Origin of the sequence: Akkermansia sp. BCRC 18949, assembly GCF_045011645.1 — a bacterium.
Taxonomy (GTDB): Bacteria; Verrucomicrobiota; Verrucomicrobiia; order Verrucomicrobiales; family Akkermansiaceae; genus Akkermansia; species Akkermansia massiliensis.
Genome location: NZ_CP123619.1, coordinates 2,931,152 through 2,988,822 on the forward strand (window position 1 = coordinate 2,931,152; position 57,671 = coordinate 2,988,822).

General features: G+C 57.1%; 39 protein-coding genes and 1 other RNA gene (2 of these 40 running past the window's edge). 26 read left to right on the plus strand and 14 right to left on the minus strand.

Annotated features, from left to right (window positions below):
* The 5 genes from P8A25_RS12355 to P8A25_RS12375 all read left to right on the plus strand — a co-directional run.
* Positions 1–922: the 3' portion of a bifunctional metallophosphatase/5'-nucleotidase gene (locus P8A25_RS12355; RefSeq protein WP_404838714.1), read on the plus strand. 536 nt of this gene lie to the left of the window's left edge; 922 of the gene's 1,458 nt are visible here — the last part of the coding sequence; its start codon lies off the left edge, out of view; its stop codon occupies positions 920–922.
* 78 nt (positions 923–1,000) lie between these two features.
* Positions 1,001–3,682, plus strand: coding sequence for a DEAD/DEAH box helicase (locus P8A25_RS12360; protein WP_215442410.1), 2,682 nt, complete (start codon positions 1,001–1,003; stop codon positions 3,680–3,682).
* 52 nt (positions 3,683–3,734) lie between these two features.
* Positions 3,735–4,079 carry a hypothetical protein gene (locus P8A25_RS12365; protein ID WP_404838715.1) on the plus strand — a complete coding sequence of 115 codons (345 nt, stop codon included), beginning with the start codon at positions 3,735–3,737 and terminating at the stop codon, positions 4,077–4,079.
* A 109-nt stretch (positions 4,080–4,188) separates the two neighbouring features.
* A complete protein-coding gene (locus P8A25_RS12370; RefSeq protein WP_102733225.1) occupies positions 4,189–4,566 on the plus strand; it encodes a hypothetical protein in 378 nt (125 codons plus the stop codon).
* A 45-nt stretch (positions 4,567–4,611) separates the two neighbouring features.
* Positions 4,612–5,109, plus strand: a complete 498-nt coding sequence (locus P8A25_RS12375) for a hypothetical protein (RefSeq protein ID WP_404838716.1) — start codon at positions 4,612–4,614, stop codon at positions 5,107–5,109.
* Between the two features lie 231 nt (positions 5,110–5,340).
* Here the strand turns inward: P8A25_RS12375 and P8A25_RS12380 are convergent, their stop codons facing one another.
* On the minus strand, positions 5,341–6,762 hold the full coding sequence (locus P8A25_RS12380) for a Gfo/Idh/MocA family protein (RefSeq protein WP_022396864.1): 1,422 nt from the start codon (positions 6,760–6,762) through the stop codon (positions 5,341–5,343).
* Between the two features lie 165 nt (positions 6,763–6,927).
* Here P8A25_RS12380 and P8A25_RS12385 point away from each other — a divergent pair, with 165 nt between their 5' ends.
* From P8A25_RS12385 to P8A25_RS12410, 6 genes are all read left to right on the plus strand, one after another.
* Entirely contained in the window at positions 6,928–7,944 is a 1,017-nt protein-coding gene (locus P8A25_RS12385; RefSeq protein ID WP_102736482.1) for a hypothetical protein, read from the plus strand.
* A 51-nt stretch (positions 7,945–7,995) separates the two neighbouring features.
* Positions 7,996–8,090, plus strand: an RNA gene (gene ffs, locus P8A25_RS12390) — signal recognition particle sRNA small type.
* A gap of 66 nt (positions 8,091–8,156) precedes the next feature.
* Positions 8,157–9,371 carry a folylpolyglutamate synthase/dihydrofolate synthase family protein gene (locus P8A25_RS12395; RefSeq protein ID WP_215442412.1) on the plus strand — a complete coding sequence of 405 codons (1,215 nt, stop codon included), beginning with the start codon at positions 8,157–8,159 and terminating at the stop codon, positions 9,369–9,371.
* Between the two features lie 26 nt (positions 9,372–9,397).
* Positions 9,398–11,905, plus strand: coding sequence for a U32 family peptidase (locus P8A25_RS12400; RefSeq protein WP_215442417.1), 2,508 nt, complete (start codon positions 9,398–9,400; stop codon positions 11,903–11,905).
* 129 nt (positions 11,906–12,034) lie between these two features.
* Complete coding sequence (locus P8A25_RS12405; RefSeq protein WP_215442413.1) at positions 12,035–14,305, plus strand: VacB/RNase II family 3'-5' exoribonuclease; 2,271 nt, start codon at positions 12,035–12,037, stop codon at positions 14,303–14,305.
* A 305-nt stretch (positions 14,306–14,610) separates the two neighbouring features.
* Positions 14,611–14,949 carry a cupin domain-containing protein gene (locus P8A25_RS12410; RefSeq protein ID WP_022396859.1) on the plus strand — a complete coding sequence of 113 codons (339 nt, stop codon included), beginning with the start codon at positions 14,611–14,613 and terminating at the stop codon, positions 14,947–14,949.
* Positions 14,950–14,999: 50 nt separating this feature from the next.
* Here the strand turns inward: P8A25_RS12410 and pbpC are convergent, their stop codons facing one another.
* Positions 15,000–17,285: a penicillin-binding protein 1C gene (gene pbpC / locus P8A25_RS12415; protein WP_215442414.1), complete on the minus strand. Its 2,286-nt coding sequence runs from the start codon at positions 17,283–17,285 to the stop codon at positions 15,000–15,002.
* 31 nt (positions 17,286–17,316) lie between these two features.
* Positions 17,317–23,508 carry an MG2 domain-containing protein gene (locus P8A25_RS12420; protein ID WP_215442415.1) on the minus strand — a complete coding sequence of 2,064 codons (6,192 nt, stop codon included), beginning with the start codon at positions 23,506–23,508 and terminating at the stop codon, positions 17,317–17,319.
* A gap of 493 nt (positions 23,509–24,001) precedes the next feature.
* Between P8A25_RS12420 and P8A25_RS12425 the strand changes: the two genes are divergently transcribed.
* The 4 genes from P8A25_RS12425 (at position 24,002) to P8A25_RS12440 (ending at position 32,485) form a co-directional block, all read left to right on the plus strand.
* Positions 24,002–30,079 carry an RHS repeat domain-containing protein gene (locus P8A25_RS12425; RefSeq protein WP_404838717.1) on the plus strand — a complete coding sequence of 2,026 codons (6,078 nt, stop codon included), beginning with the start codon at positions 24,002–24,004 and terminating at the stop codon, positions 30,077–30,079.
* A 713-nt stretch (positions 30,080–30,792) separates the two neighbouring features.
* A complete protein-coding gene (locus tag P8A25_RS12430) occupies positions 30,793–31,320 on the plus strand; it encodes an ankyrin repeat domain-containing protein (RefSeq protein WP_215443410.1) in 528 nt (175 codons plus the stop codon).
* A 171-nt stretch (positions 31,321–31,491) separates the two neighbouring features.
* Positions 31,492–32,049, plus strand: coding sequence for a hypothetical protein (locus P8A25_RS12435; protein WP_215458430.1), 558 nt, complete (start codon positions 31,492–31,494; stop codon positions 32,047–32,049).
* 181 nt (positions 32,050–32,230) lie between these two features.
* Positions 32,231–32,485, plus strand: a complete 255-nt coding sequence (locus P8A25_RS12440; protein WP_180976158.1) for an RHS repeat domain-containing protein — start codon at positions 32,231–32,233, stop codon at positions 32,483–32,485.
* A 4-nt stretch (positions 32,486–32,489) separates the two neighbouring features.
* Here the strand turns inward: P8A25_RS12440 and P8A25_RS12445 are convergent, their stop codons facing one another.
* Entirely contained in the window at positions 32,490–32,900 is a 411-nt protein-coding gene (locus tag P8A25_RS12445) for a hypothetical protein (protein ID WP_404838718.1), read from the minus strand.
* Between the two features lie 139 nt (positions 32,901–33,039).
* Here P8A25_RS12445 and P8A25_RS12450 point away from each other — a divergent pair, with 139 nt between their 5' ends.
* The 3 genes from P8A25_RS12450 to P8A25_RS12460 all read left to right on the plus strand — a co-directional run bounded on the left by P8A25_RS12450 (position 33,040) and on the right by P8A25_RS12460 (position 35,379).
* Positions 33,040–33,480 (plus strand): hypothetical protein, encoded by a 441-nt coding sequence (locus tag P8A25_RS12450; RefSeq protein WP_215443416.1) that lies wholly within the window; start codon positions 33,040–33,042, stop codon positions 33,478–33,480.
* 305 nt (positions 33,481–33,785) lie between these two features.
* Complete coding sequence (locus P8A25_RS12455; protein WP_215443418.1) at positions 33,786–34,718, plus strand: hypothetical protein; 933 nt, start codon at positions 33,786–33,788, stop codon at positions 34,716–34,718.
* A 61-nt stretch (positions 34,719–34,779) separates the two neighbouring features.
* Positions 34,780–35,379 (plus strand): hypothetical protein, encoded by a 600-nt coding sequence (locus P8A25_RS12460; RefSeq protein WP_404838719.1) that lies wholly within the window; start codon positions 34,780–34,782, stop codon positions 35,377–35,379.
* A gap of 617 nt (positions 35,380–35,996) precedes the next feature.
* Here the strand turns inward: P8A25_RS12460 and P8A25_RS12465 are convergent.
* Complete coding sequence (locus tag P8A25_RS12465; protein WP_215443421.1) at positions 35,997–36,560, minus strand: cob(I)yrinic acid a,c-diamide adenosyltransferase; 564 nt, start codon at positions 36,558–36,560, stop codon at positions 35,997–35,999.
* Between the two features lie 244 nt (positions 36,561–36,804).
* Between P8A25_RS12465 and P8A25_RS12470 the strand changes: the two genes are divergently transcribed.
* Positions 36,805–38,037: an MFS transporter gene (locus P8A25_RS12470; protein WP_215443423.1), complete on the plus strand. Its 1,233-nt coding sequence runs from the start codon at positions 36,805–36,807 to the stop codon at positions 38,035–38,037.
* A gap of 11 nt (positions 38,038–38,048) precedes the next feature.
* Here P8A25_RS12470 and P8A25_RS12475 read toward each other — a convergent pair whose 3' ends face one another.
* Positions 38,049–38,966 (minus strand): LysR family transcriptional regulator, encoded by a 918-nt coding sequence (locus P8A25_RS12475; RefSeq protein ID WP_102722236.1) that lies wholly within the window; start codon positions 38,964–38,966, stop codon positions 38,049–38,051.
* Positions 38,967–39,095: 129 nt separating this feature from the next.
* On the opposite strand from P8A25_RS12475, the gene P8A25_RS12480 reads away from it, so the two are divergent.
* A complete protein-coding gene (locus P8A25_RS12480) occupies positions 39,096–40,211 on the plus strand; it encodes an RtcB family protein (protein ID WP_215443425.1) in 1,116 nt (371 codons plus the stop codon).
* Between the two features lie 74 nt (positions 40,212–40,285).
* Here the strand turns inward: P8A25_RS12480 and P8A25_RS12485 are convergent, their stop codons facing one another.
* Complete coding sequence (locus P8A25_RS12485) at positions 40,286–42,478, minus strand: M60 family metallopeptidase (RefSeq protein WP_404838720.1); 2,193 nt, start codon at positions 42,476–42,478, stop codon at positions 40,286–40,288.
* 218 nt (positions 42,479–42,696) lie between these two features.
* On the opposite strand from P8A25_RS12485, the gene P8A25_RS12490 reads away from it, so the two are divergent.
* Positions 42,697–43,197, plus strand: coding sequence for a hypothetical protein (locus P8A25_RS12490; RefSeq protein WP_146019992.1), 501 nt, complete (start codon positions 42,697–42,699; stop codon positions 43,195–43,197).
* 130 nt (positions 43,198–43,327) lie between these two features.
* The gene (gene msrB / locus P8A25_RS12495; RefSeq protein WP_022396797.1) at positions 43,328–44,455 is read left to right on the plus strand and encodes a peptide-methionine (R)-S-oxide reductase MsrB; all 1,128 of its coding nucleotides are present in this window, start codon (positions 43,328–43,330) and stop codon (positions 44,453–44,455) included.
* 250 nt (positions 44,456–44,705) lie between these two features.
* Here the strand turns inward: msrB and P8A25_RS12500 are convergent, their stop codons facing one another.
* From P8A25_RS12500 to P8A25_RS12515, 4 genes are all read right to left on the minus strand, one after another.
* On the minus strand, positions 44,706–44,933 hold the full coding sequence (locus tag P8A25_RS12500; protein ID WP_146017807.1) for a hypothetical protein: 228 nt from the start codon (positions 44,931–44,933) through the stop codon (positions 44,706–44,708).
* A gap of 144 nt (positions 44,934–45,077) precedes the next feature.
* The gene (locus P8A25_RS12505) at positions 45,078–45,653 is read right to left on the minus strand and encodes a L,D-transpeptidase (RefSeq protein WP_022396798.1); all 576 of its coding nucleotides are present in this window, start codon (positions 45,651–45,653) and stop codon (positions 45,078–45,080) included.
* Positions 45,654–45,769: 116 nt separating this feature from the next.
* The gene (locus P8A25_RS12510; protein WP_022396799.1) at positions 45,770–46,108 is read right to left on the minus strand and encodes a DUF2752 domain-containing protein; all 339 of its coding nucleotides are present in this window, start codon (positions 46,106–46,108) and stop codon (positions 45,770–45,772) included.
* A gap of 71 nt (positions 46,109–46,179) precedes the next feature.
* The gene (locus P8A25_RS12515) at positions 46,180–46,386 is read right to left on the minus strand and encodes a hypothetical protein (protein WP_022396800.1); all 207 of its coding nucleotides are present in this window, start codon (positions 46,384–46,386) and stop codon (positions 46,180–46,182) included.
* Between the two features lie 317 nt (positions 46,387–46,703).
* On the opposite strand from P8A25_RS12515, the gene acnA reads away from it, so the two are divergent.
* From acnA to P8A25_RS12530, 3 genes are all read left to right on the plus strand, one after another.
* Positions 46,704–49,457, plus strand: a complete 2,754-nt coding sequence (acnA, locus tag P8A25_RS12520; protein WP_215443431.1) for an aconitate hydratase AcnA — start codon at positions 46,704–46,706, stop codon at positions 49,455–49,457.
* A 189-nt stretch (positions 49,458–49,646) separates the two neighbouring features.
* Complete coding sequence (locus tag P8A25_RS12525; RefSeq protein ID WP_022396802.1) at positions 49,647–50,312, plus strand: N-acetylmuramoyl-L-alanine amidase family protein; 666 nt, start codon at positions 49,647–49,649, stop codon at positions 50,310–50,312.
* 85 nt (positions 50,313–50,397) lie between these two features.
* Positions 50,398–51,261 (plus strand): aldo/keto reductase, encoded by an 864-nt coding sequence (locus tag P8A25_RS12530; RefSeq protein WP_251841025.1) that lies wholly within the window; start codon positions 50,398–50,400, stop codon positions 51,259–51,261.
* Between the two features lie 27 nt (positions 51,262–51,288).
* Here the strand turns inward: P8A25_RS12530 and P8A25_RS12535 are convergent, their stop codons facing one another.
* Both P8A25_RS12535 and topB read right to left on the minus strand, forming a co-directional pair.
* Complete coding sequence (locus P8A25_RS12535; protein WP_215443433.1) at positions 51,289–52,461, minus strand: hypothetical protein; 1,173 nt, start codon at positions 52,459–52,461, stop codon at positions 51,289–51,291.
* Between the two features lie 332 nt (positions 52,462–52,793).
* Positions 52,794–55,427 carry a DNA topoisomerase III gene (gene topB, locus P8A25_RS12540; RefSeq protein ID WP_215443435.1) on the minus strand — a complete coding sequence of 878 codons (2,634 nt, stop codon included), beginning with the start codon at positions 55,425–55,427 and terminating at the stop codon, positions 52,794–52,796.
* A 241-nt stretch (positions 55,428–55,668) separates the two neighbouring features.
* On the opposite strand from topB, the gene P8A25_RS12545 reads away from it, so the two are divergent.
* Positions 55,669–56,103, plus strand: coding sequence for a hypothetical protein (locus P8A25_RS12545; RefSeq protein ID WP_022396806.1), 435 nt, complete (start codon positions 55,669–55,671; stop codon positions 56,101–56,103).
* A gap of 71 nt (positions 56,104–56,174) precedes the next feature.
* Here the strand turns inward: P8A25_RS12545 and cobA are convergent, their stop codons facing one another.
* Positions 56,175–57,671 carry the 3' portion of a uroporphyrinogen-III C-methyltransferase gene (gene cobA / locus P8A25_RS12550; RefSeq protein WP_251841026.1) on the minus strand. Its footprint extends 87 nt past the window's final position, so the window shows 1,497 of its 1,584 coding nt (coding positions 88–1,584); its start codon lies off the right edge, out of view — the gene reads right to left on this strand; its stop codon occupies positions 56,175–56,177.

Below are 57,671 nucleotides of genomic sequence, written 5' to 3' on the forward strand. Positions count from 1 at the left end.
GCCGGATGAAGAGGATTACAAGGGCATCACGGACAGGTTCCGCCTGCACCATAACACCATCAATGTCATCCTCAGCCACCTGGGATACGACCACGATCTGAAAATGATGAAGTATTCTCCGAATATCGACGTCATTCTGGGTGGCCATACTCATGTGATGCTTCCGCACGGCCATCTCAGAACCGGAACGCTGCTCAGCCACACGGGCCACAGACTGAGCCATGCAGGCGTTACGGAAATCCCCTTCTCCACGGAAAAACCCGCCTCCATCCTTTCCAAGTCCACGAAGGCCGTTTCCCTGGACGAAAGGATTCCCAGCGACCCGGAAGTAGAGAAGATTGTCCAGCAGTTCACCGGAAACCCGTTCTTCAACCAGCAGGTGGGCGTCGCCGGGGAGGATATCACGCACGTCACCGTAGGCACCTTTTTCTGCAAAGCCATCCAGCAGGCCTCCCATTCGGACATTGCCATTTACAACCGCGGCGGCGTACGGGCCAGAAGCCATCTCTGCAAGGGCCCCATCAAGATCAAGGATATTTATGAAATGGAGCCCTTCCGGGAAAAGGTCGTCACCTGCTCCATGAGCAAGGCGGACATTGAACAACTGATTCTGTCCAAATTCATGTCCCCGTCCGATGACGAAGGAGGCATTCTGGAAGTTTACTGCTCCGGCTTTTCCTACCAGATTATGGACGGCGTTACGCCAAGCATCACCAGCACCTTGAAAAACGGCGTCATTTACACTGTCGCGATGGGCGACTACCTGTGCAACAATTTCAAATTCCCTCAAAAGGGAAACGGCAAACCGACGGGAATAAGCGTCCGTTCAGCCCTGATCGAATATCTGAAACAAATCAAGGAGCTTTTCAATCCGCCGCCGCCCAAACTGCCCATCATCAAAGATACGACGTTCGCCCTGTAAGCGGCACGGGAACCGCATGCCGCAGGGCGGCGGGATGGATTGAACAAGCTGGGCGGCCATGCTACATTCCTTCCAGCCATGCAGCCGGAATCCCATCACGCAGCGCCGGAAGAGGAACGGAACTTCAGCGGTTTCCGCATCCTTCCATCCGGAGCGCCGGTGACGGACACGCCCCCCTTCGACCGCCTGTTTGAAGAGGGGGCCGGAAACGGATTATATGCCCTCGCGGTCTCCAACTGGGAAACCGCGCCTGACCCGGGCGCCTTTTTTATCAAGAACATGGCGCGCCAGGCGCTCACCCGCATGGCGCACGCCGCCGCGGAAAGGCCGGATGAGGTGGACACCGTCCTGGACCACCTGCTGGCCCCCACGGCGGAAAGAGCGGCCCTGGCGGAACAGTTCCCTCCCGTGCCGGGGGCGGAATACGTCACTCCGGGCGTCATCGCCGGATGGCTTGAGGATTTCCGGAGGCTGGTGAAAAAGGAAGTCGGCACCCGCGGCATCACTCCCGCCGCGTGGCTGAACGGGCTGGGCGCCCCCTGGAACCAGATTGGGAAGGTATTCTTCCACCTTGCGGAAAACCGGGATGACGCCACGGGCTCCCGGCCCTTTGCCTTCATGGCTACCTTTGCGCATCAAAGCGCGGCGGACAACCAGGTGCGCCACCTTCCCCTTTCCACCGCCCTGAAACTTCATGAAGGGAACTACACTGCCCTGCTGGCCGTGCTCCAGCCCTTGAAGGAAGCGGCACGGGAAAGCTCCCTGCTGCAGCGACTGCTGGACAATGGAAAGATTTACGCCCCGCTGGCCTGGAGCGCTGCGGAAGCCCGGGACTTTTTACAGGACACGCCGGCCTATGAACATGCAGGCATCATCGTGCGCATGGTGAACCTGTGGAGAAAATCCCCTCCCAAATTACAGGTAAAAGTCACGGCGGACGCTCCCGGCAGTGAAAAAACGGCTCATTCCTCCGGGCTTTCCGTCCACAGCCTGCTGCGGTTTTCCGTAGCCGCCACGCTGGGAGGCAGGGACCTGGCCCCGGAGGAACTGGAGGAACTGCTCAGCAATGGAGACGGCCTGATACGCTTCAAGGGGGAATGGGTGCGCGTGGACGCTCAAAAAGTCCGGGACCTGATGGACCGGTGGACCAAGGCGGCGCGCATGATGAGTTCCCTGGGCATTCCCCTGGTTCAGGGGCTGAGGCTGCTGGTCAACGGCCCTTCCGACCAGCTTGCGCAGCTCCCGGAACCGGATGAAGACTGCGTGATGGAACCGGGCCGGGATCTCCGGCAGGCCCTGGATATCCTGGCGGGGGAGGTTCCCGTCTCCGTGCCGGAGCTTGCGCCCCGGTTGAACGCACTGATGCGCCCTTACCAGAAAGAGGGCTTTTCCTTCCTGTACCGGGTTACGGAACGGGGCTTCGGCGCCTGCCTGGCGGACGACATGGGGCTGGGGAAAACCCTTCAGGCCATCGCATGGCTGGATGCGCTGCGGAGGGAAGGCCGGCTGGAAGGCCTCCCGGCCCTGATCGTGGCCCCGGCGTCCCTCCTGTCCAACTGGAAGGAGGAAGCGGAACGCTTCGCGCCGGAGCTCGCCCTGCGCATCATGCACCCCTCCGCCCCGGATTCATGGCAGCCGGAGGAAATCCCGCGCCGGGAAGGCTGCCACGCCGTCATTACTACCTACGGCATGGCCGCGCGCGCGCCTGCGCTGGCCGGGCTGCATTTCCCGGCCATCATTCTGGATGAAGCCCAGGCCATTAAAAACGCAGGTTCCGCACGTTCCCGCGCCATCCGCTCCCTGCACGGGGAGAGGCGCGCCGCCCTGTCCGGCACGCCGGTGGAAAACAACCTGAATGAATTATGGAGCCTGATGGAATTCCTGAATCCGGGCCTGCTTGGCGGCAGAAAAAGCTTTGAAGCCTTCACCCGCTCCCTGGAACGAGGCTATGCCCCGCTGCGCCGCCTGGTGCGCCCTTTCATCCTGCGCAGGATGAAGACGGATCCGGCCCTGGTCCCCGACCTGCCGGACAAGACGGAAATACCCGCCTACTGCCCCCTCACGCCGGAACAGGGCGCCCTGTACCAGACGCAGATAGATACGCTGCACGCCATGCTGGACGAACCGGACCCGGCCGCCCGCCTCATGCTGATCCTGCCCGTCCTGGCGCGCCTCAAGCAAATCTGCAACCATCCGGCGCAGTTCCAGGGCACGGACGACTACGCCCCGGAACGCTCCGGAAAGTTCCTGCGTCTTCAGGAATTGTGCGCCTCCATCGCCGCCCGGCAGGAAAAAGCCATCCTCTTCACGCAGTTCCGTTCCATCATTCCCCATCTGCACGACTTGCTTTCCGGGGTCTTCGGCCGTTCCGGGCTTACCCTGCACGGAGGCACGCCCATTCCGGAACGCCAGGGCATCGTCACCGCCTTCCAGAAGGAATCCGGGCCTCCCTTCTGCATCCTGTCCCTGAAGGCCGCCGGGACCGGACTGACTCTGACCCAGGCCTCCCACGTCATCCATGTGGACCGCTGGTGGAACCCCGCCGTGGAGAACCAGGCGACGGACCGGGCCTACCGCATCGGCCAGCACCGGAACGTGCTGGTGCACCGCCTGATCTGCCGCGGCACCATTGAGGACCGCATTGACGCCATGCTGACGGAAAAGCGCCGCATGGCGGACGACCTGTTCTCCGGCGGCCCGGAACAGTGGCTCATGAACATGAGCGCAGAAGAACTTAAGGACGTTCTTTGCAAGAGCTGAACCAATTTCATCTCCTGAAGGAACGGTTGATGAAAATCAATTCAACGGGGAGATGAGAAAGGAAACAGAAAAATGCATTAACACGCATTTTTTCCTCTCTGATGAGGGAAAGTCAGAAAATCCGGTTTTCTTGATGAGACCTGTTTTTGGCATCTGGCCGCCCATGCCGGAGAATTTGCCGGAAATCATAAAAACAGGGGCGTACACCATCACGGCATTCCACCTGTTTGCGGCAGCCTTGGAACAATCCCATGACGAAATCTTTCACCGTGCATTCCGCGTCCATTGTGTCTCACCCATATTAGCCATGCAAAGTTGCACCGGGGAAACTGATTCGCGAGCTTCCAGGAATGCCTTATCTAACAGTAAAGCTTATAATTTATTTATTATGAATTAGAAAAATATTTTTACCACCCAATTCCTTTACGATGGAATAACGGCAAAACATCTACCGGGATTATCAATTTCCATTGACAATTTATCATTTCAATTTCATAGGTGATAATATGATGATGGTTCCAAAAATATTGTGCTGTTTTTCGCTTGTTTTGGGCATCCTCGTTGGAGCGGCACATGCCAAACAAGCAAAATGCGGCTATGAGCTCATAAATATTTCAGAGCCGACAGCAGAGCTGGTTGAACCGGTTAAGGGAAAATCAATGAAATTCAAGGTTCATGCGACTGCCATGGCAACTTACACTCACAAGGACGGCTCCACTGTTTCAGAGATCGTGAATCTAGATCAGGGTGCCACTGTTGTCGTGGATGTCTCGGAAGACCTGCCCTGGAATGAGAGAGCAAAAGAAAAGGCGATTCTTCTTTTACACCAAAAAGCCCTTTCCAGAAGAATGGAATTATGCAGAGACAACGGATGCAGCAAATAATGGCGGTAACACAATAACCATACATATTAACAATAACATAGGGCAATGAAGATGAAAATATTATTAAAAATAACCATTTTGACCATAGGATGCAGCGCCATGCTGGCCATCAATCCATCATTTGGAGCGGACGAAGCACAAGAACAGGCCGCCGGGGCCGTCCAGTTTCCTGCCGGTTCCTATAAAAATCCCGCCGTGCTTGATCTTAAAGGGGTCAAGGATTACAGCATGCTGGAATCGGCGCGAGATGAATACCTCAGAAAACATTACGACGGCTACCGTGTTCTGGGTGAAGGATTCACCATGATTGGAGGCCGCTACATCCTTACCGTCAGCTTGACGAATGATGAAGACGAAAACAAGGTAAACAATCTTAAGCTGGTCTATTTCGACATGACTGATGCGTATAAGAAATTAGGCAAATCAAAAGACAGGCAGACGCGCGAGAAAATAAAGGAATTGAAGAATAATCACCAACCCATGAGTGAAAAGGAACTCATGGAAAAACTGGAACGGGGGACGACGGAAAAAACCGGAAAATAAGATAAATGCCATCTGGCCCCGGTTTTCATTTTAATCCCTTTCTATTTCCATCGTGAGGGATTTTTTACTGGAATGACTCCGCGCGCTGGCCTGTTAAATATAGAGCCTGTATTTTCTGATAAGCCGTAGTTTTGTTTTTTCAGGAATGCGACTCGCAGGCATCATTTCCATGATGCCTGCGAGTCAAACCCTGTACATCTGCTTTTCCAGCGTCTTCTGCTATTTTCCTTCTCAGGAAACCACGGCCAGCGGCGCGGTGGTTTTCCAGTCTCCGCGGGTAAAGTCCGGGAACTCCACGGGCATGCCGCCCTGCGCGATGGAATGAGCCGTCAACGGCAGCAGGGAAGACCAGGCGGCTCCTTCGTAAATATTCTGGTCCATCGGCTCTCCGTTCCGGAGGCATTCCACGATGCGGGAAAGCATCACGAAGTCCATGCCGCCGTGGCCGCCCATTTTCGTAGCCAGATTCCCGATGCGTTTCCAGAGCGGATGGTCGTATTTCTCGTAAATGGCGGCCAGCTTCTCCCGGCCTTCAATCCATTCGTGATAGTTGCCGTTGCCCAGCTTTTCACCCGCCACGCGGGTCGGGAAGCCGGCCAGGGTGCCTTCGGTTCCCTGGATCAGGTTGGCGCGGGAATAGGGCCGGGGGGACGTTTCATCCAGTTGGACGACAATAGTGCGCCCCAGTTGCGTCTTGACGATGGCCGTGTTCATGTCCCCGCAGATGAAGGGGGTATTGTTCCAGCGGTGGTCCGCGGGAAGGTGTTTTTTGGCGTAGGCATTGCGCCCGAGCGCAGGGGAGGCGAACGCAGCCACCCGGCTGAAATGGTCTTCTCCGCGCGCCAGGTTCATGTACTGCGCCACGGGCCCCAGTCCATGGGTGGGGTACAGGTTACCGTTGATCCGGGTATGGTATTCAGGCCGCCAGGCCCCTTCCCCGCGCGTGTCCCCCAACTGCGTCACCAGGCAGTGGATATATGCAGCCTCCCCGTGGAGCAGATCGCCGATGACCCCCTGCCGGACCATGTTCAGGAACATAAGCTCGTCCCGGCCGTAGTTGACGTTTTCCATCATCATGCAGTGCTTCCGGGTGGCCTCGCTGGTGTCCACCAGATTCCAGAGTTCTTCCAGGGAGACGGCCAGCGGAACTTCCACAAAGGCGTGCGCGCCGTGCTTCATGCTGTCGCAGGCGATTCCGGCATGGGTGCTCCAGTCCGTGCTGATGATGACAGCGTCCGGTTTCAGCTCCTTCAGCATGGTCAGGTATTCCGTGTCCCCGCCGGAATAACTCAGCGGGCTTTTCCCCATCTTGGAAAGCACGCGGTCCACGCCGCGCTTGGCCAGGTCTTCCTTCAAATCACATACGCCCACGATTTCCACCCCGTCCATCACGCACATTTGAGCCAGATGGGAAAAGCCGCGACCGCCCACGCCGATGAAGGCAAGCCTGATGCGGGCCAGCCCGGGGGCCTTGAAGCCCCCCATGTACATGGAGCCGGAAGGCCGCGGAGACGCCTGGGCGCCGGATTTCCAGAGGCTGTCCCCGGCAGGGATTTCCAGGGCCTGCCCGGGGAGAACGTTTCCGGCGGCAGCCGCTCCGGCCGCGAGCCCCAGGGATTTGAGAAATTGTCTGCGTGATGAAAAAATAGACATGATTTGAAAGTATGGCTTCAAGGAAGATTACGCCTCCCGTGCCGCGGATTTATCATCATTCCCGTCCCGGAGGAAAAAAGCTCCGGATGGCTGATTTTAAGGTTTGCAAAATCCGGCGGAACTTCCACTATGAGATAAACTTCTGCCTCTAACCACCTTCAATTTATGCGTTACCTTCTTCTTATCCTGTTGCTCGCCGGCGGCTATTACGGCTGGGATTATTACCAAACCGGCCTCGTGCCCAGGCATGAAGCCATCAAAGCCATGGAGCAGGAGCCTTATCCGGAGCTGGATGCGGCCCAGGCCCGTTTTGACGAGGCGGCGGAACTTCACGAACAGCAGGCGGCACGCCTCCAGGCGGCCATCCAGAGGAAGGAAGAGGCCATCCGCAAGTATTGGGATGCCCAGATGGAGAAGATCGACCAGGCAAACGCCGGGAAAAAGTCCGTGCCCGCCGTGAAGGGAAGGCCCAATGCCCGGAGCGCGGAAGCCCGGATAGCCAATCTCCTGGAACAATATGACCGCCGCGTCGCGGACGTGGAGGAGCTCAAAGGCAAGCGGGACACCACCAGGCAGCAGTTGGACAACGCCCGGAACCGGCTCCAGGAACAAATACGCCAGGTGGAAACCCGGCTGGACATCAACCGCATCCAGCGCGCGGAGGCGTCCAATACGAAGAGCAAGGATTTCAAGGTGACGGAGAGCCGGGCGGACCTGCTCAAGCTCCAGGCCAGCCTGCCGCAGGAGCTGGACCGCATCACCCGCAAGGGGGAAGCCATGCTGAGTGACCAGACGGCGGCCTACGAGAAGGCCAAAAGGGAGCTGGCCCTGTTCCAGAACAAGGTGGACAGACAGATCGCCAGTCTCCGGGATGCCATGAACTCCCCCCTGGCGGAAGAGTATGATGAGACGGAAATCCTTTCGGAAGACCCCGAGTTCCGTACCATGATCGCCCCTTACGACCAGGCCGTCAGCCATGAGGAAACGCTTGTCATGCGGACGGAGGCGGACGTGGAGGAGCAGGCCAAGGTCCTGCACGGGCTGCAGCGCATCAGGGACGGGAAAATTGAAGGGGAGCGCAGCCAGCTCAGGCAGGAGGAAGAGATTTTCTTCACGGCCGCCGCCGTCATCGGCGTGGTTCTTCTGATCTCCATTTTGCTCTCCTTTACCAAAAGGAGATGATGTCTTTGAAGGTTGACACTGCACCGCAAACCTAGTTTACTGTCTGGGCCGCCGGGAACCCCGTGGAGGCACGACTGGCAAACCCCGCCAGGACCGAGAGGTAGCAACGGTAGCTTGTTCGTGTTTGCCGCGTCCGTTCCCGGCGGTATTTTATTGACGCCCCCTCCCATACCGGGATTGAACGGGAGCCTTCCCGTGGTAGAATACCGCTCATGAACGTGTCCGCCGCCCTTGACTGGCTTTTTTCCACCCAATTCTTCGGGATCAAGCTGGGGCTTGACAATACCGGGAAGCTGCTGGCGGCAGCCGATGCGGACCGGACGGATGCCACAGTGGTCCACGTGGCTGGCACCAACGGGAAAGGCTCCACCTGCGCCATGATTGAGGCCCTGGCCAGGGCACAGGGGTATGTGACCGGCCTGTTCACCTCCCCCCATCTGGTGGAGTTTTCCGAACGCATCCGCGTGAACGGGAATATGATTCCCCCGGAGGCGCTGGCGGAAGAAATCTTCTTCCTGAAACAACTGGCGGAAGGCTGGGAACAGCCGCCCACCTTTTTTGAGCTGGCGCTTGCCGTCGCCCTGCGCCACTTCCGCAAAAGCGGCGTGAACTTCATCATTCTGGAAACGGGCCTGGGCGGCAGGCTGGACGCCACCAACGCCGTGCCCAAGGACATCGCCGTGCTGGCCCCCATCGGCCTGGACCACCAGCAGTACCTGGGAGACACCCTGGAAGAGATCGCCGCGGAAAAGGCGGCCATCATCTCCCCCGGCAAACCGGCCGTGACCGCCGTGCAGAGCCCGGAAGCCATGGCCGTCATTGAACAGACGGCACGGAACCGCCGTTCCCCCCTTACGGTCGCCCGGGCGGACGGGGAAACGCCCCGGCCATCCCTGCCCGGAGCCCATCAGCGGGAAAATGCCGCCCTGGCGCTGGAAACCATGAGGCAGCTCCACGCCCTCCCCTCCCCTTCCGCAGCCGCCGCTGCCCTGGCAAAGGTGCAGTGGCCCGGAAGGTTTGAACGCCTTGAAACGCCACCGCTGGTGCTGGACGGCGCCCATAACGAACATGCGGCGCGCGTGCTCGCGGCCACATGGAAGGAGGAATTCCCCGGGCGGAAGGCGGCTCTGGTTTTTGCCGCATCCGCAGACAAGCACATCCGGGAGATGATCCCCGTTTTGCGGGAAATCACCGGAGAATGGCACCTGGTTCCCTGCACTTCCCCCCGCATCATGCCGGCGGAAGAATTGGCCGTCCTGCTGGCCGGACTGGAAACCGGCCCCGTCTTTATCCATTCCACCCTTCCGGACGGGCTGCATGCGGCCCTGGCCTCCCCGCTTCCGGCCCTGGCGGCAGGCTCCCTGTTCCTTCTGGGGGATTTGAAAGCGCTGCTCCGCCATGCGGAAAAACGCAGCACCGCCCAGTAACCCCTCCATCCTTTTTGTTTTTCCCCGTGATTTCCGACGACATGACCCTTTCCTCCCTCCGGCCCGGAGACCTGCGCCCCGAATTGCTGGCTCCCGCCGGGGACATGGACTGCGCCCGCGCCGCCGTAGCCAATGGCGCAGACGCCATTTATTTTGGCCTGGACCGTTTCAACGCCCGCTTGCGCGCGAATAATTTTACGCTGGATTCCCTGCCGGAACTGATGCGCTTCCTCCACGCGCACGGCGTGAGGGGATACGTGACGATGAACACGCTCCTTTTCACCTCCGAGCTGGCGGACGCCCTCACCTACCTAGGCCATTTGAATGCCGCCGGCGTGGACGGCGTGATCGTGCAGGATATCGGGCTTGCCCGCTGCCTGACAGAGTGGGGAAGGCAGGATCCCGCCATGAAGTTGGAGCTGCACGCCTCCACCCAGATGACGCTTTCCTCCCCGGACGGCCTGGAATTCGCCGCCGGTTTCCTGGACTTGAAGCAGGCCGTGCTGGCGCGGGAATTGAGCCTGGAGGAAATCGGGCAATGCATACGCCATACGGATATTCCCCTGGAGGTGTTTGTGCACGGGGCGCTCTGCGTGGCTTACTCCGGCCAGTGCCTCACGTCGGAAAGCCTGGGCCAGCGCAGCGCCAACCGCGGAGAATGCGCACAGGCCTGCCGCCTGCCCTATACCCTGGTCGTGGACGGCAAGGCCGTTCCGCTGGGAGAAAGGCGCTATCTGCTCAGCCCGCAGGATCTGTGCGCCCTTGACCGCATTCCGGACCTGGTCCGCATGGGCGTGAAGAGCTACAAGATAGAGGGGCGGCTGAAAAGCCCGGAATACGTTGCGGCGGTAACGGCGGCCTACAGAAAGGCCCTGGACGCCGCCTGCGCCGGAATACCCGTGGATGAATTGGTGACCGCACGCGACCGTTATGCACTGCAAATGGTATTTTCACGCGGCTTTTCCACCGGCTGGCTGGACGGCACGGACCACCCGCGCCTGACCCACGGCCGCCACGGCAAGAAGCGCGGCGCCTATGCAGGCGCCATTGTGGACAGCGGCCAGGGCTGGCTGGACATCAGGCCGGAAGGGAACGTTCCGCTCGCTCCCGGCGACGGCTTCGTCATTGACGCCGGGGAGGACCGCAATGAAGAACAGGGCGGCCGCATCTGGAAAGTGCAGAGAAACCGCCTTTTCTTCCACGGAAAAGCCTCCGGCATTGACTGGAGCAAGGTCAGGCCGGGGCAGAAGCTCTGGAAAACGGATGATCCGGCCCTGAACGCCGAGCTGAAAAAAATGCGGGAGCACCTGCCGGAGGCCGTCCTTCCCCTCCATTTGGCATGCACCGGATCCGCCGGGGAGCCTCTGACGGTTTCCTGCCCGGAATACGGGTGTTCCGTGCAGTCCGCACAGCCCCTGCAAACGGCGGAAAAACGCCCGCTGACTCCTGAAGTTCTGGAACAGCAGCTCGGCAGGCTGGGAGGAACGGGGTTCCGCCTGGCTTCCTGCGAATGCCGCCTGCCGGAGGGCCTGATGCTCCCGCTCAGCATCCTCAACCAGACAAGGCGCGCCCTCGTGGAACAAATTCAAACGGTCCGGCAGGAGAGGGAAGCCTCCGTTCCCACCCGTCTTCCGGAACCTTTCGTCCTTCCCGCGCTTCCGGCGGGTGCGGCAACTCCGGACGCGCCGCCGCACCTGTCCGTGCTGTGCCGCAGGCCGGAACAGATACCTTCCGTTCTGGATGCCGGGGCGGACGCCGTCTATCTGGATTTTGAAGACCTCCGGGACTATGCGGCGGGAGTGGAAGCGGTCCGGCGGCACACGAAAAGCATCCCCGTCTTTCTGGCAACGCCCCGCATCCAGAAGCCGTCGGAAACCGGTTACTTCAAGCTCATGGAACGGGCGGAGCCGGACGGCGTCCTCATCCGCAACCTGGGCGCGGCGCAGTACTTCCGCCATTCCCCCCTGCACCGCATCGGGGATTTTTCCCTGAATGTCGCCAATCCGTACAGCGCGGCCATCCTGAAGGAACGGGGGAACCTGGATTATCTCACCATTTCCTATGACCTGAACGCCGGACAGGTGGAGGACCTGCTCCGCGCCGCGCCGCCGGAATGGTTTGAACTGACTCTGCACCAGCACATGCCCATGTTCCACATGGAGCACTGCGTGTTCTGCACCTTCCTGTCGGACGGCTCCAGCTATAAGAACTGCGGCCGCCCCTGTGAACGGTACCACGTGCAGCTGCGGGACCGCGTGGGGCAGCTCCATCCCCTGCTGGCGGACGCCGGGTGCCGGAACACCCTGTTCAACGGCCGCGCGCAGACGGGAGCCGGCTTTTTCCGGGGTTTCCGCCATCAGGGCCTTTCCCGCTTCCGCGTGGAACTGCTGGACGATTCTCCGGAAAAAGCACGCCTTCTGGTATCCCGCTACCGGGAATTGCTGGACGGCTCCTGCACTGCGGCCCGGCTCATCCGGGAACTGGACGTCGCGGAACAGCTCGGCACCACGGAAGGCACGCTCCGGCCCAGATAACACAAGCCCGGGCCTGGCAAGGAGAAAGGCGGACAAAGAATGCACCGCCCGCGCCTTGAAGCGGCGCAAAAACCGCCTTATGATGGCATCAATGGGAATGGAAGACTCCTTTCCCGGAACTTCCACAAGATGAATAATTCCCTTAAAGACCGCCTGGTCCGTCACATGGAAGACGGACATTACGAACCCCAGAGCAAATCAGAACTGGCCCGCGCCCTGAACGTGGATTCCCGGCAGAAGCAGGACTTCCGCGCCATTGTGGACCAGCTGGAGGAGGAAGGCAGGCTCGTGCGGCTGCAAAAGGGGAGATACGCCCTGAAACGGGAACGCCGGAACCTGGTGCACGGCATGATCCGCATCCTGCGCTCCGGCAAGATTCTTTTTCTCCCCAAAAAGGGGGATCCCGCCGCGGCGGACCTGGGGTGGGATCTGGAGGCCATTCCGGAGCTGGAGCTCAAGCCCAACCACCTGGGAACCGCCCTGGACGGGGACCGCGTGGCCGTGCGCGTGGAACGCAAGGCGGCCAAGGGCCGGAGAAACGTCCGCAGGGACCGCTTTTCTTCTCCGGATACCGGCATGAAAGCCCGCGTGGAGGAAGTGACGGAACGCGCGCGCTCCCGCTGGCTGGGCGTTTTCCGCGCCGGAAAGAACAAGCTGGGCCGCGTGCTCGGGGACGGCGTAGGCTCTCCGGAATACATTGAACTGGTGGAAAAACCCGCCATGGAGGTGCTTCCCGGCCAACTGGTTTCCGTGGAACCCGTGTCCCGCGGGGAAGAAAAGAAGGCCCCGCGCGGGAAAATCGTGGAGGTGCTCGGCTACCCGGACGATCCCCACGTGGACATGGAAGCCGTCATCAGAAAGTATGACCTGCCCGTGGAATTCCCCGCCTCCGTGCTTCAGGAGGTGGAATCTTTCCGGAAAAACCCTTCTTCCGTGGAACTGGGCCGCCGGGAGGACTGGACGGACCGCACCGTCATCACCATTGACCCGGCAAGCGCCAGGGATTTTGACGACGCCATCTCCATCACGGCCACTCCGTCCGGCTGGACGCTGGCCGTCCACATCGCGGATGTCTCCCATTTTGTGAAGCCCGGCGGCGCGCTGGATGAGGAAGCCCTGCGCCGCGGCAACTCCACCTACCTGCCGGACCGCGTCCTTCCGATGCTGCCTCCCCGCCTTTCCGATGATTTGTGCAGCCTGCGGCCGGACGTCGTGCGCCTGACGAAGGTATGCGAAATGAAGTTTGATAAAAAGGGGAAGATGCTCCACGCCCGCTTCGCGGACGCCTTCATCCGCAGCAAGGCGCGCCTGACCTACCAGGAGGCCTTCACCATGCTGAAAGGGCATGACAAGGGGGAAGTTCCCTCCATGGTCCGTGAAGCCTGGAAGCTGGCCTCCATCCTGCGCCGCAACCGCTACGCCAAGGGAGCCCTGGACCTGGACTTCCCGGAAGTGCGCGCTGTCATGGACAAGGACGGCCGCGTGACGGACATCATCACGGAAGAGTACGATGAGAGCCACCAGCTCATTGAGGAGTGCATGCTGGCCGCCAACGAGGCCGTGGCCCTGACGCTGAAAAACAGGAACCGCCCCACCATCTACCGTGTCCATGAAGAACCGGATTCCGCCAAGCTCTTTGAATTCGGCCAATTGTGCAAACTGTACGGGCACCCCGTCCACGACATCGGCCAGCGCCAGTACCTTAATGAGCTGATGAAGTCCATCAAGGGTTCCCCGGACGAGCAATTGCTCAAGCTGGCGCTCCTGAAAAGCCTGATGCGGGCCAGGTACGATACGGAGCCCCTGGGCCATTACGGCCTGGCCACCGCCAATTACTGCCACTTCACCAGCCCCATCCGCCGTTACGCGGACCTGGTGGTTCACCGCTCCCTGAATCCCCTGCTGGCCAATCCCCCCAAGGGGGCCAAAGGCGCCGGCAGCGTAGGCAGGCTGGAGGAGGACGCGGAACACATTTCAGAGACGGAGCGCACTTCCGCCAGTGCGGAAAAGGACGCCAACCGGATGAAGCTTTTCGAATGGCTGGAAGGCCAGTGCTATGCGGACCATCCGGAAGTGCACGAGGCCCTGATTACGGAAACGCGCCACTTCGGCGTGCTGCTGGAAATCCCGCGCCTCCAGATCAAGGGGCTGATCAAGCCGGACAAGCTTCCCGGCGGCCGCTGGGTGTACGAGGCATTCGCCAACCGCTGGAAGAGCGACCACGGCTCCGTGCTGTGCGCAGGGCTGCGCATTCCCGTCATTCCCGTAAAAGTGGACCGGGAACAGCAGTGGGCGGATTTTACCATCGCCTCACGGGAGGAACGGCGGCAGCCGGAAAAGACAGCCTCCCCAGGCAGAAAGGAGAAGCGCACGCCCGGCCGCAGGCGGCGGAACCGCTGACGGCACACGCCCGCAGGCGGAAACGGCCACATGCGGGCGTTAAATCCGGTTCTCCTTGCAGCAGAATCAAATCTGTATTTTTTCACCAAAATTTTCTTGAAGCAAATTGTACTTTTCATGTATAAAATGGTTGCTGTTTACTTGTGAACCCGACCCCACGCCTATGAACTCAGGACGTTGAACCCGTAAGTAAGCACCATATGAATGCTGAATGCCAAGGTCCGCTCCCGGGTCTGGAGCGGACCTTTTTCCCGGAAGCCTGTCATGGCGGAAACGAGAAGGGGAAATGAGTGTGTCCAACCTGCATGACAGCAATTCAGCATATCCCCGAACGGGCGCCTTTCAATTACGCTGACCTGATTGAATACCGCGAAGGGCAAATCACCAGCCTGGCCCTTGTGCGTTCCAAAGGCGTCAACATGACCATCCTGGCTTTTGACGACGAGCAGCTCCTCCCCACCCACCAGACGCCCGGCCCCGCCCTGGTGCAGATTCTGGACGGGACGGCGTATTTTACCGTGGGCAATGAAGAGGTCAACCTTCCGCAGGGCAAGACTCTCCTGATTCCCGCCGGAGTGCCTCATTCCGTCATTGCGCAGGAACGGTTCAAGATGCTGGTCACCTCCATCCTGCCGCTGGACTGAGCGGAACGCTTTTTCCACGTGCGCACGGGAGGAAAACTCCCGGCTTCTTGTTACAGTTCCCTGACGGTAATTGACGAACGCTGCTCCAGGTTCAGCTCCGGATGGCGCACGGTAATGACGTGCGCTCCCGGTTCCAGCAGCACGGAGGCCTCTTCTCCATACTGCACGACGGTCAGGGTGGGGGATGACCACACCGCCCCCGCCGGCAGGTTGGAGCGCAGTTTGAGCCAGCGTCCCCCGCCGGGCAGTTCCGGATCCAGCGCCAGGCGCGAGCCGTCTGCCGGAACCAGGATGCGGGGAGCCTCCCCGGACCACGCCCGCGGAAGCAGGCAGAAGGTATTCCCCACCGTGCAGGAAGGACTGGTAAACCACTCCGTATAACGGCTGTCCAGATATGCCCGTCCCACGGCATCGTAATCCGCCGGGGAGGCCGGCTGCGGCATCGTTTCCGGGGAAGCCCATTCCTCCCGGACATGGGCTTGCGGCAGATCCAGCCCCTCCGCCCTCTTTCCGGTGCGGGAATCAATGCGGATGCGCACCATGCCGGGAGGGGGACCGGGGAAGGAAGGGACAAGATTGCGGTGAGCCAGCCTCATGACCCCGGCAAAAATGGGGGCCGCTCCATCCATGCCCCCCACCTGCTTCATGGGGGAGGCGTCAAAATTGCCCACCCAGACGCCAACCGTGATTTCACGGGTGAAGCCCACGCACCAGTTGTCGCGGAAATCGGAGGAAGTGCCCGTCTTGCACGCATACCGGAAGGGAAGGTTCATCAGCTCCCGGTCATGGAACGCCGCCATCCGGGCTTCCCGGTCCGCCAGAATGTCCGCCGCCATGAAGCAGGCTTCCGCAGGCAGTACGGGCCGTTCCGGAACGGAAGCACCCTGCTCCAGCTTCAGGGGGAGGAAGGAGCCTCCGCGCGCCAGGCACGCATAAGCCCCGGTCAAATCCCGCAAGGTCACCTCCGCATTGCCGATGGCGAGGCCCAGGCCGTAATGCGCGGCGTCTCCCTGGATGCCCCGGATACCCAGGTTTTCCAGCAGTTTCAGTAGCCGTGACGGGCCGCCGAAGGTATCCAGAACCCTCATGGCCGGGATATTCTGGGAACAGGCCAGGGCCTGCCTGACGGAAACGGGACCCATGTAGGCCCTGTTGTAATTCTGCGGCGCTTCCAGCCCGTGCGCGCTCCGGTACGTGGTGGGAACGTCCGGAAGAACGGTTCCCGGATAGGCCCCCAGGACAAATGCCTGGGCGTACACGAAAGGCTTCAGGGCGGAACCAGGGGAGCGCGGCAGGGAAGTCCCGTCCATCAGCCCCCCCGCCGGATGCTTCCGGTCCGCGGAACCGACCAGGCAAAGAATGTTCCCCGTGGCGTTTTCCACCACAATTACGGCGGCCTGTGTCACATGATGGCCTTTCAAGCGTTCCAGCTCCCTCCTCACGATTTCCAGCGCGCCGCGCTGCAGGGAGGCGTCCAGCGTCGTGCGCACCTCCCCCGTCCGTCCTGCGTGCATCAGGGCGGCTGTTACATGGGGAGCCGCCGGCTGCCGCCCTTCTTCCGTTCCGGCGCTGAACAGGGGTTCCTGCAAGGCCCTGTTCACCATGTCCGCCGGGAACATGCCTTCCTCCTCCAGACGCCGCAGAACGCGGTTCCGCCGTTCCAGCGCACGTTCCGGATGCCGGAGGGGGTTCAGGAAGGACGGCCCCTGCGGCAACCCCGCCAGCAGGGCGCATTCCGCCAAGGACAGGCGGGACATCTCCCGGCCAAAGTAGAAACGCGCCGCCGCGGCGGGCCCCCGGCGCAGATTGCCGTAATCCAGGAGGTTGAAATAGGACTCCAGAATTTCCTCCTTGCTCATGCTCATCTCCATGCGCCGGGCCTGGAAAAACTCCCGGGCCTTGGTCCACAGGTTCCTGCGTGCGGGAGGATTGGCATTCTTGGCGAGCTGCTGGGTGATGGTGGACGCTCCGGACACAACCTCCCCGCCTGCGGCATTCGCCGCCGCGGCGCGGGCCAGCGCCAGGAAATCCGCCCCTCCGTGGCTGAAAAAGCGTTTGTCTTCCGCCGCCAGCGTAGCCTTAAGAAGCATGTCCGGAACCTCCCGGAGCCGGACAGGCTCCGTGTGGTAATAATCCGGTCCCGGCAATGTGGCGATTCTGCCGCCGTCCCTGTCCAGGACCACGGCGCCCCGCTCTTCCGGATGGAGCAGCCCTTCCGGCAGGGGAACCAGCCAGGGGACGGCATACCATGCAAGCAGCCACGCGGCGGCCAGTCCTCCGGCAGTCCAAAGAAGGGTTTTCCGTTGAAGGAGCTTTTTGAAAACCGCCCTGTTCATAGATCTGCGCCGCATCATGAAAACACTGCACTTACTTCCCCGCGGAGACGGTCAGTTTCTGGGGAATGCTCAATCCGTAGGTTTCCGGCTTGTACATCAGCTCCGCCTTGGCGGACGGGGCGATAACGGAGCCGGACTTGGTCACCCGCGCCAGGTAGCGCGCCGTAAAGCGGCCTCCCGACCAGGAATCGGCGAAAAAGCGCACCCGGTCCTTCAGGAATTCACGGTGGGAAACCCACCCGTTCCAGTAGAACCAGCGGTTTCCTGCGTCCGCCGTCTCGCTCTCCCGGCCTCCCGGTATCTGGGAAAGCAGCGCCGGATTGACGGCTTCAAAAGCGGAGGGCAGGTAATCCTCCATCACCACATACGTCAGCGGGTCAGCGGACTTGTCCACGTGCAGCGTAATCCTCACCAGGTCCCCCACGGCAAACTCCGCCGCAGGCGTCCAGGTTCCTTCCGGAGAAAGCCTTTCATAAACGCGGGAAACGGCAAAGCCCCTGTTGACGGCGGCTCCGTCCTGCTGCGTTTTGCTGCGTCCGCGGGCCTCCGCCATGCCGTATACCCGGGTTCCCGCTTCCGGAAGGCTGAGCACGGCCTTCTCCCCAACCGCGGTCAGGAACCGGGACGGGGAAGACACGGAGCATATCCCGTCAAACGTCCGGCCGCCGCGGTCCACGCGGAAGGCGGCGGAAAGGGGCGCCTCCTGCAATCCTTCCAGGTATTCCCCCAGCAGAATCACATCCCAGCCGGAAGTCCAGGTGGAATAGGGGGCCCTTCCTCCGAAAGAGCCGGACATCCTGTCCACGATCAGGCGTTCCAGCCTTTCCCGGACAGCCCGGTCACCGGGGGCCTGCGCCATCTCCGCCAGCGCCAGCAGAAGACGGCAGCGGGGCTGTTTCATTTCCTCCCCGGAAACATTCATCAGGCTCCGGGCCTGCTCCTTTGCCTCCGCACGGGAAGAGAGGGCCGCCGCCAGGGCCAGGTACAGGCGGTCTTCCGCCCTCAATTCAGCGGCATGGTCCAGCAGGCGGTTGAGCAGGGACGCGGGCATGAGCCCCGCTCTGGCCAGCACCCATGCCCCCAGGAGCCCCTCCCGCGGGCGGGCGGACAGGGAATGCCCCAGATAGGCGTACAGCTTGTTGAGGCCCTGTTCCGGAATGTAAACCCCCTGCTCCCGCGCCAGGGTCAGCACCAGAGCGGCATACGCGCAGTACTCGCTCACCTCCGTGCCACCCTGCCAGTAGGACAGGCCGCCGGAAGAAAGCTGGTTTTTCATGATTTTGTAAACGCCGCTCCGGAGGGCCCTGGAACGGTCCTCCGGCGATTTTCCCTTGAAACCGGGGAGATATTTGGCCAGGAGCGGTTCATAAATCCAGGGCAGCGTGGAGGAGGAAAGCTGTTCCAGGCATCCGTACGGATAACGCAGCAGGTAATTCACGCTGCCGTCCGCATACAGCAGGGGGGACGTGCCCAGCGTCACCCGGATGGGGGTGCCTTTCAGGAAGGGAGTCGCCAGCAACCCCGGCAGATCCAGCATCCGACCGGAGGAAAGCGAGAAGCAGCGCAGCTCCCTCAGCTCCGGGAAGGGAGGCACCACCTCAAACGTGTGCTCCACGGAATCCTTCAGCAAGGAATAAACGCCGGAGGAATAAGGCGTGCCGCTGCCGTCTGCGGCGCGGATTTCCCAGGTCAGCCGGGCTTCCCCCGGCTGCGTGAATTTTACGTTGAACACCAGCGTTTTCGGCTGGTTCCCGTTCAAAGTCAGCGTCTGGACGGGCTGGGGCACGGAAGCCGCAGCGGTCCCGGATTTCAGCGTGACCACCCACGGGCCCTTCCTGTCTCCCGTCTGGCTGACCGTCACCGGAATGTCCAGGGAATCACCCTCCGTTGCGGTAAAGGGGGGAGCGGGTTCCAGCATCACGGGCTTGTTTACCACATAGGCGCTTTCCCCGGTTCCGAAATCGGCAGCTCCCGCCAGGGCGACTGCCATCACCCGGTAGCGGGTCAGCGTATCCGGATTCCTGTACTCGGCCTTGAAACGGCCCTCCCCGTCCGTACGGAGGGAGGCCAGCCACACGGCGCACGGGTTGAAATTCTTCCTTAAATCCAGGTTCTCCGGCGCTTTGCGGGAGCCGTCCGAGGAATCTCCGCCGCCGATGAAAACTCCTTTGTTGTCCGTGGAGCGGCCACCCCAGTCTTCATCCAGAATTTGTTCCAGCGTCGTCCACGTGCCCACGGACAAGGGGCGGTCCGCATAGAAGTACCGGATGGGACGGGGAGTCTGGTACCCGATGACCTGTAAGGTGCCTTCATCCTCCGCAAACAGGCATACCTCCGCATTCCGAACCGGCCTGCCGGAATAATCCGTCACCACGCCGCTGACCACGGCGGGGGAACCGGGCCGGGACATCCCGGCGGGGGGAAACACCTTTACATTCAGGGTATGCTGGACAGGCTGAACCTTCAGCGCGGCATATCCCAGCTTCAACTGGGGATTGCGGACCTTGCGGCTGCTCAGGTCCGCCCCCTTCACCAGGAAAACGGAAATATAGACATTCGGCGCGTCCGCCTCTTCCAGAGGCACCTCAATCACGGGATTGTCCAGCGTCAGCTTTCTGGCAAAACTCCGGAGCACCTTTTCCCGCTCCACCGTCACCATCACCTCCCCCTCAATGGGTGTCTGGATCAAGAGACGGGCCGTCTCTCCCGGCTTGTACAACTGCTTGTCAGGGATGATCTTCACCTTCAGGCCGTCATGGTACTCCCACGGGGAAACGTCGCTGCCGTAAACCCAGTACTTTACGGCAGTGCGGAATTCCCGTCCTTCCGCGTCCCTGCCGGAAAAAGCCACCTCGTAAATACCGTCCTGCGGGGTGAGAACGGAGACGGCTTTTCCTCCCGTACGGATATCCGCGGAATCCGCCGGGGCAAGCGTCAGGGCCTTTTCCAGCACCGTGCTCCTTACCTCGTCATTGCGCACGGTGGTGGCATCTCCGCTCTCGTAGCGCGCGGGACGGAAAGCGGTGCGCGTCACGGTCATGTTGAGATCAAGGCCGCTGCCCGCATAGGGCTTGCCGTCCAGCCCCAGGGCAATCAGGCGCAAATCCAGGGGCGTTCCCTGGCGGCAGATGGAAGAACTGTTCTTCACGCCCACAAACACGGAAGCCGGATTCCAGACGGCGCCTCGGGAAACCTTGACCAACTGCTCATTCCCGTTTACCACGGAAGCCTGGAGGGACAGCCTCCTGACCCGCGGGAAGGACTGCCCGTCCAGGGAGAACTCCACGGTATTCCTGCCTTCCCCGTCCAGCACGGAGGACTGCTGCTTCATGTGGGAGGAGGAACGGCTGCTGGAATAACCGTAATAGGCCTCCCAGTAGCCCCCATCGTCATCCCGGTAATCCCCGAAACGGTAATCCTTGTATCCGGCAGGATAAAAGTTGGAGGGAGTACTGCGCAGGGACCAGTTCACCTTGCCGCCTGAAACAGGCGTGCCGGTAAAATTCGTGGCCTTCACATCCGCCTTCAGGAGATGAGCGCCGGGCTTCAATTCATGAATCTTCTCCTCCACTTCAAACTCGTTCCGCTTGAACTCGGCTACTTCCACCTCATACCGGAACTCCCGGTTATTCTTGTCAAACTCCTTCCGGTAATACTTCTTGTAATCGTATTCGTCGGAGGAATCATCCTCTGCCCCTTCTTTTTCCTCTTCCGCGGAATCCCCTTTCAGCCGCAGGCTGGCAAGGACGCTGTAAGTTCCCGTCTCTTCCCCGGGAAACGTGAAATCCAGGTCAAAGGTTCCCACATCGGACAACTTCACCTGCTTGACGGCTACTTCCCGATCCCGTCCGTCCCTGACCGTCAGCTTGACCTCCTCCACGGGAGCGAGGCCCAGCCTGTTGTCCAGCAGGGAGCGCACGATTCCCTTCAAATGCATGGTCTCCGCCGGGCGGTACAGGTTCCTGTCCGAAAACATGAACACCCTCGTTTCCGCGGTAGTGGCGGGATTCAGCCCCAGGGCTTCCCATTCGTAGGGCAGCGTCTTCACGCCAAAGGACCACATCCTCACCTGCCCCGGCCAATCCTCCAGGGGGCTCAGGTAACTGTCCACCCCGGACAGGACGCGAACATAGGCGGCCTTTCCGTTCATCCCGGCCATGGGCAAAATCACGGAACCGTGCTCCACGGGAACGGAAGCCAGAACGGAGCCGTTCGCATCCAGCAATTGGACCTGCGCTTTTTCCACCGCTTTTCCGGTGGAAAGGGAATACACGTAAGCAAACATGGTATCCGCCGTCTTTTTATGCAGAACGCCCAAATCCGTCACCTGCACGACGGCCTGCGCGGCGTAGGATGCCTCCTTTCTATCGAACTTCCTTCTGCCTCCGTTTTCCGACGGCACGCCAAACAGCCTGTACGCCTCCAGCACCGGATCACTGACACGGCCTTCCACCTCAATGAAATACATGCCTGGCTCCACGGCTCCGCCAAACAGGCCGTCCAGGCTGATGGCCGCTTCCGTTTTGCCGCGCACGTCCAGTGTCAGCGCGCCCGTCTTATCCGCCGCAAGAAGCTCCGCAGGCAGAAAATGCCTTTGGTCGCGGTCCGTCACGGTACGGGAAAGGGGCGCGGACTGGTCCCGTTCATAAATCTTCCGGTAGGTCGCCAGCGTCTGGTGCCGGTGGCCGGCCCTGATCCGGTAGCCGCGCACCGTCAAATCCTTCAAATTGCTCACGGAGGCTTTCAACTTGCGGGCTCCGGCGTACATGACGCCGTTGTTGCCCGCATCCAGATACAGGCACGGATCCTCCGGCTCCACTTCCACGGAACCTTCCGCATTCTTTCGCGCCAATTCCTGGCCATCCACGGACCGGACGCCTTTCAGCCTCCATTGCAGTTTAAAAACGGCCTCGTCTGCGCTCACCAGAAAAGGCAGGGACGTATACCACAGGGGCCGGGCATGCTTCATCTCCGCCAGCCGTTCCCTGTCCAGGCGGATTGTTATTTTCCCGGCCGTCTCCGCATCCTCTCCGTCAAGGGATGTGGTAAAGCCTCCCTCCTGATCACCGTAAGCCATCGGCTTCCCGCCGCCCTCCACGAAAAACTCCACATGGTCCCGGCAGAACCGTTCCAAATCCTCAATCAGGACAGGGAGAGTCCATTCCAGAGTAAACCGTCCTCCGCTCCCGGAAAACGCATGGTAATAACCGGAGGCGGAAAAACGGGGCACGGCCCCCAGTTTGATTTCTTCCCATCCGGTTTTCCGCTCTCCTCCCCGGGAGGACAGGAAGGAAGCGTCCAAACTGACCAGGCAATAATTCCTGCCATACCGGAACATTCCTTCCGGCTGAATGACATACACGCCGGGAACAACCATGCCGTCCGGACGGCCTCTGAACCTTCCCTCCCCTGCAATATTTCTCACACGGTAGGATTTGGCGTCTCTCACCTCCTTCAACGTCGCAGGCCTTAGCCGGAACCCCGCATCGTACCCCGCGGCTCCCGCCTTGAGCTGCTTCATAAAATCTGCGGACCTCAACTGCTCTTCATCCGAAACGCCGGCAAAACGGAGATTCTTTTCCAATGCCTCCTTCCATGAGCAATAACCGGGAAGCATCAGGAACCCCTTGCCGTCGCGATACAAGCCATTCGCAGGATTGCCCCTGTCCGGAACTGCGTCGGGAACCACCAGGAAAAAACTCTCCCACGGGTAAACTTCACTGCCCTGCCAGCCCCTGTCCATGGAAGACAGGAAGAAATTCCAGGTCATGCGTCCCGTCAGGCGCAGCGGAACGGACGGCACCGGAGAACCGTCCAGAAAACGGACATTCTCCGCCGGTTTCCATAGATAGGTGGACCGGAAGGGAACCTCCTCCAGCGGAACACACTCCAGCACGTTGGGAGTAATCCATTTGGAAGAAAACTTCAAGGAAGGGGGAACGAACATCAGCTTCGCGCCTTCCAGCATGGCCGTCCCTGCGCCGTTGCCCAGCGCCAGTTCCACCGGTTTCTCCTCCGGGGAAAAGGACATCAGTTCCGGGTCCGCCGGTTTTCCCACCTCGGAAGCGGGCACCGCGGCCTTGTCAAACACCAGTTGAAACGGCTTCCCTTTTTCCAGATGGGACGGAGAGGAAGACGGATAGCGCACCGTAGTGTCGGCAATGGATGGAAAAATACCGCAAATTCCTAAGAAGCAGCCAATAGCAAAAGAACAGGTTTTCATGGGAGGAGGGTAATTCTATGTACCCATCTTCTCCTCTTTTTGAGTCTTCAACACAAGCAGAAAATCCGCAAGCGGCAAAAAATAGAGATAAAAGTCGTTACCACTTGATGAAGTTTTTTTGTACCTTGAATAATGTTCTATAAAAACTCCTTTCTTATGCTCACTAGGATGGTAGTGCGGTCATGAATCCAACCGGTAATTTTTAAATGCAATAACTCCAGTGGAACGCGGGAAACTTGGTTCATCAGAGAAAAATCTCCTTTACCTTTTGCTAGTATTTCTCTTCCTGCACGCTGTCTTTTACCCTGGCAATGGGTAAATTTTGAAAATATGGCAAAGAAATACGTGCCACCGGAGAAGAATCCCCTCCCTTTTCACACGTTGCCATCCGCCTCAAAAACTCACCAAATATCATAACGTTCCCGACGTGTTTACGTTGTTAGTTTTTGATTCATGGTAGTCGCAACCATTGAACAAACATCATTTCATTACTATGAACAACACTTTCAACATCGGCGCCATGGACACCGTCTACCCCTTCATTCCCATGTACCCCAACGGCCAGCCCCAGGGCGATTTCCTGGTCAACGGCCTCTCCGCTCCCGTCCTTATCCCCAAACGAATTGCTTCCAACAACACCCGCCACGAATGGTTCGGATACCTCAAGGTCATGGCTCCCTCCACCTGTTTTCTCCACCTCCACGCCCACTCTTCCATCTCCCTTTCCATTCCCGCCAAGGATCTGGAACTCTCCACGGAGCCGGGTTCTTCCACCCCTCTCCGCCGCCAGATCCAATTCGACCAGGGATACTACTGGTGCCACATTGTTCACCAGCACCAGCCAGCCCCGGACTCCCAGCAGGAGTTCTGCATTGCCCTGATATGCGACAAGGAAGGAGAGCCCGACCTGGATTATTACCTGCTGGCGGAAAACACGCCTGCCGGCAAGGAAGGAGAAACCGTCCTGACTCTGGTCAACCTGTACCAGGAGGTGGAAGAAGGAGATTCGTCGAGCAGTTCGGCAGGGGGAGGAGATTCGTTTGAGTTTGACCCCAAGCCAAGCAGCAGTTCGAGCTCTTCCTCCTCGAGCAGTTCGTCTTCCAGCTCCCTGCAGAGTTCTTCGGCTCCGGAGCCTCCGGATTCCTCCAGCAGCGCACCGCCTTCTTGTTCCAGTTCGTCGTCTTCCAGCAGTTCGAGTTCTTCCTCGTCCAGTTCCTCCAGCAGCTGGTCGTCTTCCAGTTTCCACAGCAGTTCTTTGGAGCCCCAGGAGCCGGATTCCTCCAGCAGCGCTCCGTCTTCCAGCTCGTCGTCCAGCAGCAGTTCCAGTTCTTCTTCGTCAAGCAGTTCTTCCTGGTCCTCGTCAAGCTCATCGAGTTCTTCGTCTTCTTCCAGTAGCAGCAGTTCCAGTTCCCTTTCCTCTTCTTCCAGCGAGCCGGACCAGGAAGAGGAACCCTGCCCCTGTGAATGTGAGTGCAATGAGGAAGGGGACGAACATTGTGTCCAGACACATCCCACTCCGGGGGATCCCGAGGGAGAGCAGGATTGCCAGGGCAACGCCTGCATCAACCCTCCCTCCCCGGCAGGACCCACGCCTCCGGTTCCCGCCAGGTTCATGCGGACGGCACGCTCTGCCGCCGCCCCTCACGCCCCGGCTTCCAGCGCCTTTTCCATGCGCTACAACCATCCCATGGCCTGGAGCGCTTCCTTCTCGGCTGACGAGCGCCGCGTCACCGTCAAGCGCCCCTCCGGAAGCCATCTCTATTTCAAGGCCCAAGAGGGAAGCAGCGACGCTTCTCCCATCGGCTCTTCCAGGAAGAGCGACTACCGTGTGAGGCTTCTCAACGAAGATCTTACTCCCAACCTCCAGGGTACTCCCGCCTTCATGGACATGGTTCTTCCCGGCGGCATGGTCCTGCGCTTCTCTTCCTCCACCAGAGAGGTCGTGTCGGTCACCAGCTTTTCGGGCCATGTGACCTCTGCCGAAGAGTACTTCAGCAAGGTCCAGGTCACTTACCATCAAAACGGCTCCCTTGCCAGCGTTTATTCCCGCGCCCAGGGGCTGATGAGAAGCATTTCCGAAGGCGACAGGCTCACCCTGGAGTGGTATGCTCCCGGCAAGGCTGTCCCGGACGGGGAAGGCGGGTTCACCGTTGCCGGAGAGCCCTGCAAAACGGCAACCTACGAGACCTCTCTTGAAAACGGAGTGACGGTGACGCATATCACCAACCGGCGGCCCGGCCAGGAACCGCATTTCATCGAACGTCGCGAGGAAGGCAACAAGGTGACCATCATCAAGGGCGAGGGAGAGGAGCGCACCGTTCGCACCATTGAACGCAACGCCCTTCCCGATTCCAAGTGGGAGCGCATCGAAAGGGTCCAGGGCATCAACGAGGAAACGCCCGCCTCCTGTACCCGGACAGTGAAGAAGTATACCGACGGTGGCTGGCTGACCATCAGCCGGACGGAGGGATACAAGACCCCTCTGGCCAGGACCACCCTCTATACCTACAACGACCAGTTCCGGATGTCCCTGGAACTCAAACCCAATGGCGGCTATACGCGCTACGAGTACGACGAGCAGGGACGAGTGGTGCTGCAGGCCTCTCCCTGGGCCGGAGGCGGTGAAAAGGGGACACGCACGACTTACGCCGACCTGCGCTTTAACGACTTCAGACCCGCCACGGAAACCAAAGTAATTATTGTTGAGGATGGGACGGAAACGGCGCTTCTCAAACGCACTTACACCTATGAAGACAGCCCGCAGGTGAACCGCACCACGGTCACGGAAACCGCGCTGGGAAGCGACCAGGTTCATACCCGCGTGGAAGAGACTTACGGGGAGGCAGTGGAGTATTCCTACGCCCGGGGCAGGCAAAAGATGAGCCAGAGTATTGACGGGGTGCAAACCGTTTATACTTACGAAGCCGCCGCGGAATACGGAGCCATTCACCAGGTGACGGAGACCGTGCAGGCCAACGGAAGCATCGTTCCGGGACAAAGCACCCGAAACGTGGAATACATCGCTGAAAACGGCGCCACCACCAGGAGAGAACAATACGTTCACACCGGAGAGGACTGGTCGCTGATTGCCTCGGAGGACTACGAATACGACGACGAGCAAAGGCTCATCAAGACAACCAAGGGCAACGGCAGGACCAGCACGACGGAGTGGATGTGCTGCGGCCCGTTGAGGGAAACCGACGAAGACGGCATCACCACCGGCTACGGCTACAACTCGGCCAAGCAGCTGGTGGAGACTATTCGGGCTGCGACGGAAACCACGCCCGAAACGATTATCTCCTACACGAAGGATGCCGCGGGAAGGACGATCGCCACGCGGCGTGACGTGGGTCCCATGACGGCGACGGAAAGCACGGAGTACGACGATCTGGGGCGGGTGATTTCTTCCACGGACATGCTGGGACGCACCACCCGAACCGGGTACGGCGAAGACGGACTCACCACTACTGCCACCACCCCGGCAGGCGCTACGCTGATTACCAAAAAGTACTATGATGGAACCATACTCTGGCAGGGAGGAACGGGGCAAAGAGAAGTGGAGACCAGGCTGGAGTTGAGCGAAGAAGGCATCCTGACCACGACCTTGTCCAAGGGAGTTGTGCTGTCGCGGATTCTGAAAAATGGCTTTGGTCAAACCGTCCGGCAGGAGCAGCCCAATACCAGGGGCGGCTTTATCGTCACCAGGAACTTCTACAACGACAAAGGACAATCGGTCCGCTCTCAAACGGAGGATCTTGCTCCTACCCTCACGGATTACAACGAACTGGGGCAAGCCGTGAAGCAGACCGTTCTTCTGGATGAACTTCATCCCAATGACACCACCAGAAACAGGATATCGGAAAGTTCCTCCTGTTACCGGGTTCGGGAAGACGGCGTCTACCAGGTGCAGACTTCCACCACCTGCAACGCCGACGGATTCCCCCTCACCCAGACCACGGAAAACATGGTTTCCAGACTCAGCGCTGTACTGGAAAACAAATCCATCACCACGGACGTCTACGGCCAGCAGAGCATCCAGTGGACGGAGTACACCTCTCCAACCAGGCGCACCTGGTTCAGCCGCATTCCCACTTCGGAGATCACAGCTGAATCACTGGTCGTGGACGGTTTTGAGACCAGCCAGACCGATCACGCTGGAATCCGTTCTTCACAAACCCGTTCCTACGCCTCCACGGGCATGGTTCTCAAGCACACGGACGCCAGAGGCAATATCACCACCACGGAAACCGACCTTGCGGGACGTACTGTCAAAGTCACCGATTCTGCAGGCAACGTGACTACCACCAGCTACCTGCCCTGCTGTGACAATCCCGCCTGCATCACCGATGCCCTGGTGGGAACGACCTGCTATTCCTATGACATCCGCGGCAGAAAGACAGCCGAGTACGGCACCGCTATTCAGCCGGCCTGCTTCGCCTACGACGAAGCCGACCGTATGGTCTCGTTGACCACTTTCCGGGTGGATGAAGAAGACATCACTTCCGATCCTTGCGGCCGTACCGACGGAGACACCACCGCATGGTTCTATGACGAGGCCACGGGACTGGAATTGAAAAAGACCTATGCAGACGGATCCTCCACAATCAAGACTTACGACAAATTTAACCGTCTGGAGATATTGACCAAGGCCAGAGGTATCGTCACCACCTACGCCTATGCTCCTCTCACCGGGGAACTCGTCTCCGTCTCCCACAACGACAACACGCCGGGTTGGGAGTTTACCTACAATCACCTTGGCCAAATAACTTCCGTCCGGGACGCTTCCGGAATCAGGGAATGCTCCTACGATGCCTATGGCCGCATGACCCAGGACACTTCCTTGGGAACCGTGGAAAGCTCCATTCAGGAACAATACGATGCCTTGGGACGTTCTGAAGGTTACCGCCTGATGCTTGGAACCCGTACCGTGCAGCACTCCCATCTTGACTACGACTCCAAAGGTGCCATCATCGGGATGAATCTGGAAGGACTGGAGTCTTCCTTTACCTGGCAGTATGAGCCAACCAGCGGCTTCCTCAACTATCTCACCTACCCCAATGGCATGGTCCGCCAAAACACCTACCATCCCACACTGAACCTACTAACCGCCATCGGTTACAGGAAGGGAGCGAATGGCGAATTAGCAGCCGGCCACGAATACGGCTACGACGCTCTGATGCGTCCCGTCCAACGGCGGGACTCCTGGGATGTCGCCACTCCTGCCACGCTAAGAGATTTTACCTACAATGGCCGCAGCGAGCTGGTCGAAGACCGGCTCAGCCGGGGAGGAAGCTTTATCTATTCCTACGACAACATCGGCAACCGCAAAACAGCCCGGGAACTGGAAGAAGAAGCATCCTACGATGCTAACTGTCTCAACCAGTACGCAGATATTGCCGGGGGAGAAGAAAATTTTAAGCCCGTCTTCGATGCCGACGGCAACCAGACCTTCATCAAGACCCCAACAGGTATTTGGGAGGTGAGCTACGACGCCAATGACCGCCCCGTCGTCTTCACCAGCCAGGATGGCCGGACTGCCATCACCTGCGGCTACGACTACCGGGGACGGCGCTTTGAGAAGAAGGTCACCGTCAATGGAGCAGTATCCGGCCATTGCTGGTACCTGTACCGGCGCTATTTGCAGGTAGCCGAGCTGGATTTGACGCATCCTGAGCCTGTGCTGGTAAAGAGCTACCTGTGGGATCCAACGGAACCGAGAGCGACGCGTGTCCTGACAATGACATGCTGGAAAGGCAACGTTCCCCAGCACAACGAGCATCTTTACTTCATGCACGATGCCATGAAGAACGTTACTTCCATTTTTGACGGACAACAGACGAGAAGAGCTCGTTACGAGTATGCTCCTTTTGGTAGCCTTCTCACCGCTGAGGAAGACATGGCTCAAGAGAACAAGTTCAGATTTTCCTGCGAGTATGCAGATGACGAACTGGGGCTTGTGTATTACAATTACCGTCACCTCAATCCCGCAGACGGCAGATGGATTAACCGCGATCCTATTCAGGAACAAGGTGGATGGAATTTGTACGGGTTTGTTAATAATTCCATTGTTTATTTTGATTTATTAGGTAATGATAGGTATATATCTAATATTTTACCACATAACCCAGAAAATGTTTTTAAAGGCGACATTACTCTTCACATAGGCGTTGCCGTAGATATATGGGAAAAAAATGATCAAGGGATTTGGTGTAAAGTAGGGATTAGAACTTTTGATTATTCTTTGAATCCAACAGATAGAGATACAGCTAGACTAGCAAGGGAATGGGCTAGAACGCATGATTCATTCACATTGATACAATTTGGAGGTTTGATAATTGGGAATATTATATATGGAGCCCTTATTTTAGGGAAGGGTTATATAAAATCTTCACAAGGCCTTAATTTAAAAAATCCCGAAACAATACCGTCCTCTCCCATAGAAGATATCAATATGCTTAGAGCAATACAACAGGATATTAAATCCCCTCCTCCTTACAACATATTAAGGAATAATTGTGCTGATTGGGCTTATAAAGCTATATGGTATGGAAGAGATGTGACTGTTCATTAATTCATACTATGAGATGGATAAAAAAAATCATTATATTTGATATATTTTTTCAAGAAAATAAATTCAAAAGGAGTAGTTCTATATTTAGTTATATTCTTTTTATTTATCTATTCTTCATGGTATATCTCCTAACTTTTCCAAATAACATAGGAATAAATATACAAACATTGTTATTTGTTTTATCAATTGAAATTTCATATGTTTTGTCATTTTTCAATTGGTATTATTGTTTGAATAAATCAATTTTCCTGTTTATAATAATTTATTTATTACCCATATGTGGTATAGGTATTTTATATTTATTGCTTCCTTCCCTACCAAGACATATGTAGATAAAACAACGACAAGATAAATTTGTTAGATAAGGGTAACGATAATCTGTTGAATCAATTTCAAAATAGGTGGGAAGAGCGTCATCTCTCAGATCCAAACCACTACTACTCACAATTTCTAAGGTCTTTCTTCATTCAGCCCCCACAGAATATGATTTCTCTGTTTGATTCTATACTGAAGCAAGATACTTCCATAGACTTTTACGGAGATCAAAGTATGTTGAGCCAGATTTCAACTCAACATACTTTGATCTATATATGGTTCTTGTTCTTCCCATAGGAATTATACGTATTAACGTTAAAAAAATAAATTTATCTATTTTATTAATATTAAAAATTAAGGAAATATGAGAGATTATAATTTTTTATAGGTTGTTTAACATGAAAACTAATATTATATTCCCTTCGGTTATTTTAGCATTAAACTTATTAGGATCTTGTACATTCATAACTCACAAAAAAGAAAAAACAAGAAATCCCTATATTCCACCTTATTATCTACATTATAATACTCCTGTCTACATTGTAGGAAAAGATATGATCAAAAATTCATTAAAATCATACTTGGATTTATCGTCAAACATGATTCCCCAACCAAATCTTAATCCATATGATAAAAAATGGAATGGAAGTGAAACAGCTCTTATGCTGGCGGCAGCTATCGGGGATATTGATACCATGAAGAAATTACTCGAATTAGGGGCTGATATTAATGTTGCTTCAAATGAAATGAAGCTACCCTCTATGACTTTTCCCTACAAAGAAACTGCTTTACATTATGCTGCTCGTACAGGACAAATAAGCGCCTACAATTTTCTGATTAGACAAGGAGCTAACCAGAAATTGAAAAATACTGACGGAAAAACAGCCAAGCAATTACTGAAGGCTACAGGGGAAAATAACTACTAATGCTTGTGTAGAAGAAAACGATACATGGGCCTCACTAACCAGGCGTATCGTTAGAAGCTATAGAAATATCAAAATGGGTTAGAGGTTATACACCTCAACCCAAGACTGATTTTGCATGCCCATGGTAACGAAGATGGAGGCTTCCTCAAGTACCTCAACTACCCTAACGGCATGGTCCGCTGCAATACCTACCATCCCAGGCTCAACCTCGTAACCGCCATCGGTTACAGGAAGGGAACGGATGGAGAATTGGCAGCCGGCCACGAATACGACTATGACGCGCTGATGCGTCCCACTCAACGCCGGGACTCCTGGGATGCTGCCACACCTGCAACCACCAGAAACTTCACCCACAGCAGCCGCAGCGAGCTGGTCGAAGACCGGCTCAGCCGGGGAGGAAGCTTTATCTATTCCTACGACAACATCGGCAACCGCAAAACCATCCGTGAACTGGAGGAAGCCCTCTCCTACGAATCCAACCCGCTCAACCAGTACGCGGATATTGCCGAGGGAGAAGAAGATTTTACCCCCGTTTACGACGCCGACGGCAACCAGACCCGCATCATGACCTCAACAGGCATCTGGGAAGTGATCTACGACGCCAACGACCGACCCGTCGTCTTCACCAGCCAGGATGGCCGGACTGCTATCACCTGCGGCTACGACTACCGGGGACGGCGCTTTGAGAAGAAAGTGGTCATCAATGGAACAGTATCCAGCCACTCCTGATTCCTGTACCGGGACTACCTACAGGTAGCCGAACTGGATTTAAGGCATCCTGAACCTGTGCTGGTAAAGAGCTACCTGTGGGATCCAACGGAACCGACGGCAACGCGCGTCCTGATGATGACATGCTGGCAGGAAAACGGAATGAAAGTAAAAGAGCATCTCTACTTCAATGCACGATGCCTTGAAGAATGTCACTTCCATCTTCGACGGTCAGCAGAAACAACAAGCCCGCTACGAGTATGCTCCCTTCGGAAGTCCTATTGCGGAAGAAGGGGACATGGCCCGGGAGAACAAGTTCAGGTTTTCCTGCGAGTTCTCGGACGACGAACTGGGACTTGTCTACTATAATTATCGGCACCTCAATCCCGCAGACGGCAGGTGGATTAACAGAGATCTCATTCAGGAACAGGGGGATGGGATTTGTGTGGGTTTATAAAAAATCATATTCGGACAAATATTAATTTTTTAGGAATGGTGAGTTCCTCTCCTTTAGATCCAGCTTTTATTTCTCCTCCCATACCAGATAGAGTTGGCCAGAGCAGAGGCATCAAACTTTCGTATTTTGCTTGTAAAAGAAAGTTAGATAAATTAGGAGATAAAGCTATTAAGGCACTTTTAGCAGGAAAAGTTACACATGTTCCTTCAGATTTTAAACCGAATTCAGAATGTGAAGAATCCTGCCAATGCCTCCGTAGTTTAATTATTATTATGCATGGAGAAGAACCCTGGATTAGAAAAATGATATAAATGTAAGAGCGCATTGGGGGGGGGGGGAGGTTCTTAACTGAAAATACAAATAAGACAAAAATATCCGACATGTTTAAAAAAATTAATTTTTGTTCATCTTGCAAACTTGAAATACGAGCATGTTATTTGGACTCATCACCGTATTTAAAAAACCGGCTTGAACAGAATACAGAATGTGAAGTGACTTTATACGAAGGTAAAGTTAAAGCATTTTTCCCATTACTTTAATTTAAATTCAAAAAAATGAAAAAATTAATAAGATTTTTTATTTTCATCATCGCTGGGTTAATTATTCTTACTTGTACTAATTATGGATACACGGTATGGAGTATCCATCATTGGAAAAATGTACTGGAACAATCAAACTTTGAGCAATTAAAAAATGAATATGCAAAATACTATTACCAAGTTGAAGGGCCACCTGCAGAACAGTTGATCATCTACCAACAAAAACAATTGCTCCCCAATATTTTTCATCATGATCTAGTTATCATGAAAAGCAGCCTCTCCGGCATAAAAATATATACCGGTGCTAGACTTAAATCTACTTCACGTGATACCATAAAGGAAAAATTAAAAATCTACCAGGAAGACGAATTTAAAGAAGGAGAAAATGTTTCCTCCGTTGGTGAAGTATTCTCATCCAGCCTTAAACTGGCAGGATTTAAAGAAGACGGACATTAAAACCATTTGATAAACTTTTTACTTTTGTGTTTATAAAAAACAGAAACTATATAATTTATCAGCATTTCGCCTGCCATCTGACCTGCTTCGTCTTGTAGAGCTTTTAGGTGACAGTGTCCGAGGATTCAATGAGCACGTGGCATTGTGACAATATATGCATATGCTTCCCTTATCAGAGAACTCGTCTCTGTCTCCCACAATGACGATACGACGGCATGGGAGTTTACCTACAACCATCTGGGGCAGATGACCTCCGTCAGGGACGCTTTGGTATCAGAGAATTCTCCAATGATGCTTACGGTAACATGGCCCAGGAAGCTTCCTTTGGGCTGAGCCGTAGCAATACTTCCCATCCCAGGCTCAACCTCGTAACCGCCATCGGTTACAGAAAGGGGGCGGACGGCGAACTGGCGGCCTGCCATGAATACCAATACGACGCCCTGATGCGTCCCATCCAGCGGCGGGATTCCTGGGATACGGGGGCACCTGTCACAGTAAGGGATTTTACCTACAACAGACGATGCGAGCTGGTTGAAGACAGGATCAGCCTGGGAGGAAGCTTCAGCTACCGATACGACAACATCGGCAACCGCAAAACCGCCCGGGAACTGGAGGAAGCCTTCTCCTACGAATCCAACCAACTCAACCAGTATGCGGAGATTGCCGGGGGAGGAGGAGATTTTACCCCCGTCTACGATGCCGACGGCAACCAGACCCGCATCAGGACCTCAACGGGCATCTGGGAAATCTCCTACGACGCTAACAACCGCCCCGTCGTCTTCACCAGCCAGGATGGCCGGACTGCTATCACTTGTGGCTACGACTACCAGGGATGGCGCTTCGAGAAGAAGGTCACCGTCAATGGGGCAGTATCCGGCCATTGCTGGTACCTGTACCGGGACTATTTGCAGGTAGCTGAGCTGGATTTGATACATCCTGAACCTGTGCTGGTAAAGAGCTATTTGTGGGATCCGACGGAATCGGGAGCAACACGTATCCTGACGATGACATGCTGGCAGGAAAACGGAATGAAAGTAAAAGAGCATCTCTGCTTCATGCACGATGCCTTGAAGAATGTCACTTCCATCTTCGACGAGCAGCAGAAGCAAAAAATACGCTACGGGTATGCTCCCTTCGGAAGTCTCATCACGGAAGATGGGGCTTTATCACGTCTTCACCGTCAGAAAATTTCAAAAGAATTTGATATTAAAGGAAGTATGGAAATAGAATATTGTTGAAAAAAGGTGATTCATCAGATAATATAATTTATAAAATTAAACTAATATCCAAGAAAAAGAAATGAAAGTAATACTCGTTCCTCTGCTAGCTATGAGCACGTTTACAACTGCATGCAAAGAACATACCATAAATTCAAAAGAAAAATTGGAAGAACCTGCTAAGCATATTAGGGAAACAGTGACCATATTAAGCTCTCATCCAGAGCTTCATCATTTCCCCGCTTCCTCCAAAATTTGGATTGATAAAGAATTAGCATCCTTGGAGGAAAGCAATATAAGTTCAAGACGGCTAGGATATTCCATACGGACTAAGCATCCTGAAATCAAAGAAAAGGTGAAAGGAGTTTTTGCACATTCTATTGATCGCATCTTGCCATCCAAGAAAAATATTGAATTGAATACAATTCAAAAAAATCATCATCCCACAGAGAATATCAGCCATGTCTTAAAAAGAATTAATTCCGTATATAACTCTCTGAATTATTCAGTTATTAATCCGGAAGATATAGAAGCCTGGTGGCAGGATACAGATTGGAAAGAAAAAGAAGGACTTCCCTATGATCATTATTACATCACCGCCCTCATTCTGAAGAACGGCCATACATTGTTTATTTTTGATCGGCGTCCTGTACTGACTGAAGATGAAATTCGTTATTGGTAATCTTGAAAAATCCCATAGAGACAATCTAAATAGATAAATTATTTTTTGAAATAATTACGCCAAATGCTACAAATATTTTCAAAGATCTAAGTAATTCACCTTCAAGGAAGCATATTCAAGGCATACATAATCGCACAATTTGATTTTTCTTTACTCCAAACCCTTAATCCTATTAACAATACCCTGATTTTATTCTACATCTTCTTAATGGAGTTATAGCAATTAATATGCTTGGAAAAAATAATATGTTAAAAAAATTACACAACAGGGAAAAATCGAATCTCGAAAAAATCAAAAAAATCTCCCATTCAACAACGGGTGCAATAAAAATAATTCCAAATGAATAATGTTAAGAGTTAGTTCATATTTTTCAAACGGAATTATTTCCTTTAATCTTGTGGAAATCGCTCTCTTTGTTTTACTTTTTCCGAATTCTTGATGAATAGCGCCAGCCTTTCATTGTTGCCATCCAAATTCCCTCGATGACTGATAAAAACGGCCTTACAAGATTACCCTATATAGTTCCGTTTCAGAATAAAAGGGGGGTTCCGGCATAAGGCTGTTCAAAAATGGAAGAAGCCTCCATAGTCTCTCAAAGCAAAAATCATGATGAGGCATTATCTTTGATCTTCTTTCTTTTCTTTCGCATCCAGCGCTTCAAAGCGGGCCAGAACCCAGCAAAGATCGGAAAGGCGGTTCAGGAAGAGGGCCGTGTTCACGTTGCTCAAGGCATTGTCCAGCCTCAGTGCCACTACCCGGCGTTCCGCGCGGCGGCAGACGGACCGGGCCAGGTCCAGATAGGCGGAACCCAGTGACCCCTCCTTGCCGGGGCGTGCCCACCCCTTGAAGCGGATGTCGCATTCCTTCTCCAGCAGATGGGCCTGTTCCTCCAACCATGCTACGTCCTCCGCCGTAATGCGGGCATAACCCTTGGCGTCATACTTGGGCAAATCCTCCTCCAGCGTAGCCAGTTCCCCCATGGCCCCCACCAGGCGCGCCTGAACGCCGTCCAGCATTTCCACCGTCCGGGGGCTTACTCCGGAATGGCGCACTACGCCAATCAGGGAATTCAATTCATCCACCGTTCCATAAGCTTCAATGCGCGGGGCCGTCTTGGGGCTCCGTTTGCCGAACATCAGGTCCGTTTCTCCGCTGTCTCCACGCTTGGTGATCACGCTCATACCCCGTACCCTACCATGCCTGCGCGGCCCTGCACGCAAAAAAGAAGGCATCCCACCTCGCCAACGGCGCAAATTCGATGTTCCGGACAGCCGTCCATCCGCTGGCCCTGTTTCCAGTACCCGACCACCCGGGGATTTTGTCCATTGCGGTTAAAATATCTTGTGCCATTCCTTTCCAGGGCAGGAACTGCGCCATGACACGTCAACCGTTTGAAACTTTTTCCGATGGCTGTACAACCCCTGCATGACCCGGACCAGAGATGAATTGGCGGCGGAAACCGCACCGCCCGTCAAAGTGCCTCTCTGGACGCGGGACTACGTCCTGGCCTGTTGCGCCAACCTGATGATGGGGCTGGCCTTCTTCGAACTGGTGCCCGTTCTCCCGCTGTACCTGACGGGGCAGTTGCAGGTTTCCTCCGGCTGGCTGGGCTGGATCATGTCCATTTACGTGCTAGCCGCCATCATTTCCCGCCCCTGGTTCGCGCACCGGGTGGATACCGGGGACCGCAAGAAGATTTACATCACGGTTTATATCCTGCTGGCCCTGTCCTTTTCAGGGTATGCCGTGGCCGCCACCGCCCTGGCGTTTTTCCTGACGCGCTTCGTGCAGGGCTTGATCTGGGGCGGCATGACCACCTCCGGTCCGACGATGGCCGTGGATATCATCCCCCCTTCCCGCCGCGGGGAGGGCCTAGGCTTTTTCGGCATGACGATGACGCTGGGCATGTGCCTGGGACCCGTCATCGGCCTCCAGGTATACCAGCAGTACGGTTTTTACGTGATTACGTGGAGCTCCCTGGTCCTGTGCCTGGCTGGGGCGGGCATCGCCTCCCTCATCCGCGCCCCCAGGCGCCCCGTTCAGGAGTCCGTGCATGAAACGCCCAAAAAGGTGCTGGACCGCCTGGTGCTGCGCGTGGGCATTCCACTGGCGGTGAATGTGATGATCGCCTCTTTCTCCTACGGCGTTGTGGCCGTGTATTCCGCCCTGTACGGGAAAATGTACGGTTTCAAGTATGCCGGGCTGTTTTATGCGCTGATGGGGCTGGGCATGCTGGTCTCCCGGTTCATGGTGGGCCGGCAGATCGACCGCGGGCGCGTGGCGGAACTTTCCGTCATCTCGCTGGGCATCCTGACTGTCAGCTTCGGCGCGCTGGCGTTTGCGCCGCTGGAATGGGTCTATTATACCTCCGCCATCCTCATCGGCTTCGGCTTCGGCATCTTCATCCCCACCTTCCAGACCATGAAGCTGAACATGGCGGACCGCGGCCACCGGGGCGCCGTCAATTCCACGTTTTTCACGGCTTTTGACATCGGGGTGGGCACGGGCATGTTTTTCGGGGGCAAGATTTACGCTTACCTGAACCTGAACTGGGCCTTCGGCGCAGGCGCGCTGCTGAATCTGCTGGCGATCGTGTACTTCTACCGCATTTCCCTGGACCACTACCGGAAGAACAAGCTTGGCGTGGATTCGGATTGATTTCTCTTCTGCTATTCCCGTTCCGGAGCGGAAAAAACGTCAATCACGCGCCGGGCGGAAGGCCTCACGCGCAGCAGGCGGGGATTCCAGGCCAGGGAAATACTGCGGGACAGCCTGTCCAGCGCAGGATGGGTGACCTTGACGAATCCCCCGCCCAGCTCCGCCTCCGCCATGCAGGGGAGAACCGCCATGAACGCCCCGCTTTTCAGCATGCGCGCCGCAAAGGGAAAGGACTGCGTTTCACACTGCACCCGCAGCCTGATGCCGAATTCCGCGCAATTCCGTTTCAGCGAGGCATGGAAGCCGGAACCGCTCCCCAGCGTAGCCAGGGGGAACATGCCCAGCAGGCGTGAAAAATCCTCCTCCCTTCCCCGCACCTTTTTTCCGGCCAGGGCCGCGGGCACGTACAGCGCATAATCCATGGAGCAGATGGCCCGGCTTTCCAGCCCTTCCGCCGCCAGCGCGCTGGTGCGCACGATGCCGAAGTCCACATCCATGTTCTGAAGCTTGAGGGGAATTTCACTGTTGCGGATGTTCTCCAGTGCAAAGAGCCACGGCAGGCCGCGCTGCTGGATGTCCGCAAGCACGGGAGCAACCACCCACGCGTGGAGGCTGTCTCCGGCGCCGATGGTGAACCGGTAGGGCAGGTTCCGGCTCCGGCTTTTGAAATCGTCCAGCAGGCACAGGCTTTCGCTGGCCAGGCGCACCAGTTCCCATCCGGACCTGGTAAGCGCCAGCACTTTCCCGCGGCGGGCCGCCAGCTCCACGCCGAAGAATTCCTCCAGTTCCTTGATCTGGCGGGAATACAGGCTTTGCCGTGCGCTGTCCCCGCGCGCGGCGGCGGCAATGCTCCCCGCCTTGGCCACTTCTATCAGGGTTTTCAGGCGGTCCAGGGACAGCCCCCGTTCTGCGAAAAGGTGCTCAAACATAACTTTAAAGTCATATTATATGAATACTTGCATAATGCAAGAGTCAGTAAATGCGCTATGGTAACGGAGTCACAGGGCGCAGCGCCGCTTTCCGCGGCCCCCGCCCTTCAACCAAAAGAAAATAAAACCATGATCACCATCGACGGAAAATACACGGAAGCCCGCGTGTTCACGGATGAACTGGAAGACCTGGCCCGCACCCAGATCAGGGACGTCTGCAACCACCCCGCCTTTGAAGGAAGCCGGGTGCGCATCATGCCGGACGTGCATGCCGGAGCCGGCTGCGTCATCGGCTTCACCGCTGAACTGAAAACGGACAAGGTGATTCCCAACCTGATCGGCGTGGACATCGGCTGCGGAGTGCTTACGGCCAGGCTGGCCGGTCTGCCGGATTTCTCCCGGTTTGACGAACGCCTGCGCGAACGCGTCCCGTTCGGCTGGAACACCCGTTCCGCCGTCCACCAGGCCCTGCTGGATGATCCGGAACTGGATGATGAAATCTCCCGCATCTGCGTGGATGTGCTGAGAACGGAGAAAGACAGGCACCGCCGTTCCGTGGGGTCCCTGGGCGGCGGCAACCACTTCATTGAAATAGCACAGGGAACGGAAGACGCCTTTCTGTGCATCCACTCCGGTTCCCGCAACTTCGGCTTGAAGATTGCGGAGCGCTACCAGAAGATCGCCGTGGCCACTTGCCCGGACGCCTATCTCAAGGAACGCAAGAAAGGCCTTTGCTACCTGCAGGGAGAAGATACGCTGAACTACATGCGGGACATGAAGGTGGCCCAGCGCTTCGCCGCCCTGAACCGCCGCGTGATGCTGCATGAGCTGCTGGACGATGCCGCGGACCTGGAAATCTTCGACACCGTGCACAACTACATTGCGGAAGACAACGTCATCCGCAAGGGGGCCGTCCGGGCCGGACTTGGAGAAAAGCTCATCGTTCCCCTGAACATGCGGGACGGCTCCGTCATCTGCACCGGCAGAGGTAATGAGGAATTCAATTCCTCCTCCCCGCACGGCGCAGGCCGCAGCATGTCCCGCAAAAAGGCAAAAGCCAACCTTTCCCTGGAGGAATTCGAGGCTTCCATGCAGGGCATTTTCTCCACCTGCGTCTCCCGCGCTACGCTGGATGAAGCGCCGATGGCCTACAAGGATGGAGAAAGCGTGCTGGGCAACATCCATGAAACGGCGGAAATCGTGGAACGCATCAGGCCCGTGTACAACTTCAAGGCGCCCGAATAACAGGACGCCCCAACGCCCGGCCCCTTCCGGAAAAGATTTTCCGGAAGGGGCTTTCGCTAATCTCCGGAACCAGGTCAGGAGCGCGTGGCGGAATAAATCAGCTTATAGGGTTCCGCAGTCTGAATCGGAATGGCGTACACCTTGGAGGTATCATTCCATTCCACGCCGGAAACGTCAAACTTCTGGCGGTCATAATAACCCACCACCTTTCCGTTGGTCACTACGCAGAAAGCGGCCGCATTCTCCCCATTCCGCACGATAATCATGCTGTCCTTTTTGGAGGCGCTCACGGACGGGCTGAGCTTCGCGTTCTGCTTGTATTTGGTCCAATACCCGTTGAGCTGGGAACCATGCAGGTTCTGTCCCCACAAATCGACCGTTTTCCCATGCTGGTGCAGGAAGGCGATGCGGGATTTCGGCTTGGGATACCGCCTGGCGGCGATCCGGGCCTTGGAGGCGCGGGCCATTTCCTCCGTCATCTTGAAGCTGTATTCCCCATACTGGTTCCCTTTGTGGTCAATCGGGACGAACCAATTGAAAATTTCAAAGTCATCAGTAAAGTCCGTCCTGCTGACATTGCAGATGCGTTCATACAGGGCCAGATGGGCCTCGGAAACCTCATACGCCTGCCTGGAAAGCGGCTTGCGGCGCAATGATTCAAACAGCGCAGGGTAAAATTCCGGGTTGATGCCCAGCTTATGGAAATACAGGTAGAAGGAATATTGGGCAAAACCCCACTTGGCCCAGCCGTTCAGATCATGGAACGGCAGGCCCTTTACCGCCTCTGACAGCAGGTACTTGCACGGGTTTTCCATGTCGGAGGCCAGTTCATTGCCGTTAATGGGGTTGGTCACCTGGTCCAGGATCAACTGGGCGAAGAAGTTATTGGAGCTTTCAGACATGCTGCGCCAGTTGAACGGATGCTGGTAGCAGTGGCCGACTTCATGCCCGAATCCCCAGAGGCGGTTCCCCTGAAGAACGCCGGGGGCGAGCACTTCATTTTTCAGCGTATTTCCCTGATCCCCGACGCTGTAGCCGCAGTAATACCAGGTGGCGAACATATGGGCTCCGCCTTCTACGGAAACTCCAAGCTGCCGATTGTTATGCGGCTGGGGATATTTGTCAAAGCCCATGATTTTCCACATGGCCCTGACGCTCTCATCCCATACCCTGACGGATTTCGTGATGGAATCCGGGCTGTAAGCCTTCAGATATTCCGTGTGAAGGATCATCATGGAATACCGCCCCACGATGTCGAACATGCTGTGGGGGGCCTTGCCGATCATCCGCTTCCAGTCCTTGTCCGTGTGCCTCGTCACGTCAAAATATCCGTTCACCGTCCCGCTGCCCACGGGGATGTGCACCTTCACAGGCTTCTTGGGCGTGCTGATATCGGTGTGGTACATCACATAAAGCAATCCCGAACGGTTGATTTTGATTTTGTTTACTCCTTCATTCAGGGGATAGGTGGAAGATTCGATTCCCGCCGGGGAAACGGAAGCCAGACCAATATCCTCTCCATGAGTGGGACCCACGAATACAAGGATTTCATCTCCTTTCTCCGCAGCAATTCCGGTGGGATTGTCAAATTTGTTCAGGGCGTTGATATTTCTCACCTTGGCGGCAAACTCCGGATGGCTGTAAGCCTTATAGGACGCAATGCGGAATTCCTTGTCTTCATAGGCGCCGGATTTCACTTTCCGCGCAATGAGCTGCAAAAACTCCGGCAGCGCCTTGAGGTCTGCCAGGGTGCACCTGGGATTGATGGAGGAACAGCTCGTGTCTCTGAACACTTTCAGCAATTGCCGGTTGAGCGTGGATTCCGCCTTTTTGTAAAAACTGATCTCCCGTACGGTAAACGCCGGGGAAGCTCCTTCAGGGTAATCAACCTCCACCTTGATTTTCTGAACTTTCTGAAGAGGGTTTTTAAACCTGATCATTTTGGAGCCGCCTATATCAAACTTTCCAAGGTTCTTCCACGACGAGCCGGACATGGCGGACACGGAAACTTCATTGAAATTGGCTCCGGAAAAGGTGATGTAATGAATGGTGTCCGGCACTTCAAATACAAATTCCCCCTCCACATGCCGCGCTCCGGGAACATGCCAGTTGGCGGATTCCAGAGAACCGTCCACAGCCTGCTTTACGGAATGGCCTCCTGAGTAGGGGGACTGAGGGGAAGAAGCCTCCCTTACTTGAAGAGGGATGTCCTCCGGAACGTCCAGTGAAGGATATTTTTCCGCAAGGGACAAATTCGCGGCAAACATTAAAAAAATGAAAAATAAAAAAAACGGAGATAAAATCAGCTCTCTTTTCATAAATAGTACTGGGCCCTGATGATACTATACATGATTTCCAGCGTGCGTTTTTCATGTTATCCCTGTGATGGCGCAAAATCCCCTGATGTAAGGACGGGATTTTTCCTCTGCTCCACGGTCCAATTCTTTCATGGACCCCCACGGAACATTATGCCATGTTATCCTTCATGAACGGAAGACGGTCCCGTCATCAATCAGGAAGCAAGCCGGGCAAATGGATTGCCGTCCTGGCCGTTCCCCTCTTTCTCCTGGGCACGGGACTGTTCTCCTTTTTGTGGAACGTTCCGTTGAATACGCTGAGAGCCGCTTATTCCGCCACAGCGCCTCCCGCAATTCTTATCAGGAAAGCTTCTTCCCCGGAAAATCATCCCATGGCCCTGGACTCCTCCTTCCTGGCCGGCATCCAGCCCTTCCTGGAACATTATGCGGGGTCCGTCAGCAATGCCGGGCGCCTTGACTTCACCACCCATGACCCGCAGGAAGTGGAAATACGGATGGACGGGCTCTCCATCGGCCTGAGCCCTTCCCTGGCGGTTTTCAATTTCCACACCAGGTACGGGTTCAGCATGCAGACGAGCAGAAAACCGGACGCTGCCGACCGGGCGGTTTACCAGTGGCTGAAAAACATGATGCAACCGGAAGAGCCGGAGGAATCGGGGGGACGTTGACACAGGCATCGAACGGAACAGGCTCGGCGTTGTCTAATCCTTCATCTTTCCGGAAAAGCTGTGGAACGGCAGGTTCTTCAGCCAAGGGAGCAACTGCACCCGCACCGGAAGACGACCCCATACAGCGTTTATGAAACGTATTTACCACGGACCATGGACCCTGGCCGGACTGGCATGCGCCATTCTGGCCGCAGTAGCCATGCTTTCCCTGTTCTCCTGCGGAGAAAACGGACAGGCAGGCAACAAAAACAGACATCATATGGACAACAAGGATTTAAAAACGATTTATCTGGCAGGAGGCTGTTTCTGGGGAGTGGAAAAGTACTTCTCCCTGATTCACGGAGTCAAGGAAACGGAAGTGGGGTATGCCAACGGTTCCACTGCCTCCCCCACGTATGAGGAAGTCTGCAGCGGACGCACGGGCCACGCGGAAACGGTAAAAGTGGTATTTGATCCGGAAGAACTCAGCCTCCCGTTCCTGCTGGAACAATACTATTCCATCATTGATCCCGTTTCCGTCAACAAGCAGGGAAACGACAGGGGAGTTCAATACCGCACGGGCATTTATTATACGGATGAGAAGGACAAGCCGATTATAGAAGCCTCCCTGAAACGGCTCCAGCAGCACTTCAAGCAGCCCGTGGCGATTGAAGTTCAACCCCTGCGTCAATTTTCACGGGCGGAAAAATACCACCAGCGCTATCTGGACAACAACCCCGGCGGCTACTGCCATATTCCGCCCGGCAAGTTCCAGGAGGCGGCCCAGGCCAGGGAAGCCGCACCCGTCTACCGGAAAAAACCGGATGACGAGCTGCGCCGCAGCCTGACGCCCGAGCAATTTGCAGTTACGCGGAACAATGCGACGGAACCTCCCTTCCGCAACGAATATTTCAATAACGACAAGCCCGGCATTTATGTGGACGTTACGACGGGGGAACCCCTGTTTCTTTCCACGGACAAGTTTGATTCCGGCTGCGGCTGGCCCAGCTTCTCCCGGCCCATCAAGGAAGAACTGATTCAGGAAAAACAGGATCTTTCCCACGGCATGCGCCGTACGGAAGTCCGCAGCAAAACGGGGGACGCCCATCTGGGGCACGTCTTCACGGACGGCCCGAAGGACCGCGGCGGCCTGCGCTACTGCATCAACAGCGCTTCCCTGAAATTCATTCCTGAACAGGATATGGAAGCGCAGGGGTATGGAAAATACCTGCCCCAGCTTCGCCGGGAGGCAGCGGACAGAAAATCCGCGGAAAAGTAGCTTATGGAAAAAACGGAAGGTGAACCTCACCTATCCATCAATCCGTTAAAAATCAGGAGGACGAAGTGTGGCCGGATAAAGAACCGGCTCTCGGCTCCATGCAAGATTCCATGCGCACTTATGCCGTAAGACGGGAGACAGGAAACAAAGATGCTGAATGCGGCGTCCCATGCATAAGAGATTCCGGAAAGGGATAAAAGTAGTACTCCGGAAGAAGATTCATGAGGGCTCCTTCCCGGGCCGCAGGCAGTCAATCAATTCCGGTACGCCTGCGTTTGAAAAAAACACCCTCCATCCATGCCGCTGCCGATGAATGGAGAGTGGGCAATCGGCAGCAGGCCATGGAGGATTTGGGTTGTTGGGGCAATACGACTTGCAGCAAATGCCGTTTATCTTCATGCCGTTCATTGAAATAGCGACGGCCAGGCGCGTTTTGTGTTAAAAAAATGAGTTTTTTATTTTCAACGCTTTCATCCATCTATTGAAATCGTCCCGATTCTTTGACCATGAACATATCATAAAAATAAAAACCATTTTCTGCCAGCGCCGGATTCCCCTCACCTGCCACAGGAGGGAGGCAAGGAGCTCTTCTCCGCCAACGGTATCCGGCTTCTCCTCCGCGTCACTGCACGATCGTGACGGGAGTACCTACTTTAACGGTCTTGAAAAGCGGCACACAGGAGGAGCGGGTCATGCGGATGCATCCATGTGACTGGGGCGTCTGGAAAACGGGTCCCACGTGCATGCCGATGCCGCTGTCCGTCAGCCGCATGAAATAGGGCATGGAGGCATCATATAAGTTGGAGACGTGGTGCACCGCCTTTTCCGTAATGCGGAAATGGCCCACGGGCGTGCGGTGGGAAGCGGTCCCCAGACAGACGGGAAAATCCATGGCTACTTCATCCCCCACCATCAGCTGGCCCCTCTGGCTTCCGCGGCTGATCACCACCCGCGTATTGCCGGGAGTGGCTTTTTTCATAATGTCCTGGTTCATCCACTCGTCATGCACCTCCGTATAATCCACCCCGGCCACCACCACTCTCGTATTCGGCCCGTAAGAAGTCATGGGCATGGTCGTAGGCACGGTCAGGGGCACCATGCGCAAATTCTCTTCCTGCGGCCCTGAACAGGCTGCCAGCGCCAGCGCTCCCGCTGCCGCTCCTGCAATAATTGATAAGGTTTTTTTCGCGTTCATCATCTTTAACCCTTTCAGAGGGTTGGACAATGCCGCAAACTTATTTTCAATGTTTCATGACGCACTCTATCAAAATTCCGGCATGCACGCAAAAGGCGGAAACCGGAAAAAAGCGGCCGTCACGACAGCGGAATATTGCGCGCCACGGTAAACAGGGCAAGTACGGCCACGCCGGCGGTCAGCACCCTCAGGAATACGGTCTTGTCCCTGATGAAAAACAGCGTTCCCAGCCAGATGAGCGTGGGAACCAGCAGCACGTTGTACCGCAGGGAATCAAGCCAATGGCCATGAAGCAGGGCATGCAGGGCCCTGGTGGAACCGCAGCCGTAGCAAAGATAACCCGTGGTTTTATAGAAAAGGCACTCCGGCAGCCAGCCGGACCGGGAAGGGTCATCCACCAGCAGGAGCACCGCGCATGCCGCAGCCAGCAGCGCCAGATACAGGAAAAACAGTTTCATTCCATGAAAAAGGCCTGCGGATCTTCGGTTCTCCGCAAGCCTTGGATTCACGAGCCTGGTGAAGCCTTTTATCAGTTGCGCCAGGCAGTCCAGCCGCCGACCAGCATCAGGACGATGCTGAGAATCACGGCAATAAGGCTCATCGTCTTGCCGTTGCTCTTGTCGGGATATTTGTTGAGGCCTATGATGCCCAGAATGAGGCCTACGAGGCTGCATAAAACGGCAAAGACGAGGGCACAAATGGCAAGCGTATTGTTTGGTCTTTCTAACTCAGACATATTCTTTAATCCAGTTTGATTTTTATTGGGGTGCGCATAGCAGGATGCCAGACGCAAATCCTTGCCATCTAAACAAAATGCCGTGCTTCTACAAGTTTTTCCTGGTTCTGTTGTCAGTTCCTGCGCGTCTTACAGGCAAAAACGCTGGAAAAAACCGGCAGCACGCGTGCAAAAAGGAATTTCCACGCTTGCGGGAGAGGGGGAAAAATCCTCCCCCCGTCACACAGAGTCCTTGCCTTATCATATTTGGCCTGTATAGTACCCGCGACTGCCAGGAGGGCAGCCGCCTGTTTACAGTTAACCCTCTATTCCGCATCATGACCAAGATTGCCAAGAGCACGTTCACCACGGGAACCGGAACCCCGGGACAGTTTTATTCACTGCCAGCCCTGTCGGAAAACGGCTATCCCCGCCTGAACCGTCTTCCCGTTTCCATCCGGATCGTTCTGGAATCCCTGCTCCGCAATTGCGACGGCCTGAAGGTAACGGAAAAGGATGTGGACAACCTGGCTTCCTGGAACGCCAAAAATCCCGGTTCCTATGAAATCCCGTTTACGGTGGCCCGCATCGTCCTCCAGGACCTGACAGGCGTTCCGCTGCTGGTGGACCTGGCCGCCATGCGCTCCGCCGTGGCCGGACTGGGAAAAGACGCTTCCGTCATTGAACCGCTGGTTCCCGTGGACCTGGTGGTGGACCACTCCGTCCAGGTGGACTGGGCAGGCCGCACGGACGCCCTGGAAAAGAACCTGGACATCGAGTTCCAGCGCAATGCGGAACGCTACGAATTCCTCAAATGGGGCCAGCAGGCTTTCCAGACCTTTTCCGTAGTGCCCCCTTCCGTGGGCATTGTCCACCAGGTGAATCTGGAATACCTGGCGCAGGGCGTCATGGAAAAGGACGGCGTTTATTTCCCGGATACCCTGGTAGGGACGGACTCCCACACCACGATGATCAACGGCATCGGCGTCGTGGGCTGGGGCGTGGGCGGCATTGAAGCGGAAGCCGGCATGCTCGGCCAGCCGGTCACCTTCCTGGTGCCGGAAGTAGTGGGCGTCCACATGACGGGGGAACTCCGTGAAGGAGTGACCGCCACGGACCTGGCGCTCCATGTCACCCAGATGCTGCGCAGCCACGGCGTGGTAGGCAAATTTGTGGAATTCTTCGGGGAAGGAGCGGCGGCCCTCCCGCTGGCGGACCGCGCCACCGTAGCGAACATGGCCCCGGAATACGGCGCCACCATGGGCTTCTTCCCCATGGACGAACGCTGCTCCGACTACCTGCGCCAGACAGGCAGGAGCGAGGAAGCCATCGCCACGTACGAAAACTATTTCAAGGCCCAGGACCTGTGGGGAATGCCCCGCAATGGAGAACTGGACTACACGGTTCAGCTGGAACTGGACCTGTCCACCGTGGAACCCGCCGTTTCCGGACCCAGGCGCCCGCAGGACCACATCCGCCTGGCCTCCATCAAGGACAGCTTCCGCAAGCTCGCCGGCATGCCCGCGGCGGAAGGCGGTTACGGCAAAAAGGAATCCCCGGCGGTCAAGGTCACCATGCACTCTCCGGCTGGCGTTCCCGTTCCGGTGGAAGGCTTCAGCCAGGAGGCGGAATTGAAAGACGGCAGCATCCTCATCGCCGCCATCACCTCCTGCACCAACACCTCCAATCCGGGCCTGATGCTCGCCGCCGGGCTGCTCGCCAAAAAAGCGGTCGCGCTGGGCCTGCAAGTGCCGCCGCACGTAAAAACGTCCATTGCGCCGGGCTCCCGCATCGCTTCAGACTACTTTGCGGCCAACCAGCTCCAGGAATCCCTGGACGCCCTGGGCTTTGAAACCGTCGGCTACGGCTGCACCACCTGCATCGGCAACTCCGGACCGCTGAATCCGGAACTGGAACAGGCGGTCAGGAACAATGACATCGTGGCCGCCTCCGTCCTCTCCGGCAACCGCAACTTTGAAGCGCGCATCCATCCTTCCATCAAAACCAACTTCCTGATGTCCCCTCCGCTGGTCGTCGCCTTCGCGCTGGCCGGACGCGTGGACATCGACTTCCAGACGGAACCGCTGGGCATGGACCGCAGCGGGAAGCCCGTCTTCCTGAAAGACCTCTGGCCCAGCTCCGGGGAAATCGCGGAAGCCGTCGCCAAATCCCGCAATCCGGAAGCGTACCGGGAACTATACACCATCACGCCGGACAAAAATCCTCGCTGGGCCGCCGTGTATGCGCCGGAGGGCTCCGTCTTCCAGTGGAATGAAAACTCCACCTACATCCAGGACCCGCCCTTCTTCTGCGGCTTCAACGGCCAGCCCCGCACGCTGGCGGACATCCGGGACGCCCGCCCCCTGGGCATCTTTGGCGACTCCGTGACTACGGACCATATCTCCCCCGCCGGAGCCATCCGGGAAACGGGCCCCGCCGGGCTGTACCTGCAAGGCATGGGGGTGGACAGAAAAGACTTCAACTCCTTCGGCTCCCGCCGCGGCAACGACCGCGTGATGACCCGCGGCACCTTCGCCAACGTCCGCATCAAAAACCTGATGGTGGACGGCACGGAAGGCGGCTATACGCTGTACTTCGGCAACCGCTCCATTCCCGCCCCGGACAAGAAAATAACCCCTGCCGCCGGAACCCCCGCCTTCATCTATGATGCAGCCATGGCCTACGCGCAGGACGGTGTTCCGCTCATCGTCATCGGCGGAGAAGACTACGGCATGGGCTCCTCCCGCGACTGGGCGGCCAAGGGCACGAACCTGCTGGGCGTCAAGGCCGTCATCACCAAGAGCTTTGAACGCATCCACCGTTCCAACCTCATCGGCATGGGCGTGCTGCCCCTCAACTTCGCCGACAAGGCGGACTATGACCGCATCGCCCCGTTGAAGGACGCCACCTTCTCCATCCTGGGGCTGGACAACGGCATCGCCCCGCGCCAGCAGGTCACGCTGCGCGTGCAGCCCGCAGACGCGGAGGCGTTTGACGTGCCCGTCATCGTCCGCATTGATACGCCCATTGAAAAGGAATACTACCTGGCGGGCGGCATCCTGCAATACGTCCTCACTCAAATCCTCAAATAACGCGGCTTGGCCGGGCTTTTCCGGCGCCGCATCCTTTCCAGACGGGCCGCCCTTCCCCCGCAGGCGCGGCCCGTCTGGCGCCTTCCTCTCCGGGCGCACCCGCAGCTCCATGACACGGCTTGATTAGTTCACTTGAACTAATTCCAAATTCTGCTTGCAATCCTTCCGGGCTGTTTCTAGAACAAACACATGGAATATAGATCTGTCTGGACGGGCTTTCTTGCCGTATTCGCCGCCCTGGCGTTCTGCAGCTGCTCGCAGAACGATAAAATGAGACCGCCGGCCGTCTCCTTCAAAATTCAAAAAGCCCCGGTAGTCCCCCGCACGTCCAACCAGATGGGCCGTGAGGTGGGCATCCGCGTCTCCTACATGCCCAAAAGCACGTATGCCCGCAGGCATGCGGCCTCCATGCGCCCCCGCTTCATCACCATCCATAGCACCGCCAACCCCAAGGGAGACGCCAACGCCCATTCCCGCTACCTGAACAGCGGCAAATCCCGCAGCCTGAACTGGCACTTCACGGTGGACCAGTTCGGCGCGTACCAGCACATTCCCACGACGGAAACGGGCCACCACGCGGACCACTCCGGCCCGGGCGACCAATACTCCGTAGCCATTGAAATGTGCGAATGCACCACGCACAATCCCGTCGTCATCTACAACAAGACAGCCAAGCTGGCGGCCCTGCTGATGATGCGCTACAACGTCCCCCTGCGCAACGTGGTGCCCCACAACTACTGGTCCGGCAAGAACTGCCCCGCCCCGCTGATGACCAACGGCCGCCCCGGCTATAAATGGAGCTGGTTCATCTCCCGCGTGGACTATTACTACCGCTGCCTCCAGGCCGGGAAATAATCCCTCCCCCTTTCTGCCGCGCATGCCGCACTCATGACAAGGCGTTCTCTTTACCGTTTCCGGCGGAGGGTGCTTCATGAAGAGTATGAAAATCATCACTTCCCCCGGAGATACGCAGCGGCTGAGCAACGGCCTCCCCATTCCCGGCATCGGTTACGGAACCTACCTGGCCCCGGACGACACGTCGGGAACCCGGAGCATTCTTGACGCGCTGGAAGCAGGCTACCGCCTCATTGACACAGCCAGCGTATACGGCAATGAAAAAACGGTGGGGCGCGCCGTCAGGGAAAGCTCCATTCCGCGGGAGGAAATCTTCATCACCAGCAAAGTCTGGAACACGGACCAGGGTTATGAAAGCACCCTGAGCGCTTTTGACGCCTCCCTGAACCGCCTCGGAACGGATTATCTGGACCTGTACCTGATCCACTGGCCCATCCCCGCCGGATATGAGAAGGACTACAGAGAGCTGAACAGGGAAACCTGGAAAGCCATGGAGCGCCTTTACAAGGAGGGCCAGGCAAGGGCCATCGGCGTCAGCAACTTCCTTCCCCGCCATTTGGAAGCCCTGATGGAACAAGCCGATACCATCCCCATGGTGAACCAGCTGGAAATCAATCCCAGGTACCACCAGACGGAAGCGGTCGCCTTCTGCCGGGAACACGGCATTCTGGTGGAATCATGGGGCCCCCTGGCCCGCGGAGGCGTCCTGGAGGAACCCGTCCTGCGCCGCATCGCGGACAAGCATAAAAAATCCGTAGCCCAGATATGCATCCGCTGGGAACTCCAGCGCGGCATCGTGCCCCTCCCCAAATCCGTGCATGCGGACAGAATCAAAGCCAACCTGGACATTTTCGGCTTCTCCCTGGACGGAGAAGACATGGCCCTTATTGACACGCTGGACGCCCCCGGGCACTACTCCATTCACCCGGACCATCTTTCCGAGGAGTAATCTTTCCAGAAAAGATTCAAGGACGGACTATTCCCTCCGCTTCCTGGCGGATTCCACCAGGCGTTGACGGGCTTCCTGCCTGGCACGGAATGCCTGTTCGCGTTTTCTTTCCTCCGCCAGCGCCGCTTTCTTTTCGGAATCACGGAGTTTCCCGTAAAGCAGCGGGTTCATGGCGGCCTCGTCCTCCGGGCCTTCATGGTGGTACACGGGCAGCCCGTCCGCGGCCAGCGCCACATGGTAGTAACGGCCGTCCTCCCTGGAGTCCCGGCCTTTTTTGTCCAGGCGGGAAAGAATCACGGCATACCCCAGCCCCGGAGCGTTCATCAGCTTCCGCTGGTCGTCAAACAGGGCGGCAACGCGCATGTTGTCGTAGTCCAGCTTCATGATGCCGCAGACCATTTTGCCCTCCGTATTCCAGTACATCACCAGCTTCTTTTTTCCCAGGGAATTGGGCTTGCACGTTTCATAGGCTCCCTTGACGGGGCGGCTTTCCATGGACAGGGAGTAGTCCGCATTGCTGTAGGATTTTGTCTCCCTTGCGGCGAGTCGTTCGCCCGGAGGAAGCAGGGAGGAAACGGGAGCGCGCATTTCCGTCCGTTCCTCAGGCATGTATTTGGAGGGAATGAGGAGACCTTTTCCGGTATCGTAATAGGCGTAAAGGCTTCCCTGGTCCAGAACCATGTCAAAGTTTTTCTGCCCCCTCCCGCTTTCCGGGCGCGCCTGCGGGCGGCAATATTCCTGGATTCGGAACGGAGGGCCCTTGATGGCGGAAAGGGAGGTGGTACAGACCAGCCCGTCCACCTTCCTGGTTCCCGCCAAGGTTCTGGTGGGGTTTTTCCGGGCCGCTTCATTATACCGGGGAGTGATGTCTTTTTCCACCGGCGTCCACGTTGTTTTTTCCAGCTCCTTCATCAGGAACGGCCAGAGCATCGCGGCCAGCTTCAGGTCCCGGCGCGCCGCCGTGCCCGTCAGGGAAGCCGCCAGCGCCGCGTCTTCCTCATCCAGGCGGTTCAGCGGAATTTCCACACGTTTCCGCCCCGTTTTAAGCGCCAATCTGGAACCCGTGCAGGATTGAAAACTGCCTTTTATCACGTCTCCGAGCTTGGATATCCATTCCCGTTCGCCCGGAAAGGCATATTCATCAGCCGGCGCACAAACCGCGCCGCACCATACCAGCACAGCAAGCAGAAGGAGTTTCATCGTCAGGGACACAGGGTTGCGACTGCAACCCTAACAACAGGGCCGGCCGGATAAAAGCTTTTAATTGACCGCCGCTGCATCGGGAACCCGGAACAAGAAAGGGGAAAACGGCCTCATCACATGTCATCCGGAGGCCATGCAGGGCCGATAAGGGCCGGAAGGCCCTTTTTCCCGGGCGGGAGACCGTGACAAACCGGGGGGAATTGGAAGAAGCAGGGGAAACTGAATTTGGCTTGCCCGGGAGTGAGGGGCTCCCGCCCCTCATCATTCCCTCCAATCAGCGGCCTCATGCCACCCTGACCGCGCATCCGGAGAAAATCCTTGGACCGCAGTTATTGCTTCTTCCCTTTTTTAGGAGCCGCCTCTGCCGTTTTAGCGCTTCTTCCCGCGCCTTTCCCGGCAGTTTTGGGCGTCCTGGCCGTTTTGGAAGCCGGAGCTTTTTCCTTGTCTTCCGACTTGGCCGCAGCTTTTTTAGCCGGATATTTCTTTTCCCGGGGCGGGAATTCAAAGCCGATCTTGCCCGTCTTCGCATTGAAGACCAGATAAGCGTCAAACGGACGCTTGGTGCGCTGGGAGATGAAGCCCTTCATCAGGTCGGACTTTCCTTCCGCCAGAATCTTCAACACCTGGTCCAGCGGGATTTCACGGCCCAGGATGGTACGGGAAACGGAGACGGCGGCATTTTCCTTTCCAATGGCCAGGGAAGGGACTTTCCAGGCCTTGGCCGTTTCCATCACATCGTGTTCCCCCATGTCCGGGATGGTGACGGAGGCCACTTTCACGGCTTCCTCCGTCCCGGCGGCTTCATCCTCCTCCCGTGCCGGGAAGTAGAGCGTGGCGCGGAACTTGTCGTTGAGCTCCAGCCCCGCTTCAAAGGGTTTGCCGAACCGGGAGGTGAATCCGTGGAGGATTCCCGTCTTGCCGTCCACAATGAGGGTTTTCAGCTCTTCATCCGTCATGTCGCGGCCGGAGATGACCTTGCGGATGCTGAACTTGCAGGAACGGCAGGAAACGGCGTCCAGCGTGTTTTTCAGGCCGTGGGCATGGCAGGACGGGCAGTCCAGTTCCATTTCCGGCAGTTCCACCTGCTGCTGGGCTTCCCGGAAATCTTTCACCCTCTTCACGATTTCCCCGGTCAGAGTCTTGATGCCTTCCATGAAGGAGTCCCTCGGCAGGGCGGCCTGCTCCATCTGCTTGAGCTTGTATTCCCATTCCCCGGTGAGGCTGGGGGAGGTAAGCGTTTTCAGCCCGATGCGTTCCAGCAGGGCGATCAGTTCAATCCCGCGGCGCGTCGCCAGAAGCTCGCGGCCGTCACGGACAATGTATTCCTGGGAAATCAGGCCTTCAATGATGGAGGCGCGGGTGGCGGGGGTGCCCAGGCCGCGTTCGCTCATGGCGGCGGCCAGTTCTTCGTCATGCACCAGCTTTCCGGCGCCTTCCATGGCGGCCAGCAGCGTGGCTTCATTATACCGTGCGGGCGGCTTGGTCATGGCGTTGCGGATTTCAATTTCACGCACGGCAGCCTGTTCCCCGTCATGGACGGGCACCAGTTCTTCCTTGGAGGAACTGCCCGCCTTGCGTCCGTAGACGGCCTGCCAGCCCGGTTCCACCAGCACGCGGCCCGTGGTGAGGAAGGCGTCCGTCACGCCGCCCTGGTGGGCAATGAGCGTGGTTCTGCGCGTGTCCTCAAACACGGCGGGGGGGAAAAAGACGGCCAGGAAGCGGGCCATGACCATTTCAAAGAGTTTCTGCGCGTCTCCGGTGAGCTTTTCCATCTTGCCGGTCGGGATGATGGCGAAGTGGTCGCTTACCTTTTTCGTGTCAAACACGCGCCGGTTGGGCTTGATGCGCTTGTTGTCCAGGATGTCCTTCGCAAAAGTGGCGAATTCCGGGTCCTGCTCCGCCACCGTGCCCACGATGCCGTAGACCTTGCCCAGATAGTCCTCCGGCAGGTAGCGGGAGTCCGTACGGGGATAGGTGAGCACCTTGTGCTTTTCATAGCACTCCTGGGCCAGCTGCAGCGTGCGCTTGGCGGAAAAGCCGTAGCGGTTGGCGGCTTCCCTCTGGAGGGAGGTCAGGTCATACAACAGCGGGGCGATGGTTGTGACGGGTTTCTTTTCCTCCGTCACCGTGCCGGATTTGCCGCGGCAGCGGTCGCGGATGACGGTCGCCTGTTCCGGGTCCCAGATGCGTTCCGCGCGGGACTGCGGGTTGTCGTCCTTTTTCCAGTCCCGGTCAATCCAGCGGCCGGAGTAGGAGCCGGACTGCACGCCGAATTCCGCCCACACTTCCGAATAGGGCACCGGTTCAAACGCCTGGATTTCCAGTTCCCTCTGCGTCAGAATGGCCAGCGTGGGAGTCTGCACGCGTCCGGCGGGGGTGACGTTGAAGCCTCCGCGGGATTGCAGGATGGTAAGGGCGCGGGTGCTGTTCAGGCCCACCAGCCAGTCTGATTCGGAACGGCACACGGCGGCGTTCGTCAGGGGCTGCATGTCGGTCTCGCTCCGCATGCTGTGCCACGCATTCAGGATGGCTTCATCCGTCATGGACTGCATCCACAGGCGGCGCGCAGGCTTGGTCCATTTTCCGTAACGCACCAGGTTGTGGAAAATGAGCTCCCCTTCGCGCCCGGCATCGCATGCGTTGACGATTTCCGTCACATCCTTGCTTTTGGCGAGCTGGAGAACCTTTTTCAGGCGGTCTTCCGACTGTTTGATGGGTTCCAGTTCAAACGTCCTGGGGATGACGGGCAGATAGTCGAACTTCCATGGCAGGGACTTGCCGCCCTCCGTCATGGGCTTCTTCTGTTCCAGCAGGTGGCCCACGGCGGACGTGATGATGGCCCGGTCATTCTGGTAAAACGCGCCGGATTTGTCCCGGGTGAATTTCCCAAGCTCCTTGCCGAGGACTCTCGCCAGATCAGTGGCGACGCTCGGCTTTTCTGCTATAATTAACGTTTTGGACATATCGGCGGCTCGGAAAAATAGAAGTGGTAAACAGTGGCGGCAACCTTTCCCGCATCTGCGGCGCGTTGCATTTGGAGGTGAATTCCTACTCCCCTACCCCCTATGCTTGTCAATAACCAATTATGTATTTACGGGAAAAGCGAGCTTTTATGTCAGAATAACGGATTTTCCCGCCTCCATTTTCCGGAAAAGCCGCGCTGGCACCTTGCCAGCCATCTTACGCCATGCTATTTGTGGGACGATGAAAACGAGCCTTCCTTTCGTCCTGCTTCCCGCCTGCCTCGCGCTGCTGGGGGCCTGTTCCCCCACGCCGTCCGACCGCATCGCGAAGAATATGCAGGCCTATGAACAGCTTCCGAAGGAGCAGCAGGCCAAAGTGGCGCGCGGAGAGCTGGAAAAGGGCATGTCCCCCATGGCGGTCCTGCTGGCATGGGGGGAACCTGAACAGAAGATGGCAGGCCGGATGAACGGGAAGAATACGGAACGGTGGATTTACACGCGGAGCGGCACGGGCTGGTCCGTGGGCCTGGGCGGAGGCGGATTCCGCAGCAGGGATTCCGGGGTAGGCACCGGGATAGGCGTCACGATGCCCCTGGGCAGCCGTCCGCCCGTTTCCTATAATGTCCTGTTTGAAAATGGAAAGGTCATCGGCTGGGAAGCCGTCAATGGCTTTTAAACGGCATTTCCCCGGATAACGCTTTTCCATCCGTTCCGCCCCGGCATCTCCCGCGGGGCGCACCGTTTTTCCTATTTGCCGGCGGCCTTGACGATGGCCTCCACCAAGCCGTTGATGTCGTGCGTTTTCGCGGTAATCGAGGGTGCGCGCCCCAGCTCCTTGAGGGTTGCCGTGGTCACGGGCCCGATGCTGGCGGCCTTGCAGCCGTCCGGCCACGGAAGCCCCAGCTTGAAAAAGTTTTCCGCCGTGGAGGAGCTGGTGAACGTCACGATATCCGCCCCCCGCTCCCGGAAAGCCGCCTGGGCTCCCGCCACGTCCTCCGTTTCCGCTTCCGTCTTGTAGGCGATGCATTCGTCCACAATAGCCCCCAGAGCGGTCAGGCCGTCGTAAATCACGCGCCGCGCTTCCTCCCCGCGCACCCACAAGAACGTGCTGTGCTCAATGGTTCCGATTTCCTCGCGGGCGTCCTTGAAGGCCTTGACGAGTCCTTCCGCCACGAATTTTTTAGGCATGATATCCACGGCCAGCCCGTATTCCCGGAGCTTCGCCTCCGTTCCGGGCCCGATGGCCGCAATCCTGGCGCCTCCGATGCTCCGGATGTCCTGGTACACGGCAAAAAACGCCTGGAAGAAGCGTTCCACCCCGTTGGGGCTGGAGAACACCAGCCAGTCATAGGTATGGGCGTGCACCACGCCTTCCGCAAATTCCCGCTTGTTGGAGGGGGGGGCCATGCGGATAGTGGGCATTTCCAGCACTTCCGCACCCAGACGGCGCAGGCGCACGCTCAATTCCCCGGCCTGGGCGCGGGTGCGCGTCACCACGATGCGCTTGCCGAACAGGGGCAGTTTTTCAAACCAGGCCAGGCTGTCGCGTTCCTTCACCACATCCCCGATCACGACTACCGCAGGGGCGCCCAGCCCGGCCTTTTGAACCTTGGCGGGCAGCGTCCGGACAGTGCCCGTGACCGTGCGCTGAATGCCCGTGGTGGCCCACTGGATGGCGGCGGCCGGCGTGGACGGCTCCTGCCCGTATCCGGTCAGGGCTTCGCAGACGTCCGCGAGCTTCTGCATGCCCATCAGCATGATTTTCGTGCCCTGCGCTCCGGCGATTCCTTTCAGGTCCAGGGAAGATTCCTTCTTGTTCACGTCTTCATGGCCCGTGAAGACGGTAAATTGCGTGCAGTACTTGCGGTGCGTCACCGGAATGCCCGCATAGGCCGGCCCCGCAATGGCGGAGGTAATGCCCGGAATGACTTCAAACGGCACGCCCGCTTCATGCAGGGCGTCCGCTTCCTCCCCCCCGCGCCCGAAGACGTAGGGATCGCCGCCTTTCAGGCGCACCACTTTTTTCCCGGCGCGTCCCAGTTTGACCAGCAGGGCATTGATTTCCTCCTGCGGCAGGGCGTGGCGGGAAGCCCGCTTGCCCACAAAAATCCTTTCACATGCGGCAGGAGCCCAGTTCAGCAGTTCCGCCGAGCTCAGCGCATCATATACCAGCACTTCCGCCGCTTCCACCAGTTCCCGCCCGCGGACGGTCATCAGGCCGGGATCCCCCGGACCCGCTCCAAG

Excerpts from the sequence above, each read along its gene's own strand:
- P8A25_RS12360 (WP_215442410.1), top strand. The coding sequence starts at position 1,001 with ATGCAGCCGGAATCCCATCACGCAGCGCCGGAAGAGGAACGGAACTTC.
- P8A25_RS12365 (WP_404838715.1), top strand. The coding sequence starts at position 3,735 with ATGAGAAAGGAAACAGAAAAATGCATTAACACGCATTTTTTCCTCTCT.
- P8A25_RS12370 (WP_102733225.1), top strand. The coding sequence starts at position 4,189 with ATGATGATGGTTCCAAAAATATTGTGCTGTTTTTCGCTTGTTTTGGGC.
- P8A25_RS12375 (WP_404838716.1), top strand. The coding sequence starts at position 4,612 with ATGAAGATGAAAATATTATTAAAAATAACCATTTTGACCATAGGATGC.
- P8A25_RS12380 (WP_022396864.1), bottom strand. The coding sequence starts at position 6,762 with ATGTCTATTTTTTCATCACGCAGACAATTTCTCAAATCCCTGGGGCTC.
- P8A25_RS12385 (WP_102736482.1), top strand. The coding sequence starts at position 6,928 with ATGCGTTACCTTCTTCTTATCCTGTTGCTCGCCGGCGGCTATTACGGC.
- P8A25_RS12395 (WP_215442412.1), top strand. The coding sequence starts at position 8,157 with ATGAACGTGTCCGCCGCCCTTGACTGGCTTTTTTCCACCCAATTCTTC.
- P8A25_RS12405 (WP_215442413.1), top strand. The coding sequence starts at position 12,035 with ATGAATAATTCCCTTAAAGACCGCCTGGTCCGTCACATGGAAGACGGA.
- P8A25_RS12410 (WP_022396859.1), top strand. The coding sequence starts at position 14,611 with ATGACAGCAATTCAGCATATCCCCGAACGGGCGCCTTTCAATTACGCT.
- pbpC (WP_215442414.1), bottom strand. The coding sequence starts at position 17,285 with ATGAACAGGGCGGTTTTCAAAAAGCTCCTTCAACGGAAAACCCTTCTT.
- P8A25_RS12420 (WP_215442415.1), bottom strand. The coding sequence starts at position 23,508 with ATGAAAACCTGTTCTTTTGCTATTGGCTGCTTCTTAGGAATTTGCGGT.
- P8A25_RS12425 (WP_404838717.1), top strand. The coding sequence starts at position 24,002 with ATGAACAACACTTTCAACATCGGCGCCATGGACACCGTCTACCCCTTC.
- P8A25_RS12430 (WP_215443410.1), top strand. The coding sequence starts at position 30,793 with ATGAAAACTAATATTATATTCCCTTCGGTTATTTTAGCATTAAACTTA.
- P8A25_RS12435 (WP_215458430.1), top strand. The coding sequence starts at position 31,492 with ATGGTCCGCTGCAATACCTACCATCCCAGGCTCAACCTCGTAACCGCC.
- P8A25_RS12450 (WP_215443416.1), top strand. The coding sequence starts at position 33,040 with ATGAAAAAATTAATAAGATTTTTTATTTTCATCATCGCTGGGTTAATT.
- P8A25_RS12455 (WP_215443418.1), top strand. The coding sequence starts at position 33,786 with ATGGCCCAGGAAGCTTCCTTTGGGCTGAGCCGTAGCAATACTTCCCAT.
- P8A25_RS12460 (WP_404838719.1), top strand. The coding sequence starts at position 34,780 with ATGAAAGTAATACTCGTTCCTCTGCTAGCTATGAGCACGTTTACAACT.
- P8A25_RS12465 (WP_215443421.1), bottom strand. The coding sequence starts at position 36,560 with ATGAGCGTGATCACCAAGCGTGGAGACAGCGGAGAAACGGACCTGATG.
- P8A25_RS12470 (WP_215443423.1), top strand. The coding sequence starts at position 36,805 with ATGACCCGGACCAGAGATGAATTGGCGGCGGAAACCGCACCGCCCGTC.
- P8A25_RS12475 (WP_102722236.1), bottom strand. The coding sequence starts at position 38,966 with ATGTTTGAGCACCTTTTCGCAGAACGGGGGCTGTCCCTGGACCGCCTG.
- P8A25_RS12480 (WP_215443425.1), top strand. The coding sequence starts at position 39,096 with ATGATCACCATCGACGGAAAATACACGGAAGCCCGCGTGTTCACGGAT.
- P8A25_RS12485 (WP_404838720.1), bottom strand. The coding sequence starts at position 42,478 with ATGTTTGCCGCGAATTTGTCCCTTGCGGAAAAATATCCTTCACTGGAC.
- P8A25_RS12490 (WP_146019992.1), top strand. The coding sequence starts at position 42,697 with ATGAACGGAAGACGGTCCCGTCATCAATCAGGAAGCAAGCCGGGCAAA.
- msrB (WP_022396797.1), top strand. The coding sequence starts at position 43,328 with ATGAAACGTATTTACCACGGACCATGGACCCTGGCCGGACTGGCATGC.
- P8A25_RS12500 (WP_146017807.1), bottom strand. The coding sequence starts at position 44,933 with ATGGATGAAAGCGTTGAAAATAAAAAACTCATTTTTTTAACACAAAAC.
- P8A25_RS12505 (WP_022396798.1), bottom strand. The coding sequence starts at position 45,653 with ATGATGAACGCGAAAAAAACCTTATCAATTATTGCAGGAGCGGCAGCG.
- P8A25_RS12510 (WP_022396799.1), bottom strand. The coding sequence starts at position 46,108 with ATGAAACTGTTTTTCCTGTATCTGGCGCTGCTGGCTGCGGCATGCGCG.
- P8A25_RS12515 (WP_022396800.1), bottom strand. The coding sequence starts at position 46,386 with ATGTCTGAGTTAGAAAGACCAAACAATACGCTTGCCATTTGTGCCCTC.
- acnA (WP_215443431.1), top strand. The coding sequence starts at position 46,704 with ATGACCAAGATTGCCAAGAGCACGTTCACCACGGGAACCGGAACCCCG.
- P8A25_RS12525 (WP_022396802.1), top strand. The coding sequence starts at position 49,647 with ATGGAATATAGATCTGTCTGGACGGGCTTTCTTGCCGTATTCGCCGCC.
- P8A25_RS12530 (WP_251841025.1), top strand. The coding sequence starts at position 50,398 with ATGAAAATCATCACTTCCCCCGGAGATACGCAGCGGCTGAGCAACGGC.
- P8A25_RS12535 (WP_215443433.1), bottom strand. The coding sequence starts at position 52,461 with ATGAAACTCCTTCTGCTTGCTGTGCTGGTATGGTGCGGCGCGGTTTGT.
- topB (WP_215443435.1), bottom strand. The coding sequence starts at position 55,427 with ATGTCCAAAACGTTAATTATAGCAGAAAAGCCGAGCGTCGCCACTGAT.
- P8A25_RS12545 (WP_022396806.1), top strand. The coding sequence starts at position 55,669 with ATGAAAACGAGCCTTCCTTTCGTCCTGCTTCCCGCCTGCCTCGCGCTG.